The organism is Bacillus sp. R45, assembly GCF_021729365.1.
In the GTDB taxonomy this organism is placed as follows: domain Bacteria; phylum Bacillota; class Bacilli; order Bacillales; family Bacillaceae; genus Bacillus; species Bacillus velezensis.
The window spans coordinates 345,515-403,185 of sequence record NZ_CP091421.1; the positions used below are offsets into that span (position 1 = coordinate 345,515).

General features: G+C 49.3%; 52 protein-coding genes (2 of these 52 running past the window's edge). 32 read left to right on the forward strand and 20 right to left on the reverse strand.

The features are described 5' to 3' along the window. The 4 genes from srfAB to L3V45_RS01810 all read left to right on the forward strand — a co-directional run. Positions 1-4,754 carry the final stretch of a surfactin non-ribosomal peptide synthetase SrfAB gene (gene srfAB / locus L3V45_RS01790; RefSeq protein WP_442863052.1) on the forward strand. The gene continues 6,007 nt to the left of window position 1, outside the view, so only the last 4,754 of its 10,761 coding nucleotides appear in the window; its start codon lies off the left edge, out of view; it ends in the stop codon at positions 4,752-4,754. 34 nt (positions 4,755-4,788) lie between these two features. Then, on the forward strand, positions 4,789-8,625 hold the full coding sequence (gene srfAC / locus L3V45_RS01800; protein ID WP_154303221.1) for a surfactin non-ribosomal peptide synthetase SrfAC: 3,837 nt from the start codon (positions 4,789-4,791) through the stop codon (positions 8,623-8,625). Between the two features lie 19 nt (positions 8,626-8,644). Continuing rightward, a complete protein-coding gene (gene srfAD, locus L3V45_RS01805; protein ID WP_014304324.1) occupies positions 8,645-9,376 on the forward strand; it encodes a surfactin biosynthesis thioesterase SrfAD in 732 nt (243 codons plus the stop codon). A 121-nt stretch (positions 9,377-9,497) separates the two neighbouring features. Then, a complete protein-coding gene (locus L3V45_RS01810; protein WP_024084875.1) occupies positions 9,498-10,808 on the forward strand; it encodes an aminotransferase class I/II-fold pyridoxal phosphate-dependent enzyme in 1,311 nt (436 codons plus the stop codon). A 36-nt stretch (positions 10,809-10,844) separates the two neighbouring features. On the opposite strand, the gene L3V45_RS01815 is transcribed toward L3V45_RS01810, so the two are convergent. The 6 genes from L3V45_RS01815 to L3V45_RS01840 form a co-directional block, all read right to left on the reverse strand. Continuing rightward, positions 10,845-11,519 (reverse strand): 4'-phosphopantetheinyl transferase family protein, encoded by a 675-nt coding sequence (locus tag L3V45_RS01815; protein ID WP_060657811.1) that lies wholly within the window; start codon positions 11,517-11,519, stop codon positions 10,845-10,847. Between the two features lie 98 nt (positions 11,520-11,617). Beyond that, a complete protein-coding gene (locus tag L3V45_RS01820; protein ID WP_440100094.1) occupies positions 11,618-12,229 on the reverse strand; it encodes a YczE/YyaS/YitT family protein in 612 nt (203 codons plus the stop codon). 110 nt (positions 12,230-12,339) lie between these two features. Beyond that, a complete protein-coding gene (gene tcyC, locus L3V45_RS01825) occupies positions 12,340-13,083 on the reverse strand; it encodes a cystine ABC transporter ATP-binding protein TcyC (RefSeq protein WP_003156376.1) in 744 nt (247 codons plus the stop codon). A 12-nt stretch (positions 13,084-13,095) separates the two neighbouring features. After that, a complete protein-coding gene (locus L3V45_RS01830; RefSeq protein WP_003156375.1) occupies positions 13,096-13,800 on the reverse strand; it encodes an amino acid ABC transporter permease in 705 nt (234 codons plus the stop codon). Then, positions 13,787-14,584, reverse strand: coding sequence for a cystine ABC transporter substrate-binding lipoprotein TcyA (gene tcyA / locus L3V45_RS01835; RefSeq protein WP_015388712.1), 798 nt, complete (start codon positions 14,582-14,584; stop codon positions 13,787-13,789). The genes L3V45_RS01830 and tcyA overlap by 14 nt, the downstream gene beginning before the upstream one ends. 128 nt (positions 14,585-14,712) lie before the next feature. Then, positions 14,713-15,585: a transcriptional regulator BsdA gene (locus L3V45_RS01840; RefSeq protein WP_003156371.1), complete on the reverse strand. Its 873-nt coding sequence runs from the start codon at positions 15,583-15,585 to the stop codon at positions 14,713-14,715. A gap of 93 nt (positions 15,586-15,678) precedes the next feature. On the opposite strand from L3V45_RS01840, the gene L3V45_RS01845 reads away from it, so the two are divergent. The 4 genes from L3V45_RS01845 to L3V45_RS01860 are packed head-to-tail and all read left to right on the forward strand — an operon-like array spanning position 15,679 to position 18,423. Further along, positions 15,679-16,293, forward strand: coding sequence for a non-oxidative hydroxyarylic acid decarboxylases subunit B (locus L3V45_RS01845; RefSeq protein ID WP_088005476.1), 615 nt, complete (start codon positions 15,679-15,681; stop codon positions 16,291-16,293). Positions 16,294-16,295: 2 nt separating this feature from the next. Continuing rightward, positions 16,296-17,717, forward strand: a complete 1,422-nt coding sequence (gene bsdC / locus L3V45_RS01850) for a phenolic acid decarboxylase BsdC (protein ID WP_003156369.1) — start codon at positions 16,296-16,298, stop codon at positions 17,715-17,717. Positions 17,718-17,734: 17 nt separating this feature from the next. Beyond that, positions 17,735-17,962 (forward strand): non-oxidative hydroxyarylic acid decarboxylases subunit D, encoded by a 228-nt coding sequence (locus L3V45_RS01855; protein WP_003156368.1) that lies wholly within the window; start codon positions 17,735-17,737, stop codon positions 17,960-17,962. Then, positions 17,962-18,423, forward strand: a complete 462-nt coding sequence (locus L3V45_RS01860; RefSeq protein ID WP_014304330.1) for a hypothetical protein — start codon at positions 17,962-17,964, stop codon at positions 18,421-18,423. Before L3V45_RS01855 ends, L3V45_RS01860 begins: the two co-directional genes overlap by 1 nt. A 42-nt stretch (positions 18,424-18,465) precedes the next feature. Here the strand turns inward: L3V45_RS01860 and L3V45_RS01865 are convergent, their stop codons facing one another. Continuing rightward, positions 18,466-19,944, reverse strand: coding sequence for a peptide MFS transporter (locus tag L3V45_RS01865; protein ID WP_003156366.1), 1,479 nt, complete (start codon positions 19,942-19,944; stop codon positions 18,466-18,468). A gap of 278 nt (positions 19,945-20,222) precedes the next feature. Between L3V45_RS01865 and L3V45_RS01870 the strand changes: the two genes are divergently transcribed. Beyond that, entirely contained in the window at positions 20,223-21,968 is a 1,746-nt protein-coding gene (locus L3V45_RS01870; protein ID WP_079978289.1) for a right-handed parallel beta-helix repeat-containing protein, read from the forward strand. 92 nt (positions 21,969-22,060) lie between these two features. On the opposite strand, the gene L3V45_RS01875 is transcribed toward L3V45_RS01870, so the two are convergent. Continuing rightward, positions 22,061-22,282, reverse strand: coding sequence for a YczF family membrane protein (locus L3V45_RS01875; protein WP_003156362.1), 222 nt, complete (start codon positions 22,280-22,282; stop codon positions 22,061-22,063). Between the two features lie 121 nt (positions 22,283-22,403). Between L3V45_RS01875 and gerKA the strand changes: the two genes are divergently transcribed. The 10 genes from gerKA (at position 22,404) to L3V45_RS01925 (ending at position 33,191) form a co-directional block, all read left to right on the forward strand. Beyond that, complete coding sequence (gerKA, locus tag L3V45_RS01880; protein WP_003156360.1) at positions 22,404-24,044, forward strand: spore germination protein GerKA; 1,641 nt, start codon at positions 22,404-22,406, stop codon at positions 24,042-24,044. Then, positions 24,031-25,257, forward strand: a complete 1,227-nt coding sequence (locus L3V45_RS01885) for a Ger(x)C family spore germination protein (protein ID WP_003156359.1) — start codon at positions 24,031-24,033, stop codon at positions 25,255-25,257. Before gerKA ends, L3V45_RS01885 begins: the two co-directional genes overlap by 14 nt. A gap of 24 nt (positions 25,258-25,281) precedes the next feature. Continuing rightward, positions 25,282-26,400: an endospore germination permease GerKB gene (locus L3V45_RS01890; protein WP_003156357.1), complete on the forward strand. Its 1,119-nt coding sequence runs from the start codon at positions 25,282-25,284 to the stop codon at positions 26,398-26,400. A gap of 168 nt (positions 26,401-26,568) precedes the next feature. After that, entirely contained in the window at positions 26,569-27,894 is a 1,326-nt protein-coding gene (locus L3V45_RS01895; protein WP_236837419.1) for an LLM class flavin-dependent oxidoreductase, read from the forward strand. 13 nt (positions 27,895-27,907) lie between these two features. Beyond that, a complete protein-coding gene (locus tag L3V45_RS01900) occupies positions 27,908-28,399 on the forward strand; it encodes a GNAT family N-acetyltransferase (protein ID WP_015388710.1) in 492 nt (163 codons plus the stop codon). Between the two features lie 28 nt (positions 28,400-28,427). Beyond that, entirely contained in the window at positions 28,428-29,219 is a 792-nt protein-coding gene (locus tag L3V45_RS01905; protein WP_014304333.1) for an amino acid ABC transporter substrate-binding protein, read from the forward strand. A 22-nt stretch (positions 29,220-29,241) separates the two neighbouring features. Beyond that, positions 29,242-29,916 carry an amino acid ABC transporter permease gene (locus L3V45_RS01910; RefSeq protein WP_003156350.1) on the forward strand — a complete coding sequence of 225 codons (675 nt, stop codon included), beginning with the start codon at positions 29,242-29,244 and terminating at the stop codon, positions 29,914-29,916. Between the two features lie 13 nt (positions 29,917-29,929). Next, entirely contained in the window at positions 29,930-30,679 is a 750-nt protein-coding gene (locus L3V45_RS01915) for an amino acid ABC transporter ATP-binding protein (protein WP_003156349.1), read from the forward strand. 17 nt (positions 30,680-30,696) lie between these two features. After that, a complete protein-coding gene (locus tag L3V45_RS01920) occupies positions 30,697-31,848 on the forward strand; it encodes a M20 peptidase aminoacylase family protein (protein WP_024084883.1) in 1,152 nt (383 codons plus the stop codon). Then, positions 31,845-33,191, forward strand: coding sequence for an MmgE/PrpD family protein (locus tag L3V45_RS01925; protein WP_014304336.1), 1,347 nt, complete (start codon positions 31,845-31,847; stop codon positions 33,189-33,191). Before L3V45_RS01920 ends, L3V45_RS01925 begins: the two co-directional genes overlap by 4 nt. 103 nt (positions 33,192-33,294) lie before the next feature. On the opposite strand, the gene L3V45_RS01930 is transcribed toward L3V45_RS01925, so the two are convergent. Then, entirely contained in the window at positions 33,295-33,978 is a 684-nt protein-coding gene (locus L3V45_RS01930; RefSeq protein WP_236837232.1) for an ABC transporter ATP-binding protein, read from the reverse strand. Positions 33,979-33,992: 14 nt separating this feature from the next. Continuing rightward, complete coding sequence (locus L3V45_RS01935; protein WP_095318526.1) at positions 33,993-35,429, reverse strand: ABC transporter permease; 1,437 nt, start codon at positions 35,427-35,429, stop codon at positions 33,993-33,995. A 212-nt stretch (positions 35,430-35,641) separates the two neighbouring features. Here L3V45_RS01935 and L3V45_RS01940 point away from each other — a divergent pair, with 212 nt between their 5' ends. The 4 genes from L3V45_RS01940 (at position 35,642) to L3V45_RS01955 (ending at position 39,149) form a co-directional block, all read left to right on the forward strand. Beyond that, positions 35,642-36,325 carry a two-component system response regulator YclJ gene (locus tag L3V45_RS01940; protein ID WP_143255796.1) on the forward strand — a complete coding sequence of 228 codons (684 nt, stop codon included), beginning with the start codon at positions 35,642-35,644 and terminating at the stop codon, positions 36,323-36,325. Next, positions 36,312-37,745 (forward strand): two-component system sensor histidine kinase YclK, encoded by a 1,434-nt coding sequence (locus tag L3V45_RS01945; protein WP_161625271.1) that lies wholly within the window; start codon positions 36,312-36,314, stop codon positions 37,743-37,745. The genes L3V45_RS01940 and L3V45_RS01945 overlap by 14 nt, the downstream gene beginning before the upstream one ends. 152 nt (positions 37,746-37,897) lie before the next feature. Further along, positions 37,898-39,046: a Rap family tetratricopeptide repeat protein gene (locus tag L3V45_RS01950; protein WP_003156336.1), complete on the forward strand. Its 1,149-nt coding sequence runs from the start codon at positions 37,898-37,900 to the stop codon at positions 39,044-39,046. After that, complete coding sequence (locus L3V45_RS01955) at positions 39,030-39,149, forward strand: phosphatase RapC inhibitor PhrC (RefSeq protein ID WP_003156334.1); 120 nt, start codon at positions 39,030-39,032, stop codon at positions 39,147-39,149. The genes L3V45_RS01950 and L3V45_RS01955 overlap by 17 nt, the downstream gene beginning before the upstream one ends. Before the next feature lie 150 nt (positions 39,150-39,299). On the opposite strand, the gene L3V45_RS01960 is transcribed toward L3V45_RS01955, so the two are convergent. Together L3V45_RS01960 and L3V45_RS01965 are read right to left on the reverse strand one after the other, a co-directional pair. Next, positions 39,300-39,410: a YjcZ family sporulation protein gene (locus tag L3V45_RS01960; RefSeq protein WP_369719092.1), complete on the reverse strand. Its 111-nt coding sequence runs from the start codon at positions 39,408-39,410 to the stop codon at positions 39,300-39,302. Between the two features lie 79 nt (positions 39,411-39,489). Beyond that, positions 39,490-40,854, reverse strand: a complete 1,365-nt coding sequence (locus L3V45_RS01965; protein ID WP_046559345.1) for an aspartate kinase — start codon at positions 40,852-40,854, stop codon at positions 39,490-39,492. 414 nt (positions 40,855-41,268) lie between these two features. Here L3V45_RS01965 and L3V45_RS01970 point away from each other — a divergent pair, with 414 nt between their 5' ends. Genes L3V45_RS01970 through L3V45_RS01985 form a run of 4 tightly spaced genes read left to right on the forward strand, consistent with a single transcriptional unit; the run spans position 41,269 to position 44,877 of the window. Next, positions 41,269-42,222: an ABC transporter permease gene (locus L3V45_RS01970; RefSeq protein ID WP_003156332.1), complete on the forward strand. Its 954-nt coding sequence runs from the start codon at positions 41,269-41,271 to the stop codon at positions 42,220-42,222. Beyond that, positions 42,212-43,159, forward strand: a complete 948-nt coding sequence (locus tag L3V45_RS01975; RefSeq protein WP_003156331.1) for an iron chelate uptake ABC transporter family permease subunit — start codon at positions 42,212-42,214, stop codon at positions 43,157-43,159. Before L3V45_RS01970 ends, L3V45_RS01975 begins: the two co-directional genes overlap by 11 nt. Next, positions 43,153-43,911, forward strand: a complete 759-nt coding sequence (locus L3V45_RS01980) for an iron ABC transporter ATP-binding protein (protein WP_015388706.1) — start codon at positions 43,153-43,155, stop codon at positions 43,909-43,911. Before L3V45_RS01975 ends, L3V45_RS01980 begins: the two co-directional genes overlap by 7 nt. A gap of 21 nt (positions 43,912-43,932) precedes the next feature. After that, on the forward strand, positions 43,933-44,877 hold the full coding sequence (locus L3V45_RS01985) for a siderophore ABC transporter substrate-binding protein (protein ID WP_003156329.1): 945 nt from the start codon (positions 43,933-43,935) through the stop codon (positions 44,875-44,877). A 41-nt stretch (positions 44,878-44,918) separates the two neighbouring features. On the opposite strand, the gene L3V45_RS01990 is transcribed toward L3V45_RS01985, so the two are convergent. The 4 genes from L3V45_RS01990 to L3V45_RS02005 form a co-directional block, all read right to left on the reverse strand. After that, positions 44,919-46,343 carry an MDR family MFS transporter gene (locus tag L3V45_RS01990; protein ID WP_015388705.1) on the reverse strand — a complete coding sequence of 475 codons (1,425 nt, stop codon included), beginning with the start codon at positions 46,341-46,343 and terminating at the stop codon, positions 44,919-44,921. 17 nt (positions 46,344-46,360) lie between these two features. After that, complete coding sequence (locus tag L3V45_RS01995; RefSeq protein WP_003156326.1) at positions 46,361-47,236, reverse strand: TetR/AcrR family transcriptional regulator; 876 nt, start codon at positions 47,234-47,236, stop codon at positions 46,361-46,363. Positions 47,237-47,396: 160 nt separating this feature from the next. Further along, the gene (gene nfsA / locus L3V45_RS02000) at positions 47,397-48,143 is read right to left on the reverse strand and encodes an oxygen-insensitive NADPH nitroreductase (protein WP_003156324.1); all 747 of its coding nucleotides are present in this window, start codon (positions 48,141-48,143) and stop codon (positions 47,397-47,399) included. A 16-nt stretch (positions 48,144-48,159) separates the two neighbouring features. Further along, positions 48,160-48,447, reverse strand: a complete 288-nt coding sequence (locus L3V45_RS02005) for a putative quinol monooxygenase (protein WP_003156323.1) — start codon at positions 48,445-48,447, stop codon at positions 48,160-48,162. Positions 48,448-48,588: 141 nt separating this feature from the next. Here L3V45_RS02005 and L3V45_RS02010 point away from each other — a divergent pair, with 141 nt between their 5' ends. After that, positions 48,589-48,903 carry an ArsR/SmtB family transcription factor gene (locus tag L3V45_RS02010; RefSeq protein ID WP_007410279.1) on the forward strand — a complete coding sequence of 105 codons (315 nt, stop codon included), beginning with the start codon at positions 48,589-48,591 and terminating at the stop codon, positions 48,901-48,903. Positions 48,904-48,930: 27 nt separating this feature from the next. Here L3V45_RS02010 and gabR read toward each other — a convergent pair whose 3' ends face one another. Further along, a complete protein-coding gene (gene gabR, locus L3V45_RS02015; RefSeq protein WP_236837233.1) occupies positions 48,931-50,340 on the reverse strand; it encodes a MocR-like transcriptional regulator GabR in 1,410 nt (469 codons plus the stop codon). 107 nt (positions 50,341-50,447) lie between these two features. Here gabR and gabT point away from each other — a divergent pair, with 107 nt between their 5' ends. The 4 genes from gabT to gdh all read left to right on the forward strand — a co-directional run bounded on the left by gabT (position 50,448) and on the right by gdh (position 55,074). Then, positions 50,448-51,755 carry a 4-aminobutyrate--2-oxoglutarate transaminase gene (gene gabT / locus L3V45_RS02020; protein WP_015388703.1) on the forward strand — a complete coding sequence of 436 codons (1,308 nt, stop codon included), beginning with the start codon at positions 50,448-50,450 and terminating at the stop codon, positions 51,753-51,755. 105 nt (positions 51,756-51,860) lie between these two features. Then, on the forward strand, positions 51,861-53,249 hold the full coding sequence (gabD, locus tag L3V45_RS02025) for a succinate-semialdehyde dehydrogenase (protein WP_003156319.1): 1,389 nt from the start codon (positions 51,861-51,863) through the stop codon (positions 53,247-53,249). Between the two features lie 155 nt (positions 53,250-53,404). Next, complete coding sequence (locus L3V45_RS02030) at positions 53,405-54,268, forward strand: RhaT/GlcU family sugar-proton symporter (protein WP_003156317.1); 864 nt, start codon at positions 53,405-53,407, stop codon at positions 54,266-54,268. 20 nt (positions 54,269-54,288) lie between these two features. Continuing rightward, positions 54,289-55,074 (forward strand): glucose 1-dehydrogenase, encoded by a 786-nt coding sequence (gene gdh / locus L3V45_RS02035; RefSeq protein ID WP_003156315.1) that lies wholly within the window; start codon positions 54,289-54,291, stop codon positions 55,072-55,074. A gap of 45 nt (positions 55,075-55,119) precedes the next feature. Here gdh and L3V45_RS02040 read toward each other — a convergent pair whose 3' ends face one another. The 3 genes in view from L3V45_RS02040 to L3V45_RS02050 are tightly spaced (at most 32 nt apart) and all read right to left on the reverse strand, a layout consistent with a single transcriptional unit that may run on beyond the window. After that, entirely contained in the window at positions 55,120-55,731 is a 612-nt protein-coding gene (locus L3V45_RS02040) for a YcnI family copper-binding membrane protein (RefSeq protein WP_071543294.1), read from the reverse strand. A gap of 12 nt (positions 55,732-55,743) precedes the next feature. Next, positions 55,744-57,372, reverse strand: a complete 1,629-nt coding sequence (locus tag L3V45_RS02045) for a copper resistance CopC/CopD family protein (protein WP_014304348.1) — start codon at positions 57,370-57,372, stop codon at positions 55,744-55,746. A 32-nt stretch (positions 57,373-57,404) separates the two neighbouring features. Then, a protein-coding gene (locus L3V45_RS02050) for a DeoR family transcriptional regulator (RefSeq protein WP_014304349.1) crosses the window boundary here: on the reverse strand, positions 57,405-57,671 show its final stretch. Its footprint extends 306 nt past the window's final position; 267 of the gene's 573 nt are visible here — the last part of the coding sequence; its start codon lies beyond the right edge, outside the window; it ends in the stop codon at positions 57,405-57,407.

The following is a 57,671-nucleotide window of genomic DNA, read 5'->3' on the forward strand; positions in this document are numbered from 1 at the left end:
CAGCCTTGCCGGAAACGGAATTGGAGGAAAAGCTGTGCCGCATTTGGAAACAGACACTCGGTACGGATACGCTCGGCATCGACGATAATTTCTTCGATTACGGCGGGCACTCTTTAAAAGGAATGATGCTCCTCGCCAATATTCAGGCTGAACTGGACAAAACGGTTCCGTTAAAAGCGCTGTTCGAACAGCCGACTGTCCGCCTGCTTGCCGCATATATCGAAAAATCGGCGGTATCTGAGGGATATCGGATGATCACACCGGCAGACAGTGCAGACGCGTACCCGTTATCATCCGCCCAAAAACGGATGTACGTCCTGAACCAGCTTGACCGGGAGACAATCAGCTATAATATGCCGTCCGTTCTTCTGATGGAAGGAGAAGTCAATATTTCAAAGCTTCAGGAAGCGCTCAATCAGATGATCAACCGCCACGAATCTTTGCGGACGTCCTTTATCGATAAAAAAGGCCAGCCGATGCAGCAGATCGCAGAACAGGCTGACATTGACCTGCACATCTTTGAAGCAGCGGACGAGGAGAAAGCGGATCTTATCATTCAGGCATTCATTAAGCCGTTTGATCTGAGCGCGGCTCCGCTCATTCGGGCCGCTCTTGTCAGACTGAATGAAAAGAAACACCTGCTGCTGCTGGATATGCATCATATCATTGCCGACGGCGTGTCCAGAAGCATGCTGGTCAAAGAGCTCGCTCACCTTTACAAAGGCGGAAGTCTGCCGTCGCCGAACCTGCACTATAAAGACTTCGCCGTCTGGCAGAATGAACCTGAGCAGGCCGAACGGATGAAAGACCATGAGCGTTATTGGCTCTCCGCATTTTCCGGCGAGCTTCCTGAATTGAATCTGCCGACCGATTTTCCCCGTCCGCCGGTTCAAAGTTTTAAAGGACAGTCCGTCCGTTTCAGAGCGGGGCGTGAGACGGAAAAAGCGGTGCGTGAATTAATGGAATCATCGGGAGCGACTCTTCATATGGTGCTTCACGCCGCGTTCCATGTCTTTTTGAGCAAAATCACGGGCCAGCGCGATATCATTATCGGTTCGGTGACCGCCGGAAGAACGAGCGCCGAAGTTCAGGAAATGCCGGGGATGTTTGTCAATACGCTTGCGCTTCGCAATGAAACGCAAAAAGAGCAGACCTTCGCCGGGCTGCTCGAACGGGTGAAACAAACCAATCTCGACGCGCTGGCGCATCAGGATTATCCGTTTGAGGATCTGATCGGAAAGCTTGACCTGCCGAGAGATATGAGCCGCAACCCGCTGTTCCAGGTGATGGTGACGACAGAAGATCCGGATAAAGAAACACTGGAACTGGAGAACCTGCGCATCACTCCGTATGAGTCAAACCAAGGCACGGCGAAATTCGATCTGACACTCGGCGGCTTTACGGATCAAGAAGGTCTCGGCCTTCAGTTTGAATATGCGACTGATCTGTTTAAAAAAGAAACCATTGAAAAGTGGAGCGCCGGGTTCCTGCGGATTCTGAAGCAAGCGGCGGAAAGCCCGGACAGAAAGCTGCCTGAGATTTCACTGATCAGCGATGCTGAAAAACAAGCCCTCCTTGACGCATGGAAAGGAAAAACACTCTCTGTGCCGCAGGACAAAACGGTTCACCGTCTCTTTGAAGAAACGGCCGCCCGATACGCGAACCGGCCGGCCGCGGCATATAACGGCGCGAAATGGACGTACGGCGAGCTGAACGCAAGGGCGAACCGGATCGCGCGCATTCTCATAGACTGCGGCGTCACGGCTGACGAACGTGTCGGCATTTTGACGAAACCGTCCTTGGAAATGGCCGCGGGCGTACTCGGCGTCCTGAAAGCGGGCGCGGCATTTGTGCCGATTGACCCCGACTACCCACAAGAGCGGATCAGCTACATTCTGCAGGACAGCGGCGCCAAGCTTCTTCTCACACAGGAAGCGCTGGACGTGCCGGAAAGCTACAAAGGAGAAACGATCCTGCTTGACGGCGGACGCTCCATTCTGAGCCTGCCGCTTGATGAAAACGATGAAGCGAACCCGCAGACGGAAACAACGGCGGATCATCTCGCTTATATGATTTACACGTCAGGAACGACCGGACAGCCGAAGGGTGTCATGGTCGAACACCATGCGCTGGTGAACCTGTGCTTCTGGCATCACGACGCATTCGCCATGACGGCGGATGATAAAAGCGCCAAATACGCGGGCTTCGGTTTTGACGCCTCCATCTGGGAGATGTTCCCGACATGGACCATCGGCGCGGAGCTTCATGTCATTGACGAAGCGATCCGGCTGGATATCACCCGCTTAAATCACTATTTCGAAGAGCACGGCGTAACCATCACCTTCCTGCCGACGCAGCTGGCCGAACAATTTATGGAGCTGGAAAATACCTCTCTCCGCATGCTTCTCGTCGGCGGCGACAAGCTGAAGCGGGCGGTGAAACAGCCGTACACGATCGTCAACAACTACGGCCCGACGGAAAACACCGTCGTCGCGACAAGCGGCGTCATCAATCCTGAGGAAGGATCGCTTTCGATCGGACGGGCGATTGCCAATACGAGAGCTTATATTCTCGGCGACGGCGATCAGGTGCAGCCGGAAGGCATTGCCGGCGAATTGTGCGTGGCCGGCCGCGGTCTGGCACGCGGATACCTGAACCGTGAAGAAGAGACGGCGAAGCGGTTTACCGCAGATCCGTTCGTGCCCGGCGAGCGCATGTACCGGACCGGCGACCTCGTCAAATGGAACGCGCAGAGCGGCATCGAATACATCGGCCGTATCGACCAGCAGGTCAAAGTGCGGGGCTACCGGATCGAGCTTTCAGAAATCGAAGTCCGCCTCGCCCAGCTTGCGGATGTTCATGACGCAGCGGTGACGGCGGTGGAAGACAAAGCGGGCAATGCCGCGCTTTGCGCCTATGTCGCGCCTCGGCAGGACGATATTGAAGCGCTCAAAGCCGCGCTGAAAGACACGCTGCCTGACTACATGGTGCCGGCGTTCTGGGTGGAGATGGACGAGCTTCCGGTCACCGCAAACGGAAAGATTGACAAAAAAGCCCTGCCGGAACCGGACATTGAAGCGGGAAGCGCCGCTTACAAAGCGCCGGAAACGGAGATGGAGACGCTGCTTTCCGACATTTGGCAGGAAGTGCTCGGTCTTGATCAGATCGGCGTAAGCGATAATTTCTTCACCCTCGGCGGTGACTCGATCAAAGGCATCCAAATGGCGAGCCGCCTGAACCAGCACGGCTACAAGCTGGAAATGAAGGATCTCTTCCAGCACCCGACCATCGAAGAGCTCGTCTCCTATGTGGAGCGGACGGAAGGCAAGCAGGCCGATCAGGGACCTGTCGAAGGCGAAGCGGAGTTAACGCCGATCCAGCGCTGGTTCTTTGAGAAAAACTTCACGGACAAACACCACTGGAACCAATCCGTCATGCTTCATGCGAAAGACGGCTTTGATCCGGACCTGGTGGAAAAAACCCTGCAAGCATTGATTGAACACCATGATGCGCTCCGCATGGTTTACCGTGAAGAAAGGGAAGGCATCATTCAGACATACCTCCCTGTCACAGAATGCAAGGCAAGCTTTGAAATCGTTGATCTGTACGGAACGGACGAGGATATGCTGAAAAGCCAGATTCAGCGGCTTGCCGATCATCTTCAGGGCAGTCTTGATCTGGAGAACGGCCCGCTGTTAAAAGCGGAGCAATACCGGACAGAACAAGGCGATCATCTGTTAATCGCGGTTCACCATCTCGTCGTGGACGGGGTTTCATGGAGAATTCTGCTTGAGGATTTCGCTTCAGGTTATAAACAGGCGCAGCAGCAAAACAGCATCGTTCTCCCGCAAAAAACCCACTCCTTTAAAGATTGGGCGGAGGCGCTGAACACGTTTGCGCAATCAGAAGAGCTGAAAAAGCAGGCGGATTATTGGGCGCAGGCAGATGCGGAAGAGCTCCGGCCGCTGCCGAAAGACCATGATCCGGACAAACGGCTCGTCAAACATACGGCGGCCGTGAAATGTGAATTGACTGAGGAAGAAACGGCACAGCTGCTGACAGATGTTCATCATCCGTACGGAACGGAAATCAACGACATTCTGCTCAGCGCACTCGGCTTAACGATCGGTGAATGGACGGAAAACGGCAAAGTCGGCATCAACTTAGAAGGACACGGCCGGGAAGAAATCATACCGAACGTCAATATTTCACGGACGGTCGGCTGGTTTACGGCCCAATATCCGTTGATTCTGCAGATCAGCAAGGAAGACGGCGTCTCTTCCGTCATTAAAACGGTAAAAGAGACAGTGCGGCGCGTTCCAGCTAAAGGTGTAGGATACGGGATTCTCCGGTATCTGTCATCCGATGAAACAGAAAAAGGCGCCGCGCCTGAAATCAGTTTTAACTACTTGGGGCAGTTTGACAATGAAGTGAAAACGGAATGGTTTGAGCCGTCTCCATATGATATGGGACGTCAAGTCAGCGAAGAGTCAGAGGCGTTATACGCACTGAGCTTCAGCGGAATGGTTACAGGCGGCCGCTTCGTCATTTCCTGCTCATACAATCAGGAAGAATATGAAAGAAGCACCGTCGAAAAACAGATGCAGCGGTTTAAAGACAATCTTTTAATGATCATCCGCCATTGCACGGCCAAAGAGGAGAAAGAATTTACGCCGAGCGATTTCAGCGCGCAGGATCTTGAGATGGATGAAATGGGAGACATCTTTGACATGCTTGAGGAGAATTTAACGTGACAAAAACAGTTAACAGAAGGGGGGAGCGGAGCAGATGAGCCAGTTCAAAAAAGATCAAGTTCAGGACATGTATTATTTGTCGCCGATGCAGGAGGGAATGCTGTTTCATACTCTCCTGAATCCCGGCCAAAGCTTTTACATCGAACAAATGACAATGAGAGTAAAAGGCAGCTTGAATATCAAATGCCTTGAAGAAAGCATGAATGTGATCATGGACCGGTACGATGTATTTCGTACCGTGTTCATTCACGAAAAAGTAAAAAGGCCGGTCCAAGTCGTATTGAAAAAACGGCAGTTTCAGATAGAAGAAATCGATCTGACACACTTAACGGGCAGCGAGCAAGCATCCAAAATTAATGAATACAAAGAACAGGATAAGATCAAGGGCTTTGATTTGACGCGGGATATTCCGATGCGGGCAGCCATCTTTAAAAAATCGGAAGAAAGCTTTGAATGGGTGTGGAGCTACCACCACATCATTTTGGACGGCTGGTGCTTCGGCATCGTCGTGCAGGATCTGTTTAAGGTATACAATGCCCTGCGAGAACAAAAGCCGTACAGCCTGCCGCCGGTCAAACCGTATAAAGACTATATCAAGTGGCTTGAAAAGCAGGATAAACAAGCATCACTGCATTACTGGCGCGGGTACTTAGAAGATTTTGAAGGACAAACGACATTTGCGGAGCAAAGAAAGAAACAAGAGAACGGCTATGAGCCGAAAGAGCTGCTCTTCTCACTGCCGGAGGCGGAAACAAAAGCATTTACCGAGCTTGCAAAATCGCAGCATACCACTTTGAGTACGGCGCTGCAGGCGGTTTGGAGTGTATTAATCAGCCGCTACCAGCAGTCCGGCGATTTGATCTTCGGCACAGTCGTTTCCGGGCGTCCCGCAGAAATCAAAGGCGTTGAACATATGGTCGGGCTGTTTATCAATGCTGTTCCGAGGCGGGTGAAGCTGTCTGAGGATACCACATTTAAAGGCTTGCTCAAGCAGCTGCAGGAGCAATCGCTGCAGTCTGAGCCTCATCAATATGTGCCGCTCTATGACATCCAAAGCCAGGCCGATCAGCCAAAGCTGATTGATCATATTATTGTGTTTGAAAATTATCCGCTTCAGGATGCAAAAAAAGAAGAGAACAGTGAAAACGGCTTTGATATGGAGGACGTCCATGTTTTTGAGAAATCGAATTATGATCTCAACCTGATGGCTTCTCCAGGTGATGAGATGCTGATTAAGCTTGCCTATAACGGGAATGTGTTTGATGAGGCGTTTATCCTGCGCTTAAAATCTCAGCTTCTCACAGCGATTCAGCAGCTCATCCAGAAGCCGGATCACCCTGTCAATACGATCAGACTTGTTGATGAAAAGGAAAGAGAGCTTCTGCTTACCGGCTTAAACCCGCCGGCTGAGACTCATCAGGCGAAGCCTCTGACGGATTGGTTCAAGGAAGCGGTGAATGTAAATCCTGATGCACCGGCGCTTACGTATTCCGGCCAGACTCTTTCCTATCGCGAATTAGATGAGGAAGCGAACCGTCTTGCGCGCCGTTTGCAAAAGCAAGGTGCGGGTAAAGACACCGTTGTCGCGTTGTACACGAAGCGCTCGCTTGAACTGGTGATCGGCATTCTCGGCGTATTAAAAGCGGGAGCGGCTTATCTGCCGGTTGATCCGAAGCTGCCGGAGGACCGAATCTCGTATATGCTGACTGACAGTGCGGCTGCCTGTCTGCTGACACATCAGGAGATGAAAGAAAAAGCGGCTCAGCTGCCGTATACAGGAACAACACTCATCATCGATGATCAAGCACGGTTTGAGGAACAGGCAAGCGATCCTGCAGCCGCAATTGATCCCGATGATCCGGCGTATATTATGTATACGTCCGGCACAACCGGAAAGCCGAAGGGCAATATCACCACTCATGCCAATATACAAGGATTGGTCAAGCATGTAGACTATATGGCATTTTCTGAACAAGATACGTTCTTATCTGTTTCGAATTACGCCTTTGACGCATTTACTTTTGATTTCTACGCATCAATCCTGAATGCGGCACGGCTCATTATCGCAGATGAACATACACTGCTTGATACAGAACGGCTCACTGATCTGATCCGGCAGGAGAATGTCAATGTCATGTTTGCGACAACCGCACTTTTTAATCTTCTCACCGATGCGGGAGAGGAGTGGCTGAAGGGGCTCCGCTGTGTGTTATTCGGGGGTGAGCGCGCGTCTGTGCCTCACGTCAGAAAGGCGCTTGAGATCATGGGGCCCGGCAAGCTGATTAATTGTTACGGGCCGACTGAGGGAACGGTGTTTGCGACAGCTCACGTCGTGCATGATATACCGGATTCCATTTCCTCATTGCCGATCGGAAAGCCGATCAGCAATGCAAGTATTTATATTCTTAACGGGCAAAACCAGCTTCAGCCGTTCGGAGCTGTCGGTGAACTGTGCATCAGCGGAATGGGTGTATCAAAAGGGTATCTGAACCGTCACGACCTGACGAAGCAAACATTTATCCCAAATCCGTTCAAGCCGGGAGAAACGCTTTACCGCACAGGGGATTTAGCACGATGGCTGCCGGATGGAACGATTGAATACGCCGGGCGTATTGACGACCAGGTCAAAATACGCGGTCACCGGATTGAACTTGAAGAAATCGAAAAGCAGCTGCAGGAATACCCGGGTGTGAAAGATGCGGTCGTTGTTGCAGACCGCCATGAGTCCGGAGATGCATCAATCAACGCCTATCTCGTGAACCGGACGCCGCTTTCAGCTGAAGACGTAAAGAGGCACTTGAAAAAACAGCTTCCTGCTTACATGGTGCCGCAAACCTTTACTTTCTTAGAAGAGCTTCCTTTAACGACAAACGGGAAGGTCAATAAACGGCAGCTGCCGAAACCGGATCAGGCTCAGGCGGCGAAAGAATGGATCGGGCCTCGAAACGCGACGGAAGAAACGATTGCACACATCTGGTCCGAGATTCTCGGCAGACAGCAGATCGGGATTCATGATGATTTCTTCGCGCTCGGAGGCCATTCCTTAAAAGCGATGACGGCAGCGTCGCGCATTAAAAAAGAGCTCGGTACGGACATCCCGGTGCAGCTGTTATTCGAAGCGACGACAATCGCAGACATTGCCGGTTATCTGCTTCACGGTGAAGAAAAAGGAATGAAAGATCTCACCATCATGAATAAAAATCAGTCTGACACACTGTTTGCGTTCCCGCCGGTTCTCGGTTACGGGCTGATGTACCAGCCGCTGGCAAAACAGCTGTCCGGCTATAGAATCTGTGCGTTTGATTTTATCGAGGAAGACAACCGCATTGAACGCTACACAGAGCTGATCAATCAGCTCCAGCCGGAAGGACCGGTCAAGCTGTTCGGATACTCGGCAGGCTGCACGCTCGCCTTTGAAACGGCCAAACGGCTTGAAGCCGAAGGACGTAAAGTGGAGCGGCTGATCATGGTTGATTCCTATAAAAAACAAGGCGTCAGCGACTTGGAAGGCCGCACCGTAGAAAGCGATGTCCAGGCGCTGATGAAGGTAAACCGGGATAACGAAGCGCTGAATGACGAAGCCGTCAAAGAAGGTCTCGCCAAAAAAACAAACGCGTTTTATTCTTACTTCGTGCATACCGTCAGCACCGGCACGGTCAATGCGGATATAGATCTATTAACGTCAGAACCGGACTTTGCGATGCCGCCGTGGCTCGCTTCGTGGGAGGAAGCCACGACAGGTGAATACCGTGTGAAAAAAGGCTGCGGCAGTCACGCAGAAATGCTACAGGGAGAATGTCTCGAAAGGAATGCGGCATATTTGCTCGAATTCCTAAGGAAGGAACATCCGAAGCTGACAGCTTCACGATAGAAAAGGAGGAAGCCCGCCAATGGTCCAGCTCTTTAAATCGTTCGATACCACGGAAAAAACGCAGCTTATCTGTTTTCCGTTCGCAGGAGGCTATTCCGCATCATTCCGCCCGCTCCACACCTATCTTCAAGGTGAGTGTGAGATGCTTGCCGCGGAACCGCCGGGACACGGAACAAATCAAATGTCCGCCGTTGAGGATTTTGAACAGCTTGTCAGTTTATACAAGCAGGAGTTGAATCTCCATCCTGACCGCCCGTTTGTGCTGTTCGGCCACAGTATGGGAGGCATGGTCGCTTTCAGGCTGGCGCAAAAGCTGGAGCGGGAGGGGATTTACCCGCAGGCCGTGATCATCTCAGCCATTCAGCCGCCGCATGTTGAAAGGAAAAAAGTGTCTCATCTTGATGATGAAAAATTTCTCGCCCATATTATCGAGCTGGGCGGAATGCCGCAGGAGTTAGTGGAGAATAAGGAGGTCATGTCATTTTTCCTGCCTTCTTTCAGGTCCGACTACCGCGCGCTTGAAAGCTTCCGTCCGTCTGATTCTCACATGATTCAATCACCCGTCCATATTTTTAACGGGCGGAAAGATAAAAAATGTATCAAAGATGCGGACGGATGGAAAAAATGGGCCGACAATCCCGTATTTCATGAGTTTTCGGACGGCCACATGTTCATATTAAGTGAAACTGAAAAAGTGGCGGAACGAATATATGAGATTATTAACAGGAGCACTGCAGGCCAATTGTTATAGGAGATGACAGACAGCATTCGCTGTCTGTTTTTTGTAACAAAATCTGCCCGTGAGTTTTCTCATTTATCAAAAATTTTATGTTATGATTTGATGGAATATAATTTTGAAGGGATTGTCGTACATGAATGATGCAGCAAAAGAGCTGAACAGAACATTATCTGAAGAAAACCCGCACGTGCTTCATATGCTTTCTGATTTGGGCAGAGAGTTGTTTTATCCGAAAGGGGTGCTGACACAATCGGCGGAAGCGAAAGCCAAGGCCGGAAAGTATAATGCCACGATCGGGATTGCCACCTCACAAGGCGAGTCCATGCACTTTTCCCATATTCAAGAGACACTGTCCGCCTATAACCCCGATGATATCTACGATTATGCTCCGCCGCAGGGAAAAGAGCCGCTCAGACAGGAATGGCTGAAAAAAATGCGTCTCGAAAATCCTTCATTAGCCGGCAAAGACATCAGCACGCCGATCGTGACAAACGCTTTAACACACGGGCTGAGCATTGCCGCCGACTTGTTCGTCAATGAAGGGGATGCGCTGCTTCTGCCGGATAAATATTGGGGAAATTACAATTTTATTTTCGGTGTCCGGCGCAAGGCATCCATTGAGACGTACCCGCTTTTTCAGCAGGATGGGCGTTTTAATGCGGCGGGGCTGTCCGAGCTGCTGAAAAAGCAGGAAGAAAAGGCGATTGTCGTGCTGAATTTCCCGAATAATCCGACAGGCTATACGCCGGGGGAAGAGGAAGCGTCAGAAATCGTCAGTGTGATCCTGGAGGCGGCGGAGGCCGGCAAAGAGATTGTCGTGCTCGTAGACGATGCGTATTACAATCTGTTTTACGATGAAACGGCCATTCAGGAATCCATCTTCAGCAAACTCGCCCAAGTGCACGACCGGGTGCTTTGCGTAAAAATAGACGGCGCGACGAAGGAAAATTATGCGTGGGGCTTCCGCGTCGGTTTTATTACGTACAGCACAAAAAGCGAAAAAGCGCTGCGCGTGCTCGAGGAAAAAACAAAAGGGATTATCAGGGGAACGATTTCAAGCGCCCCGCATCCGTCCCAAACGTTTATGCTGCGGGCGATGCAGTCACCGGAATACGAGAAAGAAAAATCGCTGAAATATAATATCATGAAAAAACGGGCTGACAAAGTGAAAGCCGTTCTTGCAGAAAACAAGCACTATGAAGACGTATGGACGCCTTATCCGTTTAACTCGGGTTATTTCATGTGTGTCCGGCTGAGAGACATAAACGCCGGTGAATTAAGAGTGTCATTGCTTGAAAAGAGAGGAATCGGGACGATATCCATTAATGAAACCGATTTGCGAATCGCATTTTCATGTGTTGAAGAAGAATACATCGCGGATCTGTTCGAAGAAATTTATCAAGAAGCAAAGCAGCTGCAGAAACAGGCGGAAATATCAGGCTGACAAAAAAAGGAGGGGGATACCCTCCTTTTTCTATGCTTACAGCAGCTCTTCATACGTTTTCATCTCAATCCCGTCACAAAAATCGGGATGCGCCGCACAAACGGCCAGCTTATATTCCTCGTCCGCATCATATGTGCGGATGAAACAAGGTTCATGTCCGTCCGGGAGCTCAATGGACACATGGCCGTCGTCTTTGAGGCGGACGCTGAATGAATCAAGCGGAAGGGAAAGCCCTTTTCCGGCCTGCTTGATAAAGCTTTCTTTCATCGACCACAGGTGGTAAAAATAATCGGTCTGCTGATCGGGGTGTTTCGCTTGCAGATCACTGTATTCCGTCGGCGAAAAAAAACGTTTGGCGATATCAATCGTGCCGGGCTTCATTTTTTCAATATCAATGCCGATCGGTTTTGAATCAACGGCACACACGATCCAGCGCCCGGAGTGGGAAATGTTAAAGTGCATGTCCGGAAGCGCGGGGATGTACGGCTTTCCGTATTCCTGGACGCTGAATGAAATCCCGGCCGGATCAAGTCCGTAAGCCTTCGCCGCAGCGGTGCGGATCAGCATGTCGCCGATCAAGGTGCGGTGAGCATCCTCCTTATGATAAAAGCGCCGGCATTTTTCCCGCTTTTCGGCGGACACGGCCGCCATCATCCGATCCTCTTCCCCTGCAGAAAGCGGGCGGTCCATATATATTCCGTAAATCTTCATGTCCAGATCCTCCGTCTGAAAATATTGTCAAAACCATCCTACCATATCAGACGAAAGCTGTCCGAAAATAAAAAAACAAAACCGTTTCGGCTTTGTTTTTAATGAACGGACGTTGCCCGCCCGGAGATCGCGTATGTTAACAGTTTAGAGGACTGCGGCAAAGAAAAACGCAGAATCAGCCCCGTCAAAACAGCCGTAATAATGGTTCCGGCGCCGATCGGTCCGCCCATCACCCAGGCTGCGGCAAGAATCGTCAGCTCAATGCCGTTCCGCACCCATTGCACGTTCCAGCCCGTTTTTTCAGATATCAGCATCATCAGAGAGTCCCGGGGGCCCGCGCCGAGCCCTGCTGATACGTAAATACCGACGCCGCAGCCGATCAGCAGCAATCCGATAGAAAAAAACACGGCCGCTAAGGAAAAAGCGTGCGCCTCAGGAAGCAGAAACGAGAAGAAATCAATAAACATTCCCATCAGCACCATGTTTAAGATAGCGCCGATTTTCGGGAGCGTCCTCGTGAACAGGCAGGTTAAAGCCACGATGACCGCGCCGACCAAGATGGACCATTGGCCGACAGATAGCCCGAAATGCTGAAAAAGCCCATAATGAAAGGCATCCCAAGGGCTGATGCCGAGAGCTTTTCCTTTAATGGTTAACGATACCCCGAAAGACAAAATCAACAGACCGGCAAAATAAAACGTCCAGCGCATCAAGAATTCCCGCTTCAAAGAGGTCCCTTCTTTCATAACATTCATTAATTGTCATTGTAGCATAACCGCCCAAAAAAAGAAGAAGCGAAATCAGTGTTTCGCTTCTTCTCCTACAAAGGATTCAGTATACGATTTAAAAACCGCTGCGTGCGTTCTTCTTTCGGCGCGGAAAAAATCTGGGCCGGCGGTCCTTGTTCCACAATGACGCCGCCGTCAATGAAGATGACTTCATCGGCCACTTCCTGCGCGAATTTGATTTCATGGGTGACGACGACCATCGTCCAGCCTTCGTTCGCCAGATCCTTAATCACTTTGAGCACCTCGCCGACCAGCTCCGGATCAAGTGCTGACGTCGGTTCGTCAAACAGCATCAGCTCGGGCTGAATCGCAAGCGCGCGGGCGATGCCGACCCGCTGCTGCTGACCGCCGGAAAGCTGGAACGGATATAAATCCATTTTGTCTTTCAGTCCGACTTTTTCCAGAAGCTCTATCGCTTCTTTTCTGACTTGCTCCTTGTCGCGCTTTTGCACTTGAACGGGTCCTTCCATGACGTTTTCAAGCGCCGTGCGGTGAGGAAACAGATGATACGCCTGAAAGACCATGCCTGATTTGCGGCGGAGGCGGAGAATATCAGCCTGCTTCACTTTTTTGGAGAAATCTATTGAAAAATCGGAGAATGCCAGCTCGCCGCGATTGGGGATCTCAAGCGCGTTCAGACAGCGCAGAAGCGTCGTTTTTCCTGAACCGGACGGTCCCAGAATGGCGATGACTTTCCCTTTTTCTATCTCCATATCTATCTTTTTTAAAATTTCATTCTGTCCGAATGATTTATTTAATCCTTTGACGGAAAGCATATCGAAACCTCCTTATTTGGCCACATAACGGTCGAGACGCCGTTCGATCACATGCTGTACGATTGACAGCAAGAAGCAGATGATCCAATAGATAAAGGCGGCTTCAATATAGATGACCAAGATTTGATCAAGGTTTTGCGCGCCGATTTCCTGCGCTTTTCTGAACAGCTCCGCGACGAGAATCTGTGACGCGAGAGATGTATCCTTGATCAGGCTGATAAATGTATTTGATAATGGCGGAATGGACACGCGAAACGCCTGCGGCAGGATCACGCGGAACAATGTCTTGCGATAGGTCATGCCGATCGTATAACCGGCTTCCCATTGCCCTTTCGGCACGGATGAAATAGATGCCCGGATGATTTCAGAAGCATAGGCGCCCACGTTTAATGAAAACGCGATGACTGCGCTTGGGAAAGGGTCCAGCGTAATATTAAATGTCGGGAACAGATAAAAAATGATGAACAATTGAACGAGAAGAGGAGTGCCGCGCACCGCTGATACGTATACGCTGAACACCCATCTCAATGGTTTCATATTTGACATTCTGGCGAGCGCCGTAATCAGCGCGATGATCATTCCGAAAATAAAGGAAAGAATGGTAAGGGGAATCGAGTAATAGATTCCCCCGGAAAGAATCGGCCAGAATGACTGCTGCACCAAATCCCACGGAATGGCTGTTGCAATCACGGGTTCCGGCATGTTACTTAGAAACATCTTCGCCGAACCATTTTTTCGCTATTTTAGAAAGAGTCCCGTCCTCTTTCATTTCTTTTAACGCTTTGTTGACGTGAGTCACAAGTTCGCCGCTTCCTTTTCGGAATGCGAAATATGTCTGCTGCGGCTGGCCTGCTTCAAACGCGATTTTCACGTTTTTATTGCCGGACGTTTTTAAGTAGTTCAGTACGGCAAGCTTATCGTTGTAAGTCAGATCAGCGCGGCCCTGCTGAATGAGCTGAAGGGATTGCGCCATGCCTTCAACGCCTTCAATTTTCGCGCCGGCTTCTTTCGCTAATTTATTGTAATTGCTTGTTAATGACTGAGCCGCTGTTTTTCCTTTGACATCAGCCTCTTTCGCAATCGTGCTGTCTTTTTTCGTCACGACGACTGCATTTGACGTTGTGTATTTATCAGAAAAATCATATTGGTTCTCACGGCCTGTTTTGCCGACTTGGTTGGCGACGACGTCAAACCGTTTCGCGTTTAAACCGGCAAACATGCTGTCCCATTGTGTTTCTTTAAAGTCAGCTTTCAGACCGAGGCGTTTCGCGACTTCTTGAATCACTTCAACATCATATCCGGTCAGTTTGTCAGTCTTTTTATCATGGAAGGTAAACGGTTCGTACGTTCCTTCTGTACCGACGGTCAGTACGCCTTTTTTCTTGACAGAAGCCCAAAGATCGCCGTCTTTTGACTTAGATCCGCTGTCCTGTGAGTTTCCGCAGGCTACAAGCATTGCGATGCTGACCATCATGAACAAAGCGAATAATGCTTTTTTCATCTTCTTTATTCCCCACTTTTCTGAGTAGTTTTATTGAGAAAAAATAGCTCCCAATTGTAAAGGATAACTTTTTTTTAGTATGAGTCAAGTAATTGGTTTTCATAAGCGGGAATTCATCGTGTTCCGGATCAAAATAATTCCAAAAACTGTCTGACAGGCTTCGGCAGGTAGCTGTCTTTTCTCCAGATGACGGCCGGTGTCATGACAAACGGGTTGTCTTCGATGATAACCGTTTTGACATGCGAGCGCATATGGACGGGAATCATCGTCAAAGGCAGAATTGTGGCGCCGAATCCTGATGATACAAGGCTCAAGAGCGTCGCGGAGTCATGGCATTCACAAACAACCTGGAGGTCGAGACCGTACTGTTCACAAACTTGGAGGACTTGGTCATACACACCTCTTCCATTGACGGTGCGCAAAAGGATCAGAGGCAAAGAGGCGATGTCATTCAGTTTAATCGTTTCTCCGCACAGTCGTTTTGAATGCTCGGACAGCACCAATACACACGGAATGTCTTCAAGCTCCTTCGATTCAATGCCGTCGTTTTTAATCAAGGTGGTGGTGACGGCGGCGTCAATCTGCCGGGTTTCCAGAAGCTCGAGCAGTGAGACGGGTTCATCTTCCCAAATGTTAAAGGTGAGATGCGGAAACCGCTCTTTCATCTGTGACACTTTCTCAAGCATGAGCGCTGCGCAGTAAATGGTTGACCCGACGGCAAGTGTCCCGGCCACCTCCTCCTTCAGCTCTTGTACCTCGATTATAGCGTCCTCAAACTTATGAAGAATCTCTTTCGCTCTTTTCAAAAAGACGTTTCCTTCATATGTGAGGGTCATTTGTTTCTTTTTATTGCGGTCAAACAGAATGACGCCCAATTCTTCTTCGAGCTGTTTCAACTGTCGGCTCAAAGGCGGCTGTGCCATATGGAGCTTTTTGGCGGCCGTCGTGATTTTCTGCTCTTGGGCAATGGTGATGAAATAACGCAATTGCCGAATATCCATGAGAACGCTCGCTCCTTTCTTTTATACCTTTAAGGTATGATACATAGATTTAACGAATATTTTTCATATGGATATATCAGGAGTATGATGGATTTGACACCACATTTCAAGCGTAAAGGAGGGGTCAATATGAAGCTCGTCATCGGAATGACCGGGGCAACGGGAGCCATATTCGGGATCAGGCTTTTAGAATATTTAAAAGCCGCGGAGATCGAAACCCATCTTGTCGTGTCTCCTTGGGCAAATGTCACCATTACACATGAAACCGATTATACGTTAAAAGATGTCGAGAAACTCGCATCCTATACGTATTCTCACAAAGACCAGGCAGCGGCGATTTCAAGCGGTTCGTTTGAAACGGACGGGATGATCATCGCTCCGTGCAGCATGAAATCACTGGCAAGCATCCGCACCGGAATGGCTGACAATCTGCTGACAAGGGCGGCTGACGTCATCCTGAAGGAGCGGAAAAAACTTGTGCTGCTGACAAGAGAAACGCCGCTCAGCCAAATCCATTTAGAAAATATGCTAGCGCTTACAAAAATGGGTTCCGTCATTCTTCCGCCGATGCCGGCATTCTATAACAAGCCGGCTGACATGGATGAATTGATAGACCATATTGTGTTCCGGACGCTCGATCAGTTCGGCATCCGTCTGCCGGAAGCAAAACGGTGGTACGGAATTGAAAAACAAAAAGGAGGAATCTGATAATGGCCTATCAGGATTTTAGGGAATTTCTCGCCGCTCTTGAAAAAGAAGGGCAGCTCTTAACCGTCAACGAAGAGGTAAAACCGGAGCCGGATCTGGGCGCCGCCGCGCGTGCAGCCAGCAATCTCGGGGATAAAACCCCTGCGCTTTTGTTTAACAATATTTACGGACATCACGATGCGCAGGTGGCTCTGAATGTCATCGGCTCGTGGCCGAATCACGCGATGATGCTCGGCATGCCGAAAGATACGCCTGTTAAAGAACAATTCTTTGAGTTTGCCAAACGGTACGATGCATTTCCGGTGCCGGTCAAACGGGAAGAAACCGCGCCGTTTCATGAAAATGAAATAACGGAAGATATCAATCTATTTGACATCCTTCCGCTATTCAGAATCAACCAGGGGGACGGCGGCTACTATTTGGATAAAGCGTGCGTCATTTCCCGCGATCTTGAAGATCCGGACAATTTCGGCAAGCAGAATGTCGGTATTTACAGAATGCAGGTAAAGGGAAAAGACCGCCTTGGCATTCAGCCCGTGCCTCAGCATGATATTGCGATTCATCTTCGCCAAGCTGAAGAACGTGGCGTGAATCTTCCTGTTACGATCGCGCTCGGCTGTGAGCCGGTGATTACGACGGCTGCATCAACTCCGCTGTTATACGATCAATCCGAGTATGAAATGGCCGGCGCGATTCAAGGGGAGCCCTACAGAATCGTTAAATCTAAATTGTCTGATTTAGACATCCCTTGGGGCGCTGAAGTCGTTCTGGAAGGAGAGATCCTTGCGGGAGAACGGGAATACGAAGGACCTTTCGGTGAGTTCACGGGCCATTATTCAGGCGGCCGCAGCATGCCGGTGATCAAAATCAAACGGGTATATCATAGAAACAATCCGATTTTTGAACATTTATACTTAGGCATGCCGTGGACGGAGTGCGATTATATGATCGGCATTAATACGTGCGTGCCGCTTTACCAGCAGCTGAAGGAAGCCTATCCGAACGAAATCGTCGCCGTGAATGCGATGTATACGCACGGGCTGATCGCCATTATCTCCACGAAAACGCGCTACGGCGGATTTGCCAAGGCCGTCGGCATGCGCGCCCTGACGACGCCGCACGGACTCGGCTACTGCAAAATGGTCATTGTCGTGGATGAGGATGTCGATCCGTTTAACCTGCCGCAAGTCATGTGGGCGCTCTCAACGAAAATGCATCCGAAACACGATGCAGTCATCATTCCTGATCTGTCCGTCCTTCCGCTTGACCCGGGGTCTGATCCGGCAGGGATGACACACAAAATGATTCTTGACGCCACGACGCCTGTCGCGCCGGAAACAAGAGGCCATTATTCGCAGCCGCTTGATTCCCCGCTGACAACGAAAGAGTGGGAACAAAAACTGATGGACTTAATGAATCAATAAGAAAGGATGAGTTTACTATGAAAACATGCCCGCGCTGTGAATCGCAAAAAGGAGAAACCGTCAGCCAATCGCCGGTCAAAGGCGCTTGGGAAATATACCAATGCCAAACCTGCTTTTTTACATGGAGATCCTGTGAACCGGAAAGCATCACGAATCCGGCGGCATTCAACCCGGCATTTAAAATCGATCCGAAAGAAACAGAGACGGCCACACATGTTCCCGCTGTCCCGGAAAGAAAAGCGTAATGCTGACGGAGCACTTGCCGGAGGCGCTTTACACGCTTTTAGACGGAACGGAGCTTGAAAAAAAGCAGCACGACGCATTTGTGCTCCAATCCGTGACAAAAGAAGGCCGTCCGCACGCGGCCATGATCAGCGCCGGTGAAATCGCGGCCGTGAGCAGAACAAATCTCCGGCTCGCCTTATGGAAAAACACGACGACCGTAAAAAGCCTGCTGCATTCGGGACAAGCTCTTTTCATCGCCTGGCACGGAGGAGCCGCATATTACGTCACATTGGAATGTAAGGCGCTTCCGCCGTTGAAAGAGGCGAAACACGAGCGGGAACGGTTCAGCTGCCGCGTGATCACCGTCAAGGAAGATCGGGCGAAATACGCGGATCTGACATCAGGACCGGCCATCCAGCTCCACGAACCGGAAGATGTCCTGAAGAGATGGAGAGAAACACTTGAGGAGTTAAAACGATAGACGCACAAAAAAAGCCTGCGGACGATTCCGCAGGCTTCTCTTTTATTGTACGCCTTTCATCGCCCGTTTAATGACGGGAGACAGAAGAATTAAAATAATACCGAGAATGATCGAAACAAGACCGATTGAGCCGAAGTAGGCCGCTTCAGAAATCTTATCAAACAAACCGACTACTTTTGCGTTCAGGGCTTGACCGCAGGCGTTTGTTAAAAACCACATACTCATCGTCTGCGCTGAGAAAGCTGCAGGCGCAAGTTTCGTTGTGACGGATAAACCGACCGGTGAAAGGCAAAGCTCACCAAGCACAACCAAAAGGAAGCTGAGCACAAGCCAAAGCGGGCTCACAAGCTCGCCGCTTCCGCCCATAACCGGAAGCACCATGACTAAAAATGATAATCCGGCAAGGATAATGCCGATCGCGAATTTAATCGGTGTTGAAGGCTGGCGTTTGCCGAGCTTCATCCAGATCCACGCGAACACCGGCGCGAAAATAACGATGAATAACGGGTTCAGAGACTGGAACCATGAAGACTCAAGATGCATGCCCGCAAAGGAAAGTCTCGTGCGCTGATCCGCATATAAAGCTAGAATCGTCGCGCCCTGCTCCTGAATCGCCCAGAACATTGCCGCTGCAATAAACAGGGGAACATAAGCCGCAAGCCGTGATTTTTCCGTTTTCGTCGCTTTTTTGCTTGTGAACATCACGATAAAGTAAATAACCGGAATGACAATGCCGAGGATACTGACGGTGTCAATCACACGCTGGATCGTCAGCCAGCCGGTTTGAATCAGAACAATAATAACGGCTGCTGCGATGACCACTCCGATTCCCGTGCCGATCACTGATGATTTAGAAATCGGATTCGGTACATTGGAGCCTGCTTTGCCGAGGTATTTCTTTCTCGTAAGAGCGAAAACAATCAGTCCGAGGAACATACCGGCCGCGGCGCATCCGAAGCCTAAGTGGTAGTTGTACTTCTGTCCGAGTGTTCCGACAATTAGCGGCGCAAGCAATCCGCCGAGGTTGATCCCCATGTAAAAGATGCTGAAACCTGAGTCGCGGCGCTCGTCTTCCTTCGTATATAAATCTCCGACAACGCTGGATACGTTTGGTTTAAGCAGGCCGGTTCCGATAATGATCAGAGCCATGCTGGTAAAAAACGCCGCCGTGCTGCCGGGGAAGGCAAGAGCGATGTGCCCGAACATAATTAAAATTCCGCCGTAAAATACGGTGTTTGCCGTGCCGAATACCCGGTCGGCCAGCCATCCGCCGATGACGCTCGACATATATACGAGAGATCCGTATATGGACATGATGGCAACTGCGGTCGTTTTATCAAAGCCGAGACCGCCATGAGCGACTTCCGTGTATAAATAGTAAAGCAATATGGCTCTCATACCATAGTAGGAGAAACGTTCCCAAAATTCGGTAAAAAACAGTGTGAACAAGCCGCGGGGATGACCGAAAAAGCCTCGTTGCGGCACAGTTTCTGTTATAGATTCCTTATCAATAGATGCCACCTGAGCCAACCCTTTCTTAAAAAAGTGTATTACAAAAATCATATTCTTATATAATACTTGTGTCAATATAATTTATACTGAATTCAAAAAATTCCAGAATGAAAAGATATTAAAACGGTGAATATAGACGAATTTTCCTGATTCCAATGACTTATTTTGTTATATTATCTGACTAAACTATCTTTATAAACTTTTTTAATAAAATTTAAAGTATGTACAGGCGGAGCGGGATATGGCGGAATAAGATGACAATAAGAGAGGAAGGAGGAGATTATCACTTGCCGAATCGTATATTGGATATTACGGATTGCGGTGTGGCGGCAGACGGAAAAACCGATGTGACGGGCGCCATCAACCAATGCTTGGCCAGAGCCGTCAGCGAAGGCTGTCATACGGTGTTTTTTCCGCCCGGAACGTATAAAATCAACGGCACGCTTGGCGGGGACAAAAGCCAGCCGTTTCGGAACGCCGGGATTAACGTGCCGAGCCATCTCACCATCGTTTTAGATCCGGAATGCACGATTAAAGTGGCGCCGAACAGCTCCTGGGGCTACTCGGCTTTCTATATAGGCAGGCGTGAAAATGTCACCATCACCGGCGGCCGGATCATCGGGGAACGGGATGAACACACGTATACCAATGTCCCTTTGCGGTCGACCCATGAATGGGGGTTTGGAATCTGTATTGAAGGCAGCAGCAATGTGCTGATCGAAAATGTGAAGATTTCAGATTTTACGGGAGACGGTATAATTGTCAGCCCGCTCGGGTTAAAAACAAACAGTGATTACGAAACTTCAGAACAGGTGACCATCCGCCGCTGTGAGATCAGGCAGTCAAGGCGGAACAACATTTCAATAACCGGCTGCAATACCGTTACGGTGGAAGAATGCGTGATTGAAGACGCCGGGCAAGGGAACGGAACGGCTCCGAAATTCGGAATCGATATTGAATCGTACGGAGAAGGCGATATTGATTATGAAGAAGCTCTTCATATTACGGTCCGCAACAACTTCTTTTCCGGAAACGCCGCAAGCTCAGTCACCAATTTTAACGGATATAATGTGTTAATTGAAGGAAATCATTCCGATAACACAATCAGCTACGGGTATGGGGCGCATACCGTCATTACGGGGAATGTCTTCTTTCGGTCAGACGGCGGCTCAAGGACCGCAGTCGCCGGACAAGGTGTGTCACAAGGACAGGACAGCAGCAGTGCCGTCATTTCCAACAATCTGATTACCGGGTTTTCCACCGGAATAGATGTAAGGGGAAAAAGCGTCCTCGTCACCCACAACAAAATTAATCAATTTGAAAATACGGGCATTTCCGTCTATCAGGCAGAAGATGTGACCGTTGACGGCAATGTCATTGAAAACGGACGTTCCGAAACGAGACGAAGCACGGGGATGCGGGCGACGCTTTCGGAGAACGTCGTCTTTACGAATAACACTCTGAATCAGGTGACAGACGGAATCAGCATGTCGGCCGGCAGTATCATTGTAAAACAAAATGTGCTGAAATCGTTCAGCCGGGGCATATGGGTCACAGGCGGAAATGCCGTTATTGAAGGAAATACGCTCCTTCCGAATGCGTATCAGGGCGCCGCGGAGTCCTATGCCGTATCTGTGACAAATGACGCCGGGGCTGTCATCAAAGGCAATCTCTTTAAGAACTATAAAAACTATCCCGTATTCAGTTCAACATCCTCGGGAACCTCTGTCATCAGCAACCGCTTTGAATCATCACCGCTTATCGTTACCGTGTATCTGAACTCAGGCACGCATGAAGTCATAGACAATACGCTCACGATCAACCGAACAGCGGGCAGCCCGATCGGCATCTATCTGAACGGAGCCTCCAATTCCCTCGTTTCGGGCAATACCATCAACAACCTATCCGCCGCTTCTGCTTCCGCCATCCAAACCAGCTCCTCCGCAAGTACTAAAATCATCGGCAACCGCATTATCAAAGGCGTCATTGTGAAGCACGCGACAGATACGGAAAGCGGAAATATCGTCATCTGAGAACAATCTGCGCCGGAAAAATAAAAAGAACACATGAACTCCGAGAGAAGGAGGAATGTGTTCTTTTTTGACACAATACAGCCTTGCGCCTGTCAGGCATCTTTTTTACCTGATTTATATAAAGCGATCATTTCTCTGATTAAAAAGAGGGCGAATAAAAACAGCATCAGCCATTCTGAGAAGGTGGTCAATTTAAAAGCGGACAGGTTGTTTTGAACCGCTCCATAGAAACTGAAACCTTGCAGCATATCCACCGTTACTGAAATGATCAGACAGGCAGTCAGCAAAAAGAATGAAACCCCCAATATTTTCATGCGCATCACTCTCCCTTTTTATCCTTTTCGATTACGCAGAACTTATACAGACTTTCCGCCGTGCATAATCTTTTGCCGTACAGGAAGAATATGAAAAAAACGAGGAAAGGTTTTTTGCGATATGCCGCCATTTTTTAAGCAGAGGAAACAAAAAAAAGCCGATCAAAACGACCGTGACAATGAAGGCAGAAAAGAAGCGGACAGCCAGCCGGACAAAGAGCGGGATGAGCCGATCTCCCTCAGCTTAAAGCAAAATATGAAGAAGCTGTCTGAGAGGTTCGGTAACAGTGCCGATGTCGTCATCCGCCGCCTGAAAATCGGAAAAGAAGAGCTTCCGGCCGCAATCGTGTATATCGCCGGTTTGGTAGACGAACAGCTTGTCAGCCAATCCCTTCTGGAGGATTTAATCGATATCCCGTCCGTTCAGCCGGAACAAGCAGTCTGCCTGATATACGATAAAACGCTTGCGATCGGCGGGGTGAAAGAGGAAGAAAAATGGAAAAGCCTTTATGCCGGGCTGGTGGCGGGCAGCACGCTCATTTTTGTCGACGGGGCTGACAAGGCGCTGATCGCCAGCACGGAAGGGGGAGAGCACCGGTCCATTCAAGAGCCGAGCACTCAGGTCTCTTTCCGCGGCCCGCGCCAGGGATTCACTGAATCTCTGCAAACCAATATTTCCATGATCCGCAGGTATGTAAAAACGCCTGATGTATGGGTTGAAAAAATGGAGATCGGACACGAAACGAATACGGATGTCGCGCTGATGTATATTAACGGAATTTGCGATAAAAAGCTGATTAAGGAAGTCCGCAAGCGGCTGAAGCACATTGACATCGACAGCATTCTGGAATCCGGCTACATTGAACAGCTCATTGAAGACGCGCCGTTTTCTGTGTTCCCCACCGTATATCATACGGAGCGGCCGGACGTCGTGGCGGGGAATCTGCTGGAAGGACGATTTGCGATTATCGTGGACGGAACGCCGTTCGTTCTCATCGCGCCGGCCTTATTTATTCAATTTTTTCAATCCGTTGAGGATTATTATTCACGATTTGATATCGCCACAAGCATCAGGGTGCTGCGGGTTTTGATTTTCTTCATTTCACTGGTGGCGCCGGGGATTTATGTGGCGGCGACGACCTTTCACCAGGAAATGATTCCGACGCAGCTGCTGATTGTCATCGCGGCTCAGCGGGAGACGGTGCCGTTCCCGGCCGTGATTGAAGCGCTGACGATGGAAGTGGCCTTTGAGATTCTCAGGGAGGCGGGTGTCCGGCTTCCGAGAGTTGTCGGCTCCGCCGTTTCCATAGTCGGAGCGCTTGTCATCGGCCAGGCCGCCGTACAGGCCGGCATCGTCTCCCCGGCCATGGTTATCGTCGTCGCGCTGACGGCGATTGCCAGCTTTGCGACCCCGGCTTTTGACATGGCGATATCCGCGCGGCTGATCCGGTTTCTCTTTATTCTGTCAGCGGCGGTCATGGGATTTTACGGGCTGATTCTGGGCATTATCATGATGTTCGTCCATCTGTGCGGCCTGCGTTCATTCGGTTTTCCGTATATGTCCCCGCTCGCTCCTTTGACCCCGGGCGGGCTGAAGGATTCCATCCTCCGCGCTCCGTTATGGGCGGATGAAAAAAGGCCGGAACTGCTCGTGCAGGAAAACAACAGGCGCCAAGGGGAACATCAAAGACCGAAACCGGAGACATCCAGAGGAATGGTTAATAAAGATGTAGAAGAGGGCGACGGTAATGAAAAGACGTAAATGGATACTTATCCTTTGTACGATGGTTTCCCTTATGTTTGTATCCGGATGCTGGGATAAAAGGGAGCTGACTGATTTGGCTGTGATCTCCGCCATCGGTATTGACCGGACCGAAACGGGAAAATACGTCCTTCACTTGCAAATTATCAATCCGGGAAACGTGGCCGGCGGTCTGCAGGGCGGCGGAGCGGGAGACCGGCCTCCGGTTTCCGTCTATTCGGTGTCCGGAGACAATATGACGGAAGCTTTGAGAAAAGGCTCGATGAAAGTGTCCAGAAGGCTCTATTTTGCGCATACGAATCTCGTGGTGTTCAGTGAAAAGCTGGCGAAAGAGGAAGGGCTCAGTTTTATTCTGGACAATCTTGACCGCGACACCGAATTCAGGACGACCGCAACCGCGGTTATCGCGCATAATTGCAAGGCTGAAGACATTATTAAAGTGCTGACGCCGATTGATAAAATCCCTTCCAATAAAGTGAACAAGACGCTCAGCTTCACGCAGGAACAATACGGCAGAGTCATTAAAACCAGCCTTCAGGACGTTCTGATTGATCTCGCTTCTCCGGCCGGGTCGCCGTTTATTCCGGGTTATGAAATGCACGGAGACGATAAAGCCGGTCCTACGATGGAAAATACGCAGACGACTGAACCGAAAGCAGTGCTGTCAGCGGACGGACTGGCGGTGTTCAAAAAGGATGGGAGGCTGGATTACTGGATTGAGGATGACGACAGTGTGGGGGCTGTATGGCTGCTCAATAGGATCAAGCATACGTTCATCAATGCGGATTGGAAGAATGTGAAGCACGCAATCAGTCTGCAGGTCACCCGCCAGAATACAAAGGTGACGGCCACTTTTCCGAACGGAAAACCGCATATTCACGTGCATGCTCAGGTCGAGGGGCTGGTGGACGCTGTCAGATACCCTTTCCATCTGTCTGATCCGCAAGTGCTGATGACGATGCAAAAGGCGCTCAGCGTGCAGCTTGACAAAGATATCACCAAATCAATTGAAGATATAAAAGCCCGTAAGAATGACTTCGTCGGCTTCGGAGACCTGATCTATCGGAAGCATCCGGACAAATGGAAAAAGTTCAAAGGGAAGTGGGATGAAGAATATTTCCCCAATCTCCCCGTAGATGTCAAAACGGAAGTCATTATCAGAAGAACGGGCTTGCGGAATAATCCTCTCTCAGACAAGCTTGAGCATGATTGATTTGAGGAGAAAGGAGCGAAGCGTATGGAAAATGCGAAAATCGGCACGCGTCAGCTGTTTATTATGATCATTTTGTTTGAATTGGGCAGTTCGTTATTGATCCCGCCAGGCACGATGGCCGGGCGGGATGCATGGCTGTCCGTGCTTCTCGGGTGCGTTATCGGTCTCGGACTTTTCTACGTTTATCAGGCGCTGTATCAATTTTTTCCTGAGTCTTCTCCGAGAGATTACATGAACGAACTGATCGGCAGACATCTGAGCTGGGCGGTCTCGCTTCTTTATATTCTCTATTTTTCTTATATCGCGGCCCGCGTATTGCGGGATTTTGGCGAAATGCTTGTCACCTTCGCCTACCAGGACACGCCGCTTTTAATTGTGAATGCCATGCTGATGATCGCCGCGATATTTGCGGTCAGAAAGGGTATTGAAGTGATAGCGAGAGCCGGCGAGCTGCTGTTTGGCATTATGTATTTTCTGACAGCCGTCGGGCTGATCCTCATTATCAGCTCAGGCACGATAAACCTCAGATTTCTCCAGCCCGTTTTAGCGGAGGGTGCAGGAACGGTCATTTATTCCGTGTTTAAACAGACGATGTTCATCCCGTTCGGTGAATTAATCGTGTTTGTCATGATTTTCCCTTATTTAAAAGATCGGAAAAAGGTGAAGAAAACCGGATTTCTGGCGATTATCATCAGCGGGCTGTTTTTGGCGATGTCAGTGGCGATTAATATTTGTGTGCTGGACGTCAACTTAATGCTCCGCTCTCAATTTCCGCTGCTGAGCACCATACAGACGATTAAAGTAGAAGAGTTTTTAGACCGGCTGGATGTCTTTTTCATGCTCGTGCTCGTCATCGGCGGTTTTTTCAAAGTCAGCCTTTTTACATATGCGGTTGTCGTGGGTGTGTCCACGCTGTTTAAAGAAAAAAATCCGTCTCAGCTGGCCTTTCCGGTCGGATTGGGGGTGCTGATTCTCTCCATCAGCATCGCAAGCAATTTTTCGGAACACATGAATGAAGGCTTAAACATTGTGCCGATCTATATTCATCTTCCGTTTCAAGTGCTGTTCCCCGTTTTGCTGCTTATCATTGCCGTTATTAAGAAAAAGGTCAAAGGGACCGTCTATACAGTTTCGAAGAAATAACCCGGACGGTGCGCCGGGTTATTTTTAAAATCATGATTTTTGTCTTAATGCATTGACAAACTTGCGTGACAATTGTACATTTTGATTTATTCTTATAAAATTACTAGGAAATATAGGTTTAGTGGAGTTAATATTTTCCGAACCGTATTTCAGAATAGAAGGAGATCCATCATGACAAAGAAAAAAGAAATCAAACTCGGTGTGTTTCTCGCGGGCACCGGCCATCATGTCGCTTCTTGGAGACATCCTCAGGCACCGGCGGACGCGAGCATGAATTTGGATTATTTCAAAGAACTGGCGAAAACGGCTGAGCGGGGGAAATTGGACATGCTGTTTTTGGCGGACAGTTTATCAATAGACGGCAAATCACATCCGAATGTGCTGACGCGCTTTGAGCCGTTTACGCTGCTGTCGGCGCTCGCTCAGGTCACATCCCGCATCGGTCTGACGGCGACCGCGTCTACCACATACAGCGAACCGTTCCATATCGCGAGACAATTTGCATCGCTTGATCATCTTTCCAACGGCCGAGCGGGCTGGAATGTCGTCACATCTTCGATTGAATCGACCGCGCTTAATTTCAGCGGCGAAAAGCATCTTGAGCACCATCTCAGATATCAGCGCGCGAAAGAATTCGTTGAAGTCGTCAAAGGATTATGGGATTCGTGGGAGGAAGACGCCTTTATCCGTGACAAAGAGTCAGGAGCATTTTTCGATAAAGAAAAAATGCATGAATTGAACCATAAAGGAACATATTTCTCCGTGAGAGGGCCGTTAAATGTCGCCCGCACACCTCAAGGGCAACCGGTCATTATTCAGGCCGGATCATCAGGAGACGGAAAAGCGCTGGCCGCCAAAACGGCGGAGGTCATTTTCACCGCGCAAAATCATTTGGAGTCCGCGCAGGAATTCTATCAATCTATTAAAGAACAAGCGGCTTCTTTCGGCCGTGATCCTGAAAAAATCGCGATCATGCCGGGGATATTTCCCGTTATCGCCGATACCGAGGAAGAAGCGCAGGCAAAATATGAAGAGCTCCAAGATCTCATCATTCCGTCTGTCGGCCTGAACATTCTGCAAAACTATCTGGGCGGCGTCGACCTTTCCGCCTGCCCGCTTGACGGCCCGCTGCCTGAATTGGATGCGGATGCGTCGAATGCCGTTAAAAGCCGGTTCAAGCTCGTTCAGGAGATGGCCAAACGCGATAAAATGACCATCCGCGAGCTGTACAAATATGTGGCGGGTTCAAGAGGCCATCATATCTTTGTCGGAACGCCTGAACAGCTTGCCGATAAGATGGAAGAATGGGTCGGAAAACAAGCTTGTGACGGCTTCAACATCATGCCGCCGCTTTTGCCTGAAGGTCTCACTCTTTTTGTAGACAAAGTGATTCCGATTTTGCAAGAACGGGGCGTGTTCAGAAAAGAGTATGAAGGAACGACGCTCAGAGAACATTTCGGACTGGAAAAACCGGCAAACCGATATGCCGACTAAAGGAGGGCTCATCATGTCAAGACAATACCGGCTTGCAACGGAGGCAGACGCTGATGAGCTGCTTTCACTGACACTGCGGGCGTATGAACCGATCCGCAAGCTCGGCATCAATTTTGCCGCTGCCACGGCGGATAAAGAACTCGTATTAACTAACATACAGAAAAACGCCTGTTACGTTTTGGAGGAAGACGGACGGATTCTGGCGACGATTTCTCTGCGGATGCCGTGGGGGCCGAATCCCGGGCCGTACGGTGTCCCTCATATTTGGTGGTTCGCCGTCGATCCTGAAACCGGAAAAAAAGGGACGGGCTCAGACATGCTGGAGTGGCTGGAGAACACAGTGCTCCGCGATACATTAAAAGCGCCTTTCGTGTCACTGGGCACAGCGGACAAGCATCCGTGGCTGATCGGCATGTACGAGCGGAAAGGCTACGTCCGCGCAGGCGAAAAGGATTTAGGAAAAGGCCACATCACCATCTATTTAAAAAAACAATTGCAGGATTAACATTTTAATAGGAAAAGGCGGGATTTCAATGAAGAAGAAAACATGGGCTTTGCTGCTGTCTGCCGCGCTTTTGGCGGTCTTAACAGCATGCGGAAACGGAAAAGAAAGCGAAGGCGGCGATAACGTGCTGCATGTCGGCGCCACGGGACAAAGCTATCCGTTCGCATATAAAGAAAACGGCAAACTGACAGGCTTTGACGTGGATGTCATGGAAGCCGTAGCGAAAAAAATCAACATGAAACTGGACTGGAAGCTGCTTGAGTTCAGCGGACTGATGGGCGAGCTCCAGACCGGCAAACTCGACACCATTTCAAACCAGGTCGCTGTCACGGACGAACGCAAGAAAACGTATAACTTCACAGAACCGTATTCGTATGCGGGCACTCAAGTCGTCGTCAAAAATGATAACAAAGACATCAAATCAGTCAATGATCTGAAAGGAAAAACAGTGGCGGCCGTTCTGGGCTCAAACCACGCGAAAAACCTTGAGAGCAAGGACCCGGATAAAAAAATCAACATAAAAACATATGAAACACAAGAAGGCACGCTGAAAGACGTGGCTTACGGACGGGTTGACGCCTATGTAAACAGCCGCAGCGTCCTGATCGCCCAGATTAAAAAGACCGGTCTGCCTCTGAAATTAGCAGGAGACCCGATTGTCTATGAAAAAGTCGCTTTCCCGTTTGCGAAAGATGCGGCTCACGATAAAATCCGCAAAAAAGTAAACAAAGCCATTGAAGACCTGCGGAAAGACGGCACGCTGAAAAAGCTGTCTGAAAAGTACTTTAACGAAGATATCACAAAGGAAGCAAAGCAATAAGAAACGGCGGTGAAAATCGAGAATGAACAGCATTGATTGGGGATTTATGTTTTCAGCTTTTCCCGCGTTAATCGAAGCCTTGCCGATCACATTACTAATGGCCGTCGCGGCCATGGTATTTGCCGTGATCGGCGGCCTTATATTAGCGCTTATCACAAAAAATCGTATTCCTGTGCTTCACCAGCTGTCAAAGGTGTATATTTCATTTTTCCGGGGCGTGCCGACGCTCGTGCAGCTTTTCTTAATTTATTACGGCCTGCCTCAGCTCTTTCCCGGGATGAGCAAGATGACGGCGTTAACTGCGGCGATTATCGGGCTAAGCCTGAAGAATGCCGCCTACCTGGCTGAAATCTTCCGCGCGGCGCTCAACTCAGTCGATGAGGGGCAGCTTGAAGCCTGTCTGTCTGTCGGAATGACAAAATCCCAGGCGTACAGACGGATCATTTTCCCGCAAGCCGTCAGAAACGCGCTTCCCGCGACGGGAAATACGTTTATCGGCCTGTTAAAAGAAACATCGCTCGCTTTTACATTAGGTGTGATGGAGATGTTCGCCCAAGGAAAAATGTACGCATCAGGCAACCTCAAATATTTTGAGACGTATTTAGCCGTCGCGGTCATGTACTGGATTCTTACGATTATTTACAGTGTGCTGCAGGATCTGCTCGAACGGGCGATCAGCAAGCCTTATCGCACATAGGAGGAGGCTCAGGATGATACAAGTCAGACATATTCGAAAAGCATTTAAAGACCTTACCGTACTTGACGGAATCGATCTTGAGATCAAAAGCGGCGAAGTCACGGCCATCATCGGCCCGTCAGGCTCGGGAAAATCAACGCTCCTCCGCTGTCTGAATCTGCTGGAGCGCCCGGATGACGGCATCATTGAAATCGGCGATGCAAAGCTGAATGCAGCGTCCTATTCGCGCAAAGACGTACACAAGCTTCGCCAGCAGACGGCGATGGTGTTTCAGAATTACAACCTGTTCAAAAACAAAACCGCCCTGCAAAATGTGACAGAGGCGCTGATCACCGCGCAAAAGAAACCGAAAAAAGAAGCGGAACAGATCGGTATGGACCTGCTGCGGCAAGTCGGTTTAGAACACAAAGCGGACAGCTACCCGATTACGATGTCAGGCGGGCAGCAGCAGCGGATCGGGATTGCGAGAGCCTTGGCCGTTGATCCTCACGCGATTTTACTGGATGAACCGACTTCAGCCCTTGACCCTGAGCTTGTAGCCGGGGTGCTCCAAGTCATCAAATCAATTGCCGAAAAACAGACAACCATGATCATCGTCACGCATGAGATGGCTTTTGCGCGTGAAGTAGCCGACAAAGTTATTTTTATGGCGGACGGACGCATCATCGAACAGGGAACACCGGAGGAGCTGTTTGACAATCCGCAGAACGAACGGACGAAAAAATTCATTAAGCAAGTGGGAGAGCCTGCCGAACTTGTCTAAGAAGGGAAGAAGAAGAAATGGCAAATGAAACGTATGAATCATTAAACAAACGTTTAATCAATATCCGCCGCGACCTTCATGAACACCCTGAGCTGTCAGGCGAGGAATTCGAAACGACGAATAAAATCCGCCGCTGGCTGGAGGAAGAAGGAATCACGGTTCTTGATGTGCCGAAACTTCAAACCGGAGTGATCGCTGAAATCAAAGGAGATAAAAGCGGCCCCGTCATCGCCGTCAGAGCGGACATCGACGCACTGCCGATCGAAGAGAAAACAAACCTTCCGTTTGCTTCGCGCAACAGCGGCGTGATGCACGCATGCGGCCATGATTTCCATACGGCATCTATCCTCGGCACGGCTTTCTTATTAAATGAGAGAAAGCATGAGCTGAAAGGAACGGTGCGGTTTATTTTTCAGCCCGCGGAAGAAATCGCCGCCGGAGCAAGACAGGTCATTGAAGCCGGCGCGCTTGACGGTGTATCGGCGATATTCGGCATGCATAACAAACCTGACCTCCCCGTCGGCACGGTCGGTCTGAAAGAAGGCCCGCTTATGGCGAGTGTCGACCGCTTTGAAATCACCGTGAAAGGAAAAGGCGGCCACGCCGGAATCCCCGACAACAGCATTGACCCGATTCAGGCGGCAGGGCAGATCATCGGCGGCCTGCAATCGATTGTCAGCAGAAACATCAGCTCGCTTCACAATGCCGTCGTCAGCATCACAAGAGTTCAGGGGGGCAGTTCTTGGAATGTCATTCCGGACCATGTTGAAATGGAAGGAACCGTCCGGACGTTTCAAAAAGAAGCGCGGGACGCTGTTCCGAAACATATGAAGCGGGTTGCTGAAGGAATCGCGGCCGGATTCGGGGCAGAGGCTGACTTCCGCTGGTTTCCTTACCTGCCGTCAGTGATGAACGACGCCCGATTCATACAGGCGGCGGAACAAACGGCTGAAAGCCTCGGACTTCAAACCGTTCGGGCAGAACAGTCGCCCGGCGGCGAAGACTTCGCATTATATCAAGAAAAAATCCCCGGCTTCTTCGTCTGGATGGGAACAAACGGAACAGAAGAATGGCACCATCCAGCCTTTACACTCGACGAAAAAGCGCTTCCGAAAGCGGCTGAGTTTTTCGCCCGGCTTGCCGTCAATGTATTGGAGCAGACGGAATGAATACGGAAAATCTGACGGCCGGACTTGCTCAGGCCGTCATGTCGTCTGTGCCGGAAACATCCGCCGAAGCGATGAAAGAAGCGCGCAAAGGACTGCTTGATTTTACAGCGGCTGCTTTTGCGGGGAGACGGGATACAGGAGTTGAAAAGCTGGTAAAACTGGCCGAAGAAGAAGGCGGGATGCCGATAGCGCCGCTTATCGGCAGAAATCAAAAAACCACGCCGTCCCAATCCGCGCTCATTAACGGCTTCATCGCACATGCGCTTGATTTTGACGATGTTCATTCTGATGTAAGAGGACATCCGAGCGCGGTCATCCTCCCGGCTTTGATTGCAGCCGCATCAGCCGGCCGGATAGACAAGAGCCGTTTTCTCGGTGCTTATGTGACGGGAATCGAAGTGATGGCGCGGCTCGGCGAGTCAGCTGGAAGGGATCATTACGAGAAAGGCTGGCACAATACAGGAACGTTAGGTGCCATTGCGGCCGCATGCGCCGTCGGATTCGCAGAGAATCTGAATCAAACCCAATTACAGAAAGCAATCGGGTTTGCGGCTGCCCGTTCCGGAGGCATGAGAGTGCAATTCGGGACAGAAATGAAGCCGCTCCACGCCGGCCTGGCCGCTCAAGCCGGGGTGTTCGCCGTAAAGCTTGCAAAGGCCGGTTTCGGCGGCTCAGCTCATGCGCTCGACGGGGAGAAAGGTTTTTTCGGACTGTACGGCGATCTTGAACGGGCAGAAACCCTGCTTGTAAACGGGTGGGGAAACCCTTGGCGGATCGTGAGTCCGGGACTTTGGTTTAAGGTTTATCCGTTTTGCTCGGCGGCCCATCATGCGGCGGACGCCATTCTCAAGCTGAAGGCCGAACATGGTCTCACTTTCGGCCAAACGGAACGGATTGACGTGATTTATCCGCCGGGCGGGGACGCCGCATTGACAGAACGGCGTCCGAAAACAGGCGAAGCGGGTCGGTTCAGCGTAGAATATGTGATCACCTTAGCTTTGCACGGTAAGGATTTTTCAGTTGAACATTTCACATCCGAGCCGATTCCGCAATCCCTTCAAAAAGGATTTGAGCGGATTCACCGCAGCTGCGATGACCAAATTCAGCCGGCTGACAACGCCGTTCCGAAGGGCCGTTTTACAATTGTACGGGTCACGGTTTCCGGCGGTCATGTCTATGAAGCACGTATCGACTGTCCGAGGGGAGCGCCGGGAAACGGTCTTTCTGAAAAAGATATTGAAGACAAGCTCCGGCTCGCTTTGCCGGGAGAAGAGAAAAAGGCGGAAGAATTGATCAAAGCAGCCGGACAATCAAATATTGACCGTTATTTACAGCTGATATAAATAAAAAGAGCGAGGGGATGCAGCCCTGGCTCTTTTTACGTTCACTTCTATTGAATAGGGGGATATAGGGTGCGCCCCTGTCTGCGCTGGCAGGGGCGCGGTATCAGGAAACGGCCGTGCCGTTTTCTTTGACCGTGAAACTTCCTCTTGATAAGCGGATGTTGATATCAGACACTTTGGCAATTTGTTCGTCGTGCGTAACCATGATGACGCATTTGCCGTCTTTATGCGCCAGATCCTGAAAGAGCCGGACGATTTCCTTTGACGTATCCTCGTCGAGGTTTCCCGTCGGCTCGTCCGCGCAAATCAGATCCGTATCACAGCAGAAAGCCCGCGCAATTGAAACGCGCTGCTGCTGTCCGCCGCTTAATGTCAGTACCCGCTGATGGGCCTGCTGTTCGGTGATGCCGACTTTATCCAGCATGCTGAGCGCGGACGCATCTTTGTTGTTCTCCTTAGATCCGGTAATCTCCATCGCGGTTGTGACGTTCTGGAGCGCCGTCATATACGGGATCAGATGATGAGATTGAAAGACGATAGAGACATATTGATTTCTGAATTTGGTTAATCCGATTTTGGAGATGTCTTCTCCGTTATAAAGGATGCTTCCCTCTTTAGGTGTGTCAAGGCCGCCCGCCAGAGACAGAAACGTGGTTTTTCCCGTTCCGGAGGCGCCGGCAATTGTATAAAACTTCCCTTTTTCAAAGCTGATCGTTATATCCTGAAACAGCGGCTGTGATTTATCTTGGTACCAGTAGCCGGTCTGTTGAAAGGTTAATAGGCTCATTATGCTGCCTCCTCTTATTCCTGCTTGGTCAGGATCGTTTTAGGGTGAAGCCGCATGACTGATACAGACGGCAGTAATGTGGCGATGACGGCAATTGCGACGCCGATCCCGCCGAGAATCAGAAGGTCATTCAGCGAAACGTTTACCTGCATTGTACTGATGACATCTGCACCGGATGAATGCTGACCGAACATGCCGTCTCCCCGCGGCATTTCTCCTCCGCCCCAGCCGCTTGTTTGCTGCTGGGAATCATCGGCTGAGCTGACCTGCTGGGAAAGAAGCTGATTTCCGAGCTGATTCGCCACAAGGCTGCCCGTGACGGATGCGATCCCGATGGCGATAACCGCGACAATCAGAATTTCCGTTAAGAATTGTCCGATGAGCTTCCAGCGCTTTTCGCCGATCGCCATCAAGACACCCATTTCATACTTGCGTTCCCTGATCGACATCATCACGATCAATCCGAGAATGACCGCGCCCGCGATGGATACAAGGTACACCACGTTTTTAGAAAATGACGCGACATTTTCAATCGGGCCGGCCATTTGCTGATACACCTGATCATTTGTCGTCAGCGTGTAGGTTTTATCATCTATAGATGTTTTTTTCGCAGCCGCAACGAATGAGTCAATATATTTTGCATCATCCATATAATAAACGGCTGAGCTGATTCTGTTTTTGTTATCAGACCCTTTTAACGCCGCAGCTGCGGTGTAAGGCGTATAGATTTTATTGTCAGGGTTTAAGAATGAAAAATGCTCTGCCTGATCGTCTCCTGATGATGTTGTTTTATAAATTCCCACAATTTTAAGCTTTGTACTCACAGAATCATCCGCTGCTGAGGAAACTGTAATGGAGCCGCCGACCTTCAGCTTGTTTTGATCTGCCAGCGTTTCATTGATCACTGCGACTTTTGCGTCCGCATCTGTTTTTGTGATGGCGCGGCCATCAGTGATTTTTGAGCTCCCGCCTGTGAAATCATCAAGCAGCGCCGTAGAGAGCACGCCTTCGACCGAAATATCCGCTGAAATCATCTGTCTTCCGCCGCCTTGAAAACGGCTTCCGCCGGAACTGTTATCGGCTGATTCGTCTGAGCTTTTTATCGCGTCAAAGCTTTCTGCGTTTGCTGACGCTGTCGTGAGGAAGTTGTAATTTTTAACGTGCTGTAAAGATGTAAGTTTCTTGGCATCCGAGACGGAAATCGGCGTTGATTCAAACGTCCTCTTTTCACCGTCTTTTTGCTGCTGCGCCATTTGCTTTTGGCGGTCAGCCTGGAGTGTGACGCTCCCGCCGATCTGCTGCCTTGCCAGTTCGCTTGATTTCTTTGCCGCTGACTGGATCGTAAGACCGGACAGGACAAAAATGCAAATCACTGAAAACACAACCAGCTGCAAAAACGTTTTTCCCTTTTTTGCCTTCATGCTCCAAAAGGCTCTTTTTATAAAGTTCATGTCTGTTCCTCCGTGTGGGTGTCAGATCTTGTAAAACCAGCCTTCTTTAGAACCGGTTATCCGATATGTATATAGTAGGAGAAATGTATGAAAAAAATATGAACAAACTATTTCCGGGTGATGAAATAAAAACTAACAATTGTGAAACGCGAAAATATCCGGGTAAAATGGTGCTATTATAAGTAAAAGCGTCAAGATAAACGGAGGACCCAATGAAGATATTAATGGTAGAAGACAATATAAGCGTATGCACCATGACGGAAATGTTCTTTTTTAAAGAAGGATTTGAAGCCGAATTTGTCCATGACGGAGTGGAAGGCTATCAGCGGTTCACGGAAGAGGACTGGGATTTGGTCATTCTGGATATTATGCTTCCATCTATGGACGGAGTGACGATCTGCCGGAAAATAAGAGAGACGAGCAGTGTGCCGATTATTATGCTGACCGCAAAGGACACGGAGTCTGATCAGGTGATCGGGTTTGAAATGGGAGCCGACGACTATGTCACCAAGCCGTTCAGCCCGCTGACGCTAGTAGCGCGGATTAAAGCGGTGATCAGAAGATACCGGGCGACGGGGCAGGCCGTAAAAAGCGGCGACTTGATCGAAACGGCGTGTTTTTCAATCAATAAGAAGACGCGGGAAGTGTTTCTGCATGGAAAGCCTGTCGAGAATCTGACGCCGAAGGAATTCGATCTGCTCTTTTATCTCGCACAAAATCCGCGCCAGGTCTTTTCGAGAGAGCAGCTGCTTGAGCAGGTGTGGGGCTACCAATTTTACGGCGATGAACGTACGGTTGATGTTCATATTAAACGGCTGCGCAAAAAACTGTCCAGTGAGGAAAAACCGTTTTTATACACGGTGTGGGGGGTAGGATACAAATTTGATGAGGATTAAATACTTATATCAGCTGCTGTTAAGCCATGTCAGCATTTTGATTTTGGCCTTTTTCATTATCATTTCCCTGTTTTCGCACTTTGTGAAAGATTTTGCGTATCAAAATAAAGTGGATGAGCTGTCTTCTTACGCCCAACAGATCACAAGTGAGCTGAACGGACGCGATCTTGATCTGCGCCGCCTGTATCCGTATCAGGACATGTTAAAAACGCGCGAGACCAGGTTTATTATTTTTGATGAACATCAGCGGCCTTACTTTTTTCCTGACGATATGCCGCCGCGCGAGAAGCTCAAAAGTAAAGAGTGGCACATGCTGAAGCAAGGGAAAACCGTTCAGATCAGAGCGGAGATGAACCGTTTTAATACGGAGGGCTTGGAAGTATCGCTTGTCGCAAAACCGCTTTTGATCAACGATCAATTTAAAGGCGCGGTGCTGCTCGTGTCTCCCGTCAGAGGGGTCGAGCAGATGATCAGCCAGGTCAACCGCTATATGATTTACGCGATTATCAGCACCCTTATCATCACGATTCTGCTGAGCTGGCTTTTATCTAAATTTCACGTTAAGCGGATTCAGACATTGCGGGATGCGACCGGAAAAGTGGCATCGGGGGATTACGATATTTCGCTCAAGAACAGCGGCGGCGATGAAATCGGCATGCTGGCGTCCGATTTCAACATCATGGCCAAAAATCTGAAGCAATCGAGAGAGCAGATTGACCGCCTGGAAAAACGGAGGCGCCAATTTATCGCCGATGTCTCCCATGAGCTGAGAACGCCTTTGACGACCATTAACGGACTTGTGGAGGGGCTTAACAGCAACACCATCCCGGAAAAAGATAAAGAGAAATGCTTCTCGCTGATCAGTGAAGAAACGAAGCGGATGCTCAGGCTCGTGAAAGAAAACTTGGATTATGAAAAAATCAGATCCCAGCAAATCAAACTGGACAAGCTCAGTCTGCCGCTCATCGAGGTGTTTGAAATTATTAAAGAGCATCTCAATCAGCAGGCGGAGGAAAAACAAAATCAGCTGCGGATTCAGGCGGAGGACGGCGTCAAAGTGTTCGCCGATTATGACAGGCTGATCCAGATTCTCGTCAACATCACGAAAAACAGCATTCAATTTACGCAAAACGGAGACATCACGCTGCGCGGGTATGAAGGCTATAAAGAAACGGTGATTGAGATCGAAGACACCGGAATCGGCATCTCCAAAGAGGAAATTGAGCATATATGGGAGCGGTTTTATAAGGCGGACGTGTCCCGGACGAATACGGCATACGGCGAATACGGACTCGGCCTGTCCATCGTCAGGCAGCTCGTTGAAATGCACAAGGGCACGATAGATATTGCCAGCGAAAAAGGAAAAGGCACGACGTTTACAATCCGCCTTCCGCTGAATACGATACATGAATCATCTTGAAACCGGCAGTCCCGTCTGGCTGCCGGCTGTTTTATCTTCACTCGGAAAATTGCGCTCTGCCGAAACAAAGTTTGCGTGTTTTTCGGGATGGAAAGACACGGAAACGTGATAAAATAACTGGTAAACAGGTCTTGGATGGGGAGGGTGAAGGAATGAAGAGCGGGTTAATTCCTTCTTCAGCAGTCGGGCAGAAAATTAACGAGTGGTATCGATACATCAGAACATTCAGCGTGCCGGATGCGGAGATCTTGAAGGCCGAGATCAAACAAGAGCTTGACCGTATGGAGCCTGATTCAAACTTAGTGCTTTATTATTCCCTCATGGAATTTCGCCATCAGCTGATGCTGGACTACTTGGAGCCGCTGGAAAAACTGAAGATAGAAGACCAGCCGACCCTGTCGGAAATTCTTGATAACATTGATAACAGCCAGGCCGGCCTCAAAGGGCTTCTCGATTATTACGTCAACTTTTTCAAAGGCATGTTTGAATTTGATAAAAGAGAATTTATCTCAGCGATTACATATTATAAACAAGCTGAGAAAAAACTGGCCTTCGTATCGGACCACGTGGAACGGGCGGAGTTTTATTTTAAAGTGGCCGAAGCTTATTATCATATGAAACAAACGTATTTTTCTTTGATACATATAAAAAACGCTTATGAAATTTACGTAGAGCAGGACACATATAACGTCAGGATCATTCAATGCCATTTTGTATTCGGCGTCAATTTAATGGATGAAAGGCGCTTTGAACAGGCGGCCAAACATTTTCAGCACGCTCTGCAAATGGCCGAAAAAGAACAAAAAGCGCAGCTTGTCGGGAGGGCGCTGTATAACCTCGGACTGTGCTACTACAATCAGGACCGCATCGGCGAAGCGATTCCGTACTTTGAACGGGCGGTTGATACATTTGAATCACAAAGAATCGTCAATTCTCTTCCTCAAGCATATTTCCTAATCACACTCATTTACTTTAAACTCGGAAAAAAAGAAAAAGCGTCGGAATATCACAAGCGGGGATATGAATATGCTAAAGAAACAGACGATCCCGTTTACACGGTAAAATTCGAATGGCTGCAGGCTCTGTATCAGGCGAAACCGGATGAGGAAAAAATCAGCGCATGTTTCCGTTACCTGGAAGATAAAAATTTATACGCCGATATAGAGGATTTAGCACTAGAAGCAGCTAAATATTACTATGAACAAAATTGCTTTAAGATTTCTTCTGACTATTTTCTGAAAGTCGAAGAGGCAAGGAAACAAATACAAAGGAGTGAGGGTTTGTATGAAATTGAAATCTAAATGGTTTGTTATTTGTTTAGCAGCCGCCGCGATTTTTACAGTGACAGGTGCAGGCCAGACAGATCAGGCTGAATTCCATGTAGCTGAAAGAGGAATGACGTGAGAAGAAAATAACCTGAACAAAGGAAAAGACTGCCCGGGAATGTTCCCGGCAGTCTTTTTTTTTGCGCGGCCGGACTTGAACAGCGGCGGAAAACAAAAGAAAACGCCGCAGGTCAAAACCCGCAGCGTCCTCATATAGACGGAGTGATGCTTAGAAACCGCCAACATAGGCAGTACCTACAATAACCAACAGGATAAATAAAACAACGATCAAAGCGAAAGAGCTGATTCCAGAATATCCTGACATGAGCTTCACCTCCATATTGTCTATACCATACAATATGTAAAAGAAGCTGCTTTGTAAGGGATATTAGTGGACAAGAGAAAAAAGAGGCGGTGTCCTATGAGAGTAAGACTCCTGCAAAAAACTCGTCATACAGCGCCCGCACCGCTTGTTTTTCCTGTTCTTCTTTCACCCCGAACATCATGCTGACTTCCGATGACCCCTGATTGATCATCTCGATGTTGACGCCGGCTTCGGACAGTGCTTTGGATGCCCTGGCGGTTGTGCCGACATTATGGCGCATCGCTTCCCCGACGACCATAATCAGCGCCAGGTTGTGCCTGACTGTGACTTCATCTGCTTGAAGTTCCTGCTTCAGACGGGTGACGAGCCTGTGTTCCAGTTCTGAGTCCATCTGATCGTGCCGAAGGATGATCGTGATGTCGTCAATGCCGGATGGAACATGTTCATACGTCAATCCTTCTTCCTCCAAAATGTGAAGGGCTTTGCGGCCGAAACCGATTTCCCGGTTCATTAAATATTTGCTTATGTAAATGCTGCAAAAGCCCGTATCGCTTGCGATGCCGATGACTGGCCCGTTCGTATTGTCACGGCTGCTGACGACGCGCGTTCCTTTCGCCTCCGGATTATTCGTATTCTTAATCTGAACGGGGATGCCGGCCCGAAAAGCGGGAATCAGCGCTTCATCATGAAAAACGGAAAACCCGGCATAGGAGAGCTCACGCATTTCCCGATACGTCAGTTCGTTAATCTCTTTCGGATGCCGCACGATTGACGGGTTGACGGAATAGACGGCGTCCACATCAGTAAAGTTTTCGTACAGGTCGGCTTTTAAGCCGCTGGCGAGAATGGAGCCGGTAATATCAGAACCGCTCCGGGAAAACGTCACAATCTCATGCTCCTTCGTGTAACCGAAAAATCCCGGAAAAATGATCAAGCCTTCACGGTTTCTCAGACGGTACAAATGATCATAAGACTCAGGGAGCACCTGGGCGCTTCCGGGTTCATTCGTCACAAACAGCCCCGCTTCTTTCGGGCTTACGTATTCGGCTTTCACGCCCTGCCGGCGGAAGTAGGCCGCGATCAGCTTCGCGTTGTTGTCCTCGCCGCTCGCTTTCACCGCATCCATATACTGATCGGGATTGGCTTTGCTGCTGTTTAAGAGAGCGAATAGGTCACTGCGGATTCTTTCTATAATAGAGAAATCCAGGTTCAGCTCACGCGCGATGGCGGCGTACCGTTCAATGACCGGTTCGGCAAGCTCGGGCGCTGCACCATTTTGCAAATAATGCTCCGCACAGTGGATTAACAGATCCGTCACCTTTGTATCGTCCGAGAAGCGTTTTCCCGGCGCCGATACGACGACGGCTTTCCGCGAGGGATCAGCCGTCACGATTTGAAACACTTTCTCAAGCTGGGCTCCTGACGCAAGAGAGCTGCCTCCGAATTTTACAACTTTCATGATTTACATCCCCTAATATTTAAATTTTCTCACAAATTTAATTTTTATTATCTCTCTTTCAAACATGTAAATCAAGGATTTTTTCTATGTGGGGAGAACATTTGTATTTTCGTGGAGGAATTTTGCCGCTGTTTGTCAGATTTGTTTCCCGCAAGCGTGTCATCATGTGCAAAAAATGATAAGCAGCCAAATGAAGGTTATAGAAAATCCTGCAAATTCTTGATAGACTGATTGTAAGACAATTTAGTGTACGGCCCGCGGATGACCGTTTTTGAAAGCAAAACTGTATTGACTGCGCTTGGAAAGATGATAAGATTATAGTTGTCGTTGATAATGATAATCATTACGAGTGGGGATATATGGGAGTTGTTTGGCAATCAGTCATACCGTTTGTGATGGGTGCAGGGAGGCAGCATGAAGCTACGTTACTTACTTTTGCTACTGGCGGTTTTGGCGTGTACTTCTATATTTATCGGTGTAGAAGATTTGTCGCCGCTGGATATTTTTCATTTAAATAAAGAACAGGCAGGTACATTGTTTGACAGCCGGCTGCCGCGTTTGGTGAGCATTATCATCGCCGGCATGAGCCTGAGCATCTGCGGATTAATCATGCAGCAGATCAGCCGGAATAAATTTGTATCGCCGACGACTGCGGGAACGATGGACTGGGCAAGGCTCGGAATTTTGATTTCATTAATGCTTTTTACGTCAGCGAGCCCGCTTGTGAAAATGTCTATCGCTTTTATTTTCGCGTTGGCGGGAAATTTCCTTTTCATGAAAATCCTCGAGAGAATCAAGTTCAATGATGCGATTTTTATTCCTCTCGTCGGTTTAATGCTTGGGAACATCGTCAGCTCAATCGCCACGTTTATCGCATATAAATACGACCTGATCCAAAACCTGTCATCTTGGCTGCAGGGAGATTTCTCACTGGTCGTTAAAGGCCGGTATGAGCTTTTATATCTGAGTATCCCGCTGGTGATCATCGCTTATGTGTATGCGGATAAATTTACGGTGGCGGGAATGGGAGAGAGCTTTTCCGTCAATCTCGGCCTGAAATACAAACGCGTCGTCAATATCGGTCTGATTATCGTGTCGCTCATCGCTTCACTGGTGATCCTGACCGTCGGGATGCTGCCGTTTCTCGGTTTGATCATTCCCAATATGGTGTCGATTTACAAAGGGGACAACCTGAGGAGCAGCCTGCCTCACACCGCTCTCTTGGGCGCTGTTTTTGTGCTGTTTTGCGACATTTTGGGAAGGGTGATCATCTTCCCGTACGAAATTTCCATCGGCCTGATGGTCGGTGTTATCGGCAGCGGCATCTTCCTGTATATGCTGTTAAGGAGAAAAGCATATGAGTCATAATAAAAAAATTACGCTGCTGGCGGCGCTCGCCATAATATGTATCGGATTCTTTCTGTTCTACGGACTGGGCAATTGGGAATACTCCCTGCCGAGACGATGCTTCAAAGTGCTTGCCATGATGCTCACAGGGGGAGCGATCGCGTTTTCAACGGTCATCTTCCAGACGATTACAAATAACCGCATACTGACACCGGGCATTTTAGGCCTCGATTCCCTGTATATGCTCATTCAGACCGTCATCGTGTTCCTGTTCGGTTCAATGAATATCGTCATGATGAACAAAAATCTTAATTTCGTCATCTCCGTCGGACTGATGGTGCTCTTGTCACTCGTTTTGTATCAGCTCATGTTTAAAGGCGAGGGGCGGAACGTGTTTTTCCTTCTGCTTGTCGGCGTCGTGTTCGGCACGCTGTTCAACAGTCTGTCATCCTTTATGCAGATGCTGATTGATCCGAATGAGTTCCAGGTTGTTCAGGACAAAATGTTTGCCAGCTTTAACAATATCAACACCGATCTTTTAGGATTTGCCGGTGCTGTCTTTCTTCTGACAGGCATTTATGTCTGGCGGTTCACGCGGTTTTTTGACGTGCTGTCGCTCGGCAGGGAGCACGCCGTCAACCTTGGGATTGATTACGATAAGCTTGTGAAACAGATGCTCATCGTCGTCGCCATTCTTGTGTCTGTCTCTACGGCTCTTGTCGGGCCGATTATGTTTTTAGGACTGCTTGTCGTCAATCTGGCGAGAGAGTTTTTAAAAACCTACAGGCACACGTATTTAATCGCGGGTTCCGTCCTGATCAGCATCGTCGCGCTCGTCGGGGGCCAGTTCGTCGTGGAGAAAGTGTTCACGTTTTCCACGACGCTGAGCGTCATCATTAATTTTGCCGGCGGGATTTATTTTATCTATCTGCTGTTAAAGGAGAATAAATCATGGTAGAGGTCAAAAATGTAAGCAAACAATACGGAGGGAAAACCGTCCTTGAGAAAACGTCTCTATCCATTCAAAAGGGCAGGCTCACCTCGTTTATCGGTCCGAACGGCGCGGGAAAAAGCACGCTGCTGTCTATCATGAGCCGGCTGATTAAGACGGATTCCGGAGAAATCACGGTCGACGGGCAAGAGATCGGGGCCTGTAAAAGCAACGATCTGGCGAAAAAAATCAGCATCCTGAAGCAGACGAACCAAATCAATATCAGACTGACGATTAAAGACCTGGTCAGCTTCGGCAGATTTCCGTATTCCCAGGGGAAACTGACGGATGAAGATTGGGTGCATATCAACCAGGCCCTCAGTTATATGAAGCTGGATGACTTAAAGGATAAATACCTCGATCAGCTCAGCGGAGGCCAGTGTCAGAGGGCGTTTATCGCGATGATCATCGCTCAGGATACGGACTATATTTTTCTCGATGAGCCGCTGAACAATTTAGATATGAAGCATTCCGTTGAAATGATGAAGCTGTTGAAGCGGCTTGTGGAAGACTTCGGAAAAACGGTCGTCGTAGTGATTCACGATATCAACTTCGCATCCGTCTATTCAGACCATATCGTCGCACTGAAAAACGGACGGATCGTCAAAGAAGGGCCGGCGGAGGAGATCATTGAAACCGCCGTGCTTGAAGATATTTATGATATGACCATCCCGATTCAAGAGATTGACAGTCAGCGGATCGGTGTGTACTTTTCTTAAAAACCAGATGAGGTGAAAGTCATGAAAAAATTCGCATTGCTATTCATTGCGCTAGTTACGATTTTTGTTGTTTCTGCATGCGGAAACGGGGACAAAACATCAGGCAAATCAAAAGAAACAATCACAATCAAAGATGATCTGAACAAAGAAGGAGTCAAAGTGCCGAAGAATCCGAAAAAAGTCGTCGTATTCAACTTCGGAATGCTGGATACGATGGATGAACTCGGTTTACAGGATCACGTGGCGGGACTTCCGAAACAAAACCTTCCAAAATACTTATCTTCATATAATAGTGATAAATACGCCAATACCGGCGGTTTAAAAGAACCGGATTTTGAAAAAGTCGCGGATATTGATCCGGATTTAATCATTATCGCCCACAGACAATCTGATTCTTATAAAGAGTTCTCAAAAATCGCGCCGACGATTTATCTTGATGATGACTATACAAACTACGTTGACAGATTCAAGCAAAACACCGAAGTGATCGGCAAAATCTTTAACAAAGAAAATGAAGTGAAAGATAAGCTTGCGAAAATTGACAAATCCATTGCCGATCTGAAGAAAAAGACAAGCAGCACGGATAAAAACGGATTAGTGGTGATGGCGAACGACGGCAAAATCAGCGCGTTCGGGTCTAAATCAAGATACGGCTTCATTCATGATGTGTTCGGCGTCAAACCGGCTGACAAAAACATCGAAGCCTCACTGCACGGACAAAGCATTTCCTATGAATATATCGCCAAAACAAACCCTGATTACATGTTTGTCGTTGACCGCGGAACAGCGATCGGCACAAAATCTTCAACAAAACAAGTGGTTGAAAATGATTATGTAAAATCGGTGAAAGCCGTGAAAAACAACCATGTTGTCTACCTTGATTCAGCTACATGGTATTTATCAGGAGGCGGCCTGGAATCCATGGCGCAAATGGTGAAAGAAGTAAAAGACGGAATCGAGAAGTAAAAAAAGAACCCGGTCACATACGTGATCGGGTTCTTTTTGGTTTACCGCGTAACGGCCTGCTGCTGCTCGGGCTGACGCGGTTTTTTCTTCAATGTAAAAGATAGGAGGAAGCCGGCCAGCGCGATGCAGGCGGCTACGACAAAGGCCGCATTCATGCCGTGCAGGGCGGCGTTTGCCGGAGTTGACGCATTGGCGTGCGCGGCCTGGCTGCTCATCACGGAAACCAGCAGCGCCGTACCGATAGAACCGCCGACTTGGCGGACGGTATTGTTCATGGCTGTGCCGTGCGGAATTAAGTGGCGCGGCAGGGCGTTGATTCCCGCTGTCGTCACCGGCATCATAATCATGGCTGTTCCCAAAAGCCGCGCGGTATAAACGACGACAATCCAAATGAGAGACGTCGAGTCCGTCAGATTCATAAACGGCAGGGACGTGAGCAGGATGATGAAGAATCCGGTCATCGCAAGGCCTTTTCCGCCGATTCTGTCAAACACCCGGCCGATAAACGGAGACATCATCCCCATCACAATCGCGCCCGGCAAAAGCATTAATCCGGTATCAAACGCGGAGACGCCCCGGACTTTTTGCGTGTAAAGCGGGAGAATGGTTTCCGTTCCGATCAGCAGCGCGAAAACAAGCGTTCCGAGCAGGGTGGTCAGGCTGAAAATCCCGAAAGAAAACACACGGAATTCCAGCATCGGTTTTTTGAGCTTCATCTGTCTTGCGATAAAGAAAATCAGCGCGGCCGCTCCGACAAGCAGCGAAGTCAGCACTTCAGTACTGGTCCATCCTGAGGAACCGGCGCTTGAGAAGCCGTAAAGCAGCCCGCCGAATCCGAGGGTCGATAAGATCACGGATAAAATATCAATCTGTGTTTCTCGTAATGTCGTGACGTTTTTCATCAGAATAATTGCTAAAAGCAAATCGATGACTGCGATCGGGAAGATGATATAAAACAAAGACCGCCAAGAGAATGCTTCGACCGCCCATCCGGAAAGCGTCGGGCCGATCGCCGGCGCGAACGAAATAACCAAGCCGACCATACCCATGGCGCGGCCGCGCTTTTCCATCGGGAAAATCGTGAGAAATACCGTCTGCATGAGCGGCAGCATAATTCCGGCGCCGGCCGCCTGAATAATCCGGGCCGTTAAGAGCACCGGAAAGTTCGGGGCGAATGCGCCGACAATGGTGCCCGCCGTGAAAATACTCATAGCGGAAATCAGGAGGGTGCGGCTCGTAAATTTCTCTATTAAAAATGCGGTAATCGGAATCAAAATCCCGTTTGTCAGCATAAACGACGTTGTCAGCCATTGCGCTTTGTTGGCATCTATATTGAAGTCATTCATAATGTGCGGCAGCGCCGTGATAAGCAGTGTCTGGTTCAAAATGGCGACGAACGCTCCCGCCAAAAGAATCCCGACAATGACAGAGCGGTTGTATGGTGCAGTTTTAATACTCTTATTCAAGCTGATTCCTTCTTTCTTTATAGTTTGAGCAATGTTTTAACGGCTGCAAGCGGCTGGTGCAGCGGTCCGGCCTGCTCCAAATAACCGATGAGCGCTTTTATAAGAAAATCCCGCGGCTGTTTGTCCGCTGATTCTTTCTCCAGCATAACCGCCGCGGAAGCGAGTCCTGCGGCATCATATTTTTCCTCCGGAAGGGCTGAGACGGCTTCTTTCAGTTCCTTCAGGCTTTCAGCCAGCAATACGGTTTTGTCTTTCGGCTCAAATGAGGAAGCGGAGGCGGTATAAAGGTCAATCATCTCCTGAGGCAAAGCCGTTTCGGTTTTCCTGTTTTCGACGATGAGATTGAGATGGCGGATGATAAAGTCCGTGAGCGGCTCCAGGGCGAGCGGTTCTTTTTCCAGCTTAATCAGCGTGATGCATTCTCTCAGGAGCCCCTGCAGGACGATCACCAGCTCCCATACATAAGGAATAATGTCTTCGCCGTACGTCTGAATCAGTGAATCGCGATGCCAGCAGATAAAGGTGGAGCGGGCCCTGTGAATATGCCGTTTTACCCGCTCATTAATGGAAGAGGGGCTTCCGTACATCAGCATATTAAAAAACTGCTGGTTGCGCCTGAAGCCTTCAAGCTCAGCCATCAGTTTTTTGGCAAACCGTTCCTCAGGGGAGAGGCTCGTTTCTTCATTTAATAATGAAGCGGCCGCTACCATCTGTTTCTGGTTAAAATCGAGCAGCTCCAGGAGCAGGTCTTCCTTTGATTCAAACAGCTTATACAAAGATGCTTTGGAGACTTTGCACTCCTCTGCGATCGCCTGCATCGAGACCGACGAAAAGCTTTTCCCGGAAAAAAGCTTCCTTGCCGCCAGCAGAATATCCGTTTTCTTATCATTCATAAGCCCAGATTCCTTCTTTCGTCACAATAGAAAACCCATCGGTTCACAGAAAACCAATGAGTATATGATGAAAATATTAACAAAAATTTTTACATAGTGTCAACGCTTTTGTTTGAGAAATAGAAAAAACCTGCCGGAGTGTTCCGACAGGCTGATACGTTTATTTATCCGTCTTAAATCCTTGTTTTTCAAGCATTTCACGAATGTGAGGATAATAAACCTGCTTATAGTAGGAAGTGATGCCTTGTGACCAGTTTCTTGTTTCCTGTCCGTCGGTGCGTTTTTTCATGTATTCGGACATCTGCTTGTCATAGGCCTCGATATGGGTTCTTAAATCTTCTTCTTGATACGTTTCATGATGCAGAACGGCTGCTTGCGGCAGACGCGGTTTTTTCGCGGAGCGGTCTGCCGGATGGCCGATGACGAGACCGGAAATCGGGAAAACGTATTTCGGAAGTTTCAGCAATTCAATGATTTCGTCAGGCTTGCCGCGCACGGCGCCGATCGGCACAGTGCCGAGTCCCATTGATTCAGCCGCAGCCGTTGCCGTACCCAGCGCAATCCCGACATCTACGGCTCCGACTAGAACGGACTCTAAACCGTTCGTGATCTCAAGCGGTGTATCATTATATTCTTCAAGCGCAATTTTGGCGCGGTTAAAATCAGCGCAGAATAAAAGGAAAACAGGCGCTTGGTCAATCCACGGCTGGCCGCCGGCCAATTCGGATATTTTTTTCTTCCGCTCCTTATCTTTCACCGCAATAACGGTAAATTGCTGGCCGTTAATGGAAGTCGGCGCTGCCTGAGTTGCTTGGATGATAAGGTCCAGCTGCTCATCCGATACGGGTTCATCTGTGTAGCTGCGAATGGAACGGTGGTCTGTTAATATTTGAAGGACTTCGTTCATGTCATTCATCCTTTCGTTACTCTGACAGTTCTGTGCGGACGACGTCAAGCGGCGCACTCAGCACTTCTTTTGCTTTTGCCACGAATCCTTGGAAATGGTCAGTTGCGTTGTGGAATTTCATCGCTTCTTCATCTTTCCATTGCTCAAGCATAACGAATGTATTTTCCTCACCGACTTTTTCGAAAAGATCGTATTGCACATTTCCTTCTTCCGCGCGTGAATGCTGAACAAGTGATTGTGCTTCTCCTAAAAATTCCTCGCGTTTATCCGCTTTTACTTTCATGTAAGCCTGTAAGACGATCATTGTTATTCCTCCTGATTGGGTTTATTTGTTATAGTTCGAATATTATCGAACTAACTGTAACATGTTTCGCAGTGAATGGTAAAGGAAAAACCCTCACCGCCTAAATTGTCACCCGCCGCTTTTATGTGTTACATTTGACTCATGAACATTCCAAACCATCCTGAAACCGACCGCTTACAGCTGACAAAGGTTCTTCATGCTCTGAGTGATCCGCTCCGCTTAGAGCTGGTCAAACAATTGGCGGAAACAACAGAAAAAACGTGCGGTACCTGCGCTGATGTCCGGGTCGCCAAATCAACGCTGTCCCATCACTTCAAAGTGCTGCGGGAAGCGGGGATCGCCCAAGTGCGCATAGACGGGAAGCACCGTTATTATTCCCTGCGCAAAGATGATTTACATGAGGCGTTTCCCGGCCTGCTGGAGGCGATTTTGCAGACAGAACCGGACCGCTGGTAAATAAGTCCCCGAATTCCGGGGTTTTTTTTATGCGCCGAAAACCGCCCGGTAAAGCCTGAGGACGCCATCTTGAATATCGCTCTCCTTCAGGCGGGCGAACCCCAGAATGAGCTGCGGCTTATTTGAATCGCCTCCCGCTTTCAGACGGAACCGGCTCATCGCAAACAGATCGAGCTGTTCTGCATCCGCCCGTGCCAAAATCTCTTTTTCTGAACGGGCGCAGTCAAACTCAGTGACAAAATGAAGCCCCGCATTGGCGCCCTTTACACTGATTCTTTCTCCGAATGTTTCTTCTAAAGCCGAAATGAGGCGTTCCCGCATGTTCTTATAATGCTGCTTCATCTTTTTAATATGTTTCTGATATTCACCTGAGTCGATAAATTCTTTCAGCGCGAGCTGGGCAAGCGTGCTGCACGTATGCAGGTCATAGGTTCTCTCTTTGAACGTCCGCAAAAGCCCGGGCGGCAGAACCATATAGCTGATGCGCAGACCTGGGAAAAGGGATTTTGAAAAGGTCCCCATGTAGATGACATTTTGAAACCGGTCAAGGCTTTGAAGCGCCGGTATCGTATCGGCGTCATATTTAAATTCACTGTCATAATCATCTTCAATGATGAAGCGGCCGTTCTGTTCGGCGGCCCAGTTTAAAAGCTGAATCCGCCGGGAAGCGGGCATAATCACGCCTGAGGGGAATTGATGGGAAGGCGTGGTGATCAATACACAGGGCCGGCGTTTTTCGATTTCGGCCATGGACATGCCTTTTTCATCAAGGCTGATCGTCGCAACCTTTTTCCCGAGGTTTTGCAGCAGCCGGTACATCCTCATATATCCCGGGTTCTCCATGGCGTACAGCGCGTCGTTTGGCAGCAGTTCCGTCAGCAGCTGCGTCAGCATTTGCGTGCCCGCCCCGAGCACGATTTGTTCCGGGCGGCATGTAACGCCTCTTGTCAGGGAAATAAGCCGCGAAATGGTTTCACGGACTTCATATAAGCCTTGCGGATGGACGAGTTCTCCGAGTGTATGAAATGAACGGGCGGCTGCTTTATGCTCACAGCGGAACCAGCTTTTCAAGGGAAAATGCGCCGTATCCACGCTCATATGAGAAAACGAAATCCAGCCGCTCTTATCCGGCTCCCGCTCTTTTAAATCTTCAGGCAATGAGAGCGAAGGGGTTTCTTCATGATAAACCGTATCAATTTCCTCCACGAAAAAGCCTTTTCTTTCGACTGCATATAAATAACCTTCCGAAAGCAGCTGCTGATAAGCTGAATTCACTGAATTCACGCTGACCTTCAGCGTCTCGGCAAGCTCCCGTTTAGACGGCACCTTTGTATGAGGCATCAGGCTGCGTTTCAAAACGGCCGCTTTTATGTGCTGATAGATCTGCTGATAGATATAATCCGCCGTTTCAGAATGATCAATGGAAATCGTCAGCATCCAGACCCTGCTCCTTTCTGATACCATGGATAAATTGATTTTGGTACTTTTCAGAATACCAAAAAGAAGTCAGAATGATAAGAAAACAATATAGGGGGATGGAATCTATGAGTCGAACAGCATCATCGGAAGTGACAACTGCCCAGTGGCAGCAAAAACGGGACCAATTCGTTTCCAAGGGGGTCGGCAACGGAAACCGCAGCATGGCGGTAAAAGGGGAAGGGGCGCTTTTGTACGATTTGGACGGCAGACGATTCATTGATTTTGCCGGAGCGATCGGAACGCTGAATGTCGGCCATTCTCATCCGAAAGTGGTGGAGGCCGTGAAGAAACAGGCGGAGGATCTGATTCACCCGGGATTTAACGTCATGATGTATCCGTCTTATATTGAGCTGGCCGAAAAACTTTGCGCCCTTGCGCCGGGAGATCATGCGAAAAAAGCGATTTTTCTCAATTCGGGGGCGGAAGCGGTGGAAAACGCCGTGAAAATCGCCAGAAAATATACGAAGCGCCAGGCTGTCGTGTCATTTACAAGAGGGTTCCACGGCCGCACGAACATGACGATGAGCATGACGAGCAAGGTGAAGCCTTATAAATACGGTTTCGGCCCGTTTGCCTCAGAGGTGTATCAAGCGCCGTTTCCTTACTATTATCAAAAGCCGGCCGGCATGAGTGACGAGCAGTATGACGACTTTATCATCAGCGCTTTCGAGGATTTCTTTATCGCCGCAGTCGCACCGGAAACCGTCGCCTGTGTCGTAATGGAGCCGGTTCAGGGAGAAGGCGGCTTCATCATTCCGTCAAAACGTTTCGTGCAGCACGTCGCCGCTTTTTGTAAAAAACACGGTATCGTTTTTGTAGCGGATGAGATTCAGACCGGTTTTGCCAGAACGGGAACGTATTTTGCGATTGAGCATTTCGAAGCCGTTCCGGATTTGATCACCGTATCCAAATCACTTGCGGCCGGATTACCTCTGAGCGGTGTCATCGGCCGGGCGGAAATGCTTGATGCCGCCGCGCCGGGGGAACTCGGTGGCACATATGCGGGAAGCCCGCTCGGCTGTGCGGCTGCGCTCGCGGTCCTGGATATTATTGAAGAAGAAGGGCTGAATCAGCGTTCCGAAGAGATCGGCCGGATCATCGAGCATCAAGCGCTCGAGTGGAAAAAAGAGCATGCCTGCATCGGAGAAGTGCGCAGACTCGGCGCGATGGCGGCCATCGAAATTGTCAAAGATCCGCACACGCGGGAACCGGACAAAGCAAAAGCCGCGGCGATCGCTAAAACGGCGAACGAGAACGGACTGCTGCTGCTGACGGCCGGCATTAACGGCAACATTATCCGATTCCTGACGCCGCTTGTCGTGACGGATGAGCAGCTCAAAGAAGGCCTTTCCATTATCGAAGCAGCTCTGTGAGTTCAATTATTGGAATCCCGCCGGATGTGTCTGCTATCATGAAAGTGTGAGATACATCAACAAGCATTCAATGGTTTTACTATAGGAAAGAAAGGAATGTTCAATATGCCAGAACAATTAACAGTGTACAACCCGGCAACGGGAGAGGCGATCGAAAGCATCCCCCAGCAGACGGCCGAAGATGTTGAAAAAGCGATTGAACGTTCACATCAAGCGTTTCAATCATGGTCCAAAACATCAGCGGGAGAACGTGCCTCACTTTTGAGAAAATGGTATGAGCTGATTGTTGAAAATAAAGAAGAACTTGCGGAATTAATTACGAAAGAAAACGGCAAACCGTACGAAGAAGCGGTCGGAGAAGTTTTATACGGCGCCGGCTATATTGAATGGTTCGCCGAAGAAGCAAAACGGATTTACGGCAGAACCGTACCTGCGCCGACAACGGGCAAACGGATTGTCGTCACCCGTCAGGCGGTCGGCCCGGTAGCCGCGATCACGCCGTGGAATTTCCCGAATGCGATGATTACAAGAAAAGCCGCGCCCGCTTTGGCGGCAGGCTGTACGTTCATCATCAAACCGGCGGAGGATACGCCGCTTTCCGCTTACGCCCTTGCGCGTCTCGCATATGAAGCGGGAATTCCGAAGGACGTGCTGCAAGTGGTGATCGGTGACGGAGCTGAAATCGGAAACGTCTTCACCAGCAGCCCGAAAATCCGTAAAATTACCTTTACCGGCTCAACGCCTGTCGGTAAAATCCTGATGAAAAACAGCGCCGACACCGTAAAACATATGTCAATGGAGCTTGGCGGACATGCGCCGCTAATCGTGGATGAAGACGCTGATCTTGATCTGGCGGTAGCCCAAACAATGGCCTCTAAATTCAGAAATGCCGGCCAAACCTGCGTCTGTGCGAACCGGCTGATCGTACACGAATCCGTGAAAGACGAGTTTGCGAAAAAACTGAGTGAAGAAGCTGCGAAACTCAAAGTCGGAAACGGTCTTGAAAAAGGCGTAAACGTCGGCCCTGTCATCAACAAAAAAGGCTTCGATAAAATCGTCGGACAAATTAATGACGCCGTGGAAAAAGGTGCAGAAGTGCTGACGGGCGGAACGTATGACCAAAACGACGAAAAAGGATGCTATTTCGTGACGCCGACCGTGCTTTCAAATGTAGATACATCCATGAACATCATGCATGAAGAAACATTCGGCCCGGTTGCGCCGATCGTTACGTTCTCAGATATTGATGAAGCGATCAAGCTTGCGAACGATACGCCGTTCGGGCTTGCGGCTTATTTCTTCACAGAAAACTACCGCCGCGGCATCTATATTTCTGAACAGCTTGAATACGGCATCATCGGCTGGAATGACGGCGGTCCGTCCGCGGTTCAAGCGCCGTTCGGAGGAATGAAAGAAAGCGGCATCGGCCGTGAAGGCGGTACAGAAGGCATTGAACCGTACCTGGAAACCAAATACATGTCTATCGGACTTTAATGAGCCGAAAAGAAAGCCCCGCTTCTAAGCGGGGCTTTTTTTATATGAGCGGTCTGCCGGTGAATATCGCCGGCAGGCTTTTTTGATCTTGTGGGAATAATCGGTTCGATTCCAGACAAAATAACAGCAAATACGATTGAAAGAAGGTCGCCATCATGGATATATTACTGGCTCTTCTCCCGGCTTTATTTTGGGGGAGCATCGTGTTATTTAACGTCAAATTAGGCGGCGGGCCTTACAGCCAGACGCTGGGAACGACAATCGGGGCGCTCATCGTTTCGTTTGTGCTGTATCTGTTTGTCCATCCGGTGCTGTCCGGGCGCATTTTTATTGTCGGCATCATCTCGGGGCTGTTTTGGTCGCTCGGCCAAAGCAATCAGCTTAAAAGCATACAGCTGATGGGCGTTTCAAAAACGATGCCGATATCAACGGGAATGCAGCTCGTCTCGACTTCTTTGTTCGGTGTGATCGTATTCAAAGAATGGTCAACCCCGATCGCGATTACGCTGGGTATTCTCGCCCTTATTTTTATCATCATCGGGATTGTGCTCACATCTTTAGAAGATAAAAAGGGGCGGGCGGACGGAGAACCGGGAAACTTAAAAAAAGGCATTGTCATCCTGCTGATCTCCACGCTCGGCTATTTGGTCTATGTCGTCGTCGCCCGGCTGTTCGGTGTATCCGGATGGTCAGCGCTTCTGCCGCAGGCGATCGGGATGGTCATCGGCGGACTGCTCCTGACGTACAAGCATAAACCGTTTAATAAGTACGCCCTCAAGAACATTCTGCCGGGAATCATCTGGGCGCTCGGGAACATGTTTCTGTTCATCTCACAGCCGCGCGTCGGAGTTGCGACAAGTTTTTCCCTCTCTCAAATGGGGATCGTCATCAGCACGCTCGGCGGAATCTTCATTCTCCGTGAGAGCAAAACGAAGCGTCAGCTGGTCGCCATTGCCATCGGGATTATCCTGATCATTGTAGCCGCGGTATTCTTAGGCGTTGCGAAATCAAATTCATAATATATGCAGGAGGTTTGAACATGTACACGGATTTAAAAGGAAAAGTCGTTGCCATTACGGGAGCTTCATCAGGATTAGGAAAAGCGATGGCGATCCGCTTCGGACAGGAGCAGGCGAAAGTCGTGGTTAACTACTATAGTAATGAAAAAGACGCCCAAACCGTTAAAGAAGAGATTCAAAAAGCGGGAGGCGAAGCGGTCATCGTTCAAGGAGACGTCACAAAAGAAGAAGATGTCAAAAACATCGTGCAGACCGCAGTGAAGGAATTCGGCACATTGGATGTCATGATCAATAACGCCGGCATGGAAAATCCGGTTCAGTCGCATGAAATGCCGCTTAAAGACTGGAACAAAGTTATCAATACCAATCTGACCGGCGCTTTCTTAGGAAGCCGCGAAGCCATTAAATATTACGTAGAGAATGATATTCAAGGAAACGTCATTAACATGTCAAGCGTACATGAAATGATTCCGTGGCCGCTGTTTGTCCACTACGCGGCGAGTAAAGGCGGCATCAAATTGATGACGGAAACGCTGGCGCTTGAGTACGCGCCGAAGCGCATCCGTGTTAACAATATCGGACCGGGCGCCATCAATACGCCGATCAACGCGGAAAAATTTGCCGATCCCGTTCAGAAAAAAGATGTGGAAAGCATGATTCCGATGGGATATATCGGTGAGCCGGAAGAAATCGCGGCTGTCGCCGTCTGGCTTGCTTCAAAGGAATCAAGCTATGTGACCGGGATTACGCTGTTTGCTGACGGGGGAATGACCAAATATCCGTCTTTCCAGGCAGGCCGCGGATAAGAAAAAAAGCGATCGCAGGCTCTTTAGAGCCGGATCGCTTTTTGCTTACGCGCGTTTTTTCTTTACAAGCGCCGCGATGGAAAGGATAATCGCCGCAGCTGACAGAACGATGGCTCCAATATCAAGCGCTGATACGCCGGATTTGCTTTCTTCGTTTGACTGTTCAGCTCCGTGCGCATCCGTCACGCTCGCCGATTTCGTGATTTTCGTAATCGAGTGAGGCGTGTCGGCTTTCTCATCACCCGTCCATTCTACAATGCTGCCGTCTTTGTAATATTGGTAAGCGTCCCAAGCGGCATCTCCGCTCTTTTCAGGATTTTTCGCAACGAATGTGAACTGCTGGAATTGGCCGGGCTGAATGCCGCCGTCCTTTGCTTCCCAAGTGACGGAGACCGCTTTGTCATTATGTTTGGATACGGATGTTTTCCAGCCCGGAATTGGCTGATACTGCTGAAATTCAACGCCGGCGGGCATTTTCAGCACGACTTTCGTTGTCGGCTCATTCTTTTCCACAGGCACTTTCATCGTGTACGTTTCCCAAGAACCGGCCGCGGATTCCGCCGGTTTGACTGAGACGTGGGCGCTTGCTGTCGCCGTAAAACCGACGAGTGACAGGGTCACGGCGGATATGAATAATAAAGCCTTTTTTTTCAACATGAGATACACTCCTTAGTTTGTCGTTGAGAATATTTGGTTGATTTCATTAAAATCGTTTGTCAGCCCGTGGACTTTGATCTTCCAGTTTCCCTTTTCGGTGATGGACAGGTTGGCGGCTTCGAATGTGCCTTCCTTCGTCTTCTTCAAATCAAAGGTGCTTTCATGCTGTTTGCCGCTGAAGCCCGTCTGGTAAACAGTGACCGTAAATTGCTGAATGTCTTTTACTAAGCTGCCGTTATGATCGGTGACAATGACTTGAAATTCATTTTTACCCGGCTGGTTCGGCGTAATGTGCAAGGATAGGGTCTCCCCGTTTCCGATCGTTTCTGAGCCGTTAAAAGGCAACGGCGCGGGCGGAGGCGGACTGGGCAGGCTTGTGAAGACGGCGGTTGTGAATAACACCGCAATGCCTAGTGCCCATTCGGCCTTTATCGTTGCGCTGATGCTCCTTTTTCTGCTGAACTTCGTCATCCATACGTGAACGGCGCCGAGCGCAAGCATGATGACAAACAGTCCGATTTTCAAAAGGAGCGTCTTGCCGTAAGCGGTGTGAAAGAGTGAATCGAACGAGCGGATAATGAAAAATCCGTTCAGCACTCCTGAAAATAACAGCACGCCGACAGAGGCGAACGCCCAAGGAGAAAACCGTCTGACCGTTTCCCAAGCGATGGTTTTATCGGGTTTTCTCCACTCTGATGAAAGAAGCAGCACAAGCGCGGCGATACCGCCCATCCATACAGACGCGGCCGATAAATGGAGAAAGTCCATTGCGATGCCGACCGCTTTTTCGTCGATAACGGCCGCATGCCCGGCGAATGCTTTTGCCAAAAGCGAAGCGAAGAAGAATAACAGCGGCGCCGTCCAGTACGCAAATGACCGGAATGCTTTCTTCTTCAGCAGCGGGATCATGGACAGGGCGAGCAGGATAAATAAGCTGATCTGGATCATCCAGACGTACCCGCCTGCCGTTTTCAGAAGCGTTTCTTTTACATAGTCCGGCTGAAACGCGGCGCTCCAAGCGCCGCCCGCGTTTTCTTTCGTCTGGATCGGGAGCTGGCACACGAGCGCGAGCCCCGTTAAACATAAAGAAATCACGAGCAGCTTTACAGTTCGTTTTGCTTTTGATGAATCTTCATTATTTCTGTACCAAAACAGATGGAAAAAAGCCGTGCCGATAAACAGGGAGAGAGCGGTGTACAAAATACCGCGGTCGATGGCCGCTTCGGGATGAAGCGCCGCTTGCGATGATGTCTGCTCCTGAAGTTCTCCGCCGGCTTTTCCGATGCTGAAAGGGATGACGCCGGATACCGGATGTCCGTCGGCCGATACCGCGTTCCATTCCGCTCTGTAAATATCATGCGGCAGATTTTTTTTCAATGCCGCGGTCATGATGCGGGCATTATTTTTTTGAATCACCGTTTTGCCCGCGTCAACCCGTTCACCGGATGAATTATAGACCTTAATGGAGTGGAAGCCTTCTTCAATCTGTTCATTAAACTCAATTTCAATCTGCTTCGGCGCTTGTTTTAATTCGCTGTTCTCACCCGGATTTGAGTTTGTGATGTAGGCGTGGGCGAAGCTTGTTTTCGGAATCAAAACAAGGAACAGCAAAAAGACGAGCCAGCGTTTGTTCTGTCTCATGGATGATGACACCGCCTTCCGGTTGGTTGTTGTTATGTCTTGCTGCAGGTGCATCCCTTCTGCCTGTCGTGTAAGATGATGTCCGCCGCCTCGTCAAAGGTGCAAATGACCCCGCCGAATCCTTTTTGAAACCGTTCTGCGTAATCAAGCGTTGAGAAGGGAATCGCCTGAGGCCGGCAGCAGTGAAGGTCAATATCGGCATGGACTAAAAAGTATGCGGAAGCTGCCGTTAGCGTCGTCTGAAGAAGAAAATCCTTACAAATGACGTGGGACACTTCATCCTTTTTATCCTCATACCG

Excerpts from the sequence above, each read along its gene's own strand:
- srfAC (WP_154303221.1), top strand. The coding sequence starts at position 4,789 with ATGAGCCAGTTCAAAAAAGATCAAGTTCAGGACATGTATTATTTGTCG.
- srfAD (WP_014304324.1), top strand. The coding sequence starts at position 8,645 with ATGGTCCAGCTCTTTAAATCGTTCGATACCACGGAAAAAACGCAGCTT.
- L3V45_RS01810 (WP_024084875.1), top strand. The coding sequence starts at position 9,498 with ATGAATGATGCAGCAAAAGAGCTGAACAGAACATTATCTGAAGAAAAC.
- L3V45_RS01815 (WP_060657811.1), bottom strand. The coding sequence starts at position 11,519 with ATGAAGATTTACGGAATATATATGGACCGCCCGCTTTCTGCAGGGGAA.
- L3V45_RS01820 (WP_440100094.1), bottom strand. The coding sequence starts at position 12,229 with ATGCGCTGGACGTTTTATTTTGCCGGTCTGTTGATTTTGTCTTTCGGG.
- tcyC (WP_003156376.1), bottom strand. The coding sequence starts at position 13,083 with ATGCTTTCCGTCAAAGGATTAAATAAATCATTCGGACAGAATGAAATT.
- L3V45_RS01830 (WP_003156375.1), bottom strand. The coding sequence starts at position 13,800 with ATGTTTCTAAGTAACATGCCGGAACCCGTGATTGCAACAGCCATTCCG.
- tcyA (WP_015388712.1), bottom strand. The coding sequence starts at position 14,584 with ATGAAAAAAGCATTATTCGCTTTGTTCATGATGGTCAGCATCGCAATG.
- L3V45_RS01840 (WP_003156371.1), bottom strand. The coding sequence starts at position 15,585 with ATGGATATTCGGCAATTGCGTTATTTCATCACCATTGCCCAAGAGCAG.
- bsdC (WP_003156369.1), top strand. The coding sequence starts at position 16,296 with ATGGCCTATCAGGATTTTAGGGAATTTCTCGCCGCTCTTGAAAAAGAA.
- L3V45_RS01855 (WP_003156368.1), top strand. The coding sequence starts at position 17,735 with ATGAAAACATGCCCGCGCTGTGAATCGCAAAAAGGAGAAACCGTCAGC.
- L3V45_RS01860 (WP_014304330.1), top strand. The coding sequence starts at position 17,962 with ATGCTGACGGAGCACTTGCCGGAGGCGCTTTACACGCTTTTAGACGGA.
- L3V45_RS01875 (WP_003156362.1), bottom strand. The coding sequence starts at position 22,282 with ATGAAAATATTGGGGGTTTCATTCTTTTTGCTGACTGCCTGTCTGATC.
- gerKA (WP_003156360.1), top strand. The coding sequence starts at position 22,404 with ATGCCGCCATTTTTTAAGCAGAGGAAACAAAAAAAAGCCGATCAAAAC.
- L3V45_RS01885 (WP_003156359.1), top strand. The coding sequence starts at position 24,031 with ATGAAAAGACGTAAATGGATACTTATCCTTTGTACGATGGTTTCCCTT.
- L3V45_RS01890 (WP_003156357.1), top strand. The coding sequence starts at position 25,282 with ATGGAAAATGCGAAAATCGGCACGCGTCAGCTGTTTATTATGATCATT.
- L3V45_RS01900 (WP_015388710.1), top strand. The coding sequence starts at position 27,908 with ATGTCAAGACAATACCGGCTTGCAACGGAGGCAGACGCTGATGAGCTG.
- L3V45_RS01905 (WP_014304333.1), top strand. The coding sequence starts at position 28,428 with ATGAAGAAGAAAACATGGGCTTTGCTGCTGTCTGCCGCGCTTTTGGCG.
- L3V45_RS01910 (WP_003156350.1), top strand. The coding sequence starts at position 29,242 with ATGAACAGCATTGATTGGGGATTTATGTTTTCAGCTTTTCCCGCGTTA.
- L3V45_RS01915 (WP_003156349.1), top strand. The coding sequence starts at position 29,930 with ATGATACAAGTCAGACATATTCGAAAAGCATTTAAAGACCTTACCGTA.
- L3V45_RS01920 (WP_024084883.1), top strand. The coding sequence starts at position 30,697 with ATGGCAAATGAAACGTATGAATCATTAAACAAACGTTTAATCAATATC.
- L3V45_RS01925 (WP_014304336.1), top strand. The coding sequence starts at position 31,845 with ATGAATACGGAAAATCTGACGGCCGGACTTGCTCAGGCCGTCATGTCG.
- L3V45_RS01930 (WP_236837232.1), bottom strand. The coding sequence starts at position 33,978 with ATGAGCCTATTAACCTTTCAACAGACCGGCTACTGGTACCAAGATAAA.
- L3V45_RS01935 (WP_095318526.1), bottom strand. The coding sequence starts at position 35,429 with ATGAACTTTATAAAAAGAGCCTTTTGGAGCATGAAGGCAAAAAAGGGA.
- L3V45_RS01940 (WP_143255796.1), top strand. The coding sequence starts at position 35,642 with ATGAAGATATTAATGGTAGAAGACAATATAAGCGTATGCACCATGACG.
- L3V45_RS01950 (WP_003156336.1), top strand. The coding sequence starts at position 37,898 with ATGAAGAGCGGGTTAATTCCTTCTTCAGCAGTCGGGCAGAAAATTAAC.
- L3V45_RS01955 (WP_003156334.1), top strand. The coding sequence starts at position 39,030 with ATGAAATTGAAATCTAAATGGTTTGTTATTTGTTTAGCAGCCGCCGCG.
- L3V45_RS01960 (WP_369719092.1), bottom strand. The coding sequence starts at position 39,410 with ATGGAGGTGAAGCTCATGTCAGGATATTCTGGAATCAGCTCTTTCGCT.
- L3V45_RS01965 (WP_046559345.1), bottom strand. The coding sequence starts at position 40,854 with ATGAAAGTTGTAAAATTCGGAGGCAGCTCTCTTGCGTCAGGAGCCCAG.
- L3V45_RS01970 (WP_003156332.1), top strand. The coding sequence starts at position 41,269 with ATGAAGCTACGTTACTTACTTTTGCTACTGGCGGTTTTGGCGTGTACT.
- L3V45_RS01975 (WP_003156331.1), top strand. The coding sequence starts at position 42,212 with ATGAGTCATAATAAAAAAATTACGCTGCTGGCGGCGCTCGCCATAATA.
- L3V45_RS01980 (WP_015388706.1), top strand. The coding sequence starts at position 43,153 with ATGGTAGAGGTCAAAAATGTAAGCAAACAATACGGAGGGAAAACCGTC.
- L3V45_RS01985 (WP_003156329.1), top strand. The coding sequence starts at position 43,933 with ATGAAAAAATTCGCATTGCTATTCATTGCGCTAGTTACGATTTTTGTT.
- L3V45_RS01995 (WP_003156326.1), bottom strand. The coding sequence starts at position 47,236 with ATGAATGATAAGAAAACGGATATTCTGCTGGCGGCAAGGAAGCTTTTT.
- nfsA (WP_003156324.1), bottom strand. The coding sequence starts at position 48,143 with ATGAACGAAGTCCTTCAAATATTAACAGACCACCGTTCCATTCGCAGC.
- L3V45_RS02005 (WP_003156323.1), bottom strand. The coding sequence starts at position 48,447 with ATGATCGTCTTACAGGCTTACATGAAAGTAAAAGCGGATAAACGCGAG.
- L3V45_RS02010 (WP_007410279.1), top strand. The coding sequence starts at position 48,589 with ATGAACATTCCAAACCATCCTGAAACCGACCGCTTACAGCTGACAAAG.
- gabR (WP_236837233.1), bottom strand. The coding sequence starts at position 50,340 with ATGCTGACGATTTCCATTGATCATTCTGAAACGGCGGATTATATCTAT.
- gabT (WP_015388703.1), top strand. The coding sequence starts at position 50,448 with ATGAGTCGAACAGCATCATCGGAAGTGACAACTGCCCAGTGGCAGCAA.
- gabD (WP_003156319.1), top strand. The coding sequence starts at position 51,861 with ATGCCAGAACAATTAACAGTGTACAACCCGGCAACGGGAGAGGCGATC.
- L3V45_RS02030 (WP_003156317.1), top strand. The coding sequence starts at position 53,405 with ATGGATATATTACTGGCTCTTCTCCCGGCTTTATTTTGGGGGAGCATC.
- gdh (WP_003156315.1), top strand. The coding sequence starts at position 54,289 with ATGTACACGGATTTAAAAGGAAAAGTCGTTGCCATTACGGGAGCTTCA.
- L3V45_RS02040 (WP_071543294.1), bottom strand. The coding sequence starts at position 55,731 with ATGTTGAAAAAAAAGGCTTTATTATTCATATCCGCCGTGACCCTGTCA.
- L3V45_RS02045 (WP_014304348.1), bottom strand. The coding sequence starts at position 57,372 with ATGAGACAGAACAAACGCTGGCTCGTCTTTTTGCTGTTCCTTGTTTTG.